The following is a 57,671-nucleotide window of genomic DNA, read 5'->3' as shown; positions in this document are numbered from 1 at the left end:
CCACATGATCCATTGATTCTCCCGCCGGGATACGAAAACAAATACAATCCGGACGACGTGCCGGTGCCGGGCAATCTTTTGCCGGAGCATCCGTTTGACCACGGGAACCTGAAAGGTCGCGATGAACAACTCCTGCCGTGGCCGCGAACGGAAACGGAGATTCGCCGTGAGATCGCAGCTTATTATGCGGTCATCGACGACATGGATCATCAGATCGGTCGGATCCTAGAAACGCTGCGACAATCGGGCCGCGATGAAAAAACCGTGATCATCTTTACCAGCGACCACGGCTTGGCGTTGGGCAGCCACGGATTGATGGGCAAACAAAACATGTACGAACACACGATCGGCGTTCCGTTCATCATCGCCGGACCGGGGATCCCTGCGGGGAAGCGGACCGATGCGCAAATCTACTTGCGAGACATGTATCCGACGACGTGCGAATTGGCCGGTGTCCCGATTCCCCAATCCGTCGACGGGAAAAGTTTTGCCGCGGTTTTGAATGGCACGGCGGACCACATCTATCCGGCAGTCTATGGCTATTACCATGATGCCCAGCGGATGATCCGCACCGATCGTTGGAAATTGATCTGGTATCCTCGGATCGGCAAGACGCAACTGTTTGATTTGGAGCAGGATCCGCAAGAGCGAAATGATCTTTCATCGTCGATCGAGTATGCGGCGATCCGAGACGAATTGGCCGAGCAGATGCAGCGGTGGTTTGCGGAGCATGGCGCAGACTTCGCGCCGGCTGCGAAATGACGAGTGCGATTGGTTCAGGAACGATGACGCACCAAGATTGTCGATGGCCGATGGCCAACAGAGGGCGATATTCACCATGGACCTTGGGCGTTGCCCAAGGCTATGGGTGTAAACGGCCTTTGGCCGAATCCTCGCGACGCGACCCATTTTTTGCCCCCAGGTCTACTCGGTTCGCTACTGATAGAGTCGTCTTTTCACACGGAGAACCTGCGATCGATGAAGCAACGATTCAAGGTGGTGATCACCGATTTAATGACCGAACCGCTTGATGCGGAGCGGCGGGTGCTGGGCGAGGTCGCCGATGTCATTGCGCTCGATGCGAAGAACGAAGCGGAGTTGGTCGGCCAAATCGAAGACGCCGACGCGGTGATGGTCTATCACTACCTGACGTTTTCAAAACGCAGCATCGATCGGTTGTCCCATTGCCGCGTGATCGTGCGTCCCGGAGTCGGCTACGACGCGATTGACATCGCTGCCGCACGCGACCGCGGCATCCCGGTTTGCAACGTGCCGGACTACGGCACGGAAGAAGTCGCCGATTCGGCGGTCGCGATGGCGATTTCCCTGGCCCGTGGAATCCACCTGCTGAATAGTCGGTTGCGACGGGGTGTCGGCGCGTGGAATGTCGACCAAGCGAAACCGATTCCACGACTTCGCGGTCGGCGTTTCGGAATCGTCGGGTGCGGACGTATCGGAACCGCCACGGCGCTGCGGGCCAAGGCGTTCGGGTTGGAGGTTGCGTTCTATGACCCGTACGTGCCTGACGGGATCGACAAGGCCTTGGGAATCCGGCGTGCCGAACGATTGGACGATCTATTGTCGTCGTCACACATCGTCAGCGTGCACTGCCCACTGACGGACGAGACACGTGGAATGATCGCGGCAGCGGAAATCGCCCGGATGCCGCAGGGATCGTTCTTGGTCAACACCGCGCGGGGCGGCATCGTCGACACGGCCGCAGTGGTGGACGCCTTGGAGCGAGAGCACTTGGCCGGTGCCGGGATCGATGTGCTGGAACAAGAACCACCACCGAAAGACAGCGTGGTGCTGGCGGCCTGGCGCGACCCGAAGCACCCCGCACACGACCGACTGGTGCTCAACCCGCACACTGCCTATTACTGCGAGCAGGGCAGCGAAGAATTCCGCACCAAGGGTGCACAAGAAGTCTTGAGGGCGTTGTTGGGACAACCGCTTCGCAACGTCGTGAACTGACACATCGTTTTGCCCTACTTGGATGCCGGCTTGGGCCAATCCAAATGTTTGTGCAGAAAGTCGAACGTGCCCTTGCCGTTGATTGTGTGTGGTCCGTCGAACCATTCGATCTCGGTCCGGTCACCGATCTTGAGTCGGGCGGCATACAGGTTGCGGACTTCGGCGTACTCATGCGCGACCCATTGATCCGTTCCGACGCCGTCAAAGTGCCCGCGTTCGACCATGAAGGGGCGTGGGCAAATCAGCGCCGCCATCTCGGCATAATTGAACGTCTCGCCGAGGTTCCACTCAAAGATCTCGTATTCCCCCGTGCCGACATAGCTGAACGGGTGCCGGGTTGAGGCGTTTTTGAGCACCCATTCGTTGAAATCCGCTGAACAGATCGACAAACAGTAGTCGGTCACAAGTGCGGGAATTCGCATCGCAGACTTTCCACCGTAGCTGAGGCCATAAAACGCAATCCGCTGGGGGTCGACCTGAGGCAGAGTTTGCAGCCAATCGACGATCTGTTGGTGCTGGGGAACGATTACCGAAAACAGCGTCTTGCCCAGCGGGTTGGATTTGCGTTGAAGCGTTCGAAAGCGATCTTTGAACAGGTACGGATTCTGCGGTGCGAACACGATAAAACCGCGGCGAGCGAGGTTGGCGGCAAAGTCGTGGTAGGCACGATGGTCACCGAGGAAGGTGTCGGCCGGGCGACCCTCCAGACCGTGCTGGCAGACGACGACCGGACGCTTTTCGTCGGGCTTCAGGTTGTCCGGCAGAAGCAGCACACCGTAGGCGATCACATCGTCAAAAACATCCAGCACCACTTCGTATCCGGTCCAGCCGGGTTGGCGATAGGTTTCTCGGACACGGGCATTGGGCGGCAGTAGCGGATCGTCGAAGTGGCCGATGACAGAGTGACGAAAAAGGTTGCGATAGTGCTGCGATGACCGGACGTAGTTCTCCACCGAATTCGTGTCCAGGTGCTTCATGAATTCCTTGCGGACGAAGGGCGATTCGCGCAACAACAATTGATTGTGGCGATCAAGTCGTTCCACCAACCGTGTTTGCATGGCCGCCGCATCGACCTGCTTTGTCACCTTAGAATCGCCTGGCTGCACTCCGGCAGACGGCCGATCGGTCAGCCATTCGGCAAAGCGGTCCGTCGTTTCCTGGTCGCACGGTGCGTCACGCAATTCTGTTTCTTCGACGTGCCAGTGATCGTTATCGATCCATGGCTGCGCCAGCCGGCGTGCGCGTTCGACTTCTTCTTGGCCCTCACGCAGGGAGATGGGCGCGATCACCCCGGGAGCACCACCGCCACTGCCGTCAAAAATCCGTTCGGCGATGCGGGCATGATTGACCAACACCTTGCGGGGCGCGATCAGCGTCAGCATTTCCGCATTGCCAAATTCATCGAGCAGACCAAAGACGTTCCGATCGATCGGCTCGGTCCAAATCGATTCGCTTTTGCCGATGTAGCCGGCGACACAGATTGCGTCGATACGCTGGTCGAGCGCGGCGGTTGCCAGGGCAATGCGTCCACCGTCGCCGGCGCCGATCACCCCGATCGGCAACGCGGAATCGAAGCTGTCGATCGCCGCCCGCACCGTCTGGACTTCGTAGCCGATCGGATGGCGACCGAGTTCAAAGGCCGCACGATAGATGTATTCGCGGTTGGTCAGTTTGGCGCGGCCTCGTGGATTGATTTCCCGGTTGATCAACATGGGCACCAAGACGCGACAGTTCTGTTCGGCTAACCGTCGGGCGAATTGCAACTCGCGTTCGATCCCCTCGGAAACGCCACTGATTTGCGACGGAGTTTGGTCGCAATCCGGGATCGCAATCACATTGGCCGTCACCGTGGCGGGCTCCACTGGTTCCAGCAATAGCCCTTCGCCGTAGACGGAAACGATCGAGCGGCCCGGATCGGGGTCTTCCAGAACGGGCCATCGGACGCAGTGCACTCGATAACCTGACGGCGCGTGAACGTCGGCGGATGCGACGACAAATTGGCGTTCGATGGTGACCGGCGACACGCGGTCCTCATGGGCGCCAAGGATGCGGGCCAAGCGTTCGCGGTTGGACTGCACCGATCGCGAATAGGCCTGTGCGGATTCAAAGCTGCGGTTCCAATGCCGCAAGCGTCCCGCGGCAGACTGGTCGATCTTGCGGAGCAGGTACCGATCGATTCCGTCGACCATCTGTGATGCGAGATCGCCGTCGACTTCAAGCGGCGACGCCGCGGGAAAGACTGCACGTGGCACAACGTCCGAGGACTCTTGAGCAAGGCCCATCGGGGCGCTGACGGCCCCCCAAAAAATCACGATCAGGATCGTGACACAGCGCAGTCGAACGAATCGGAAAGATGCAATTGGACGGAGACGAGCCATGTGCAAAGCCGGGCGAGGAGGATCGATCAAGCGGTTTTGGAGACCGGGAAGGGAGCTGATGACGCACAAAGCGATGGCACAAACGCTGATGGATTGGGCAGCTGGTCACCCGCGACAGCATCTACCCGATCGCTTTGACACGTTAGAGTGTACTCTCCGCCGGACGGCACCGGAGTTGCTGACGGTGATGCTGTTACGATCAATCTCCATCAACACCGATCAAGAAAATGCACAAATACGTGATCATGGGCGTGCAAGGATGTGGCAAGGGAACCCAGGCGGCCAAATTGGTCGAGGCGTTTGATCTGGTGCACATCAGTGTCGGAGACATCTTTCGCTGGCACATCAAGAATCACACCAAGCTGGGCGCCCAAGTCAAACGGATCGTCGCTTCGGGCAACCTTGTCGGCGACGACATCGTCGAAGGCATCGTTCACCGACGGTTGGACGAGCACGACTGGAATTACGGATTCATCCTGGACGGATTTCCCCGCAGCGAGTCGCAAGCGTTGTTCTTTTTGGAAACGTATGACATCGACGCGGTGATCCACATCGAGGTGCCCGACGACGTCGTCCGACAACGCGTCTTGTCGCGGCGTTTGTGCAGCGGATGCGGGTTGGATTACAACCTGATTTCACACCGTCCAGCGGTGGAAGACGTCTGTGACGTGTGCGGCAGTCCGTTGCGTGCGCGTCCCGATGACACCGAAGAGGCGCTGGCGGGGCGGTTAAAGGATTACCACTCGAAAACCAAGCCGGTGCTGAGCCTGTTTGAGCGCAAGGAGTTGGTGCTAAACATCGACGGGACCGCATCGCCCGATGCGATCCATCAAGCAATCCGCGAGAAATTGGGACGTTAACCGCTTCAGTCTGAACGCAACGGCTGCGATCTACAACGGCTCGACCGTGACGCGGTGGAAACGGTAGGCACAATCATAGGTCCCCAAAAACAGTGATCGATCGTTGGGCGTTTTCCAGTAGTCCGACAAAGACAATTGATCCGCCGATCCCTTCCAATCGATCACCAATCGCCCGTCGACGGTGACGGTCACGCCGGAGCCGTGAACGGTCGCGACGATCTGTGAGAGACGGTTTTGTTTGAAGAGGTCACCGATAAAGGTCGTGTCATTGCCGACGTTTTTTCCGTCAACATTCTCCAGCGCCGTCGACGCGTCGCGTCCCGATGTGTGGTTGACGAGCACGACGAACCGCCGGTCCCCCTTGCGCAACCCCAGCAACAGACCGTTGGGAACGTCCAGGGGCTCTGCGACGACCGTGATCCGATATTGTGGTGGAGGCGTGTAGGGGAGTTCCAACCGCACACCGTATTGCTTGTTCGATTGGATCGCCCGCTGTTGGCGGGACCATTTTCCGGTTTTAAAGCAGCTGTCCAACTCGAGTCCATCCAGCAGGTCAATCTCTTCGCCCGGCGGGTCGGCAATCACAGCCGGGCCGAGCACCGTGGGTTTGGCCAAGTCCGACTTGAATTCGATCGGTTGGGGTGGCGAATCGTCGGCATCGCGGACTTGAAAGTAGCCCCAAAGCTGCTCGCGACCGCCCTCGGTTTCGATGTCCACGCGATAGCTGACCGGGGTCGGGCGATCGAAAACGCCGAGTTCGATCGGGTGGGCTTCGCCAGCATCCGTCGAAGTGTCGACATCGATCCAGGGACCATCGATTGCAGTTTGAAAACGGGCACGCAGGGACTTTACCGTCGCGGCGTCGGGAACATCCAGCTTGAGCGTCGCCATTTGTCCCGGCTGGGGCTGAGGCGGTTCGGGGCGGGCGCGGAACTGTGTGAATAATTCGATTTGCGGGTCTTGTTTTGGTTCGGTCGGTTTCCACCCGAGACGTTTTTTCTGGTCGTCGTCGATCCAGGATTCGTTGATCCAGCCGTGGTACTGCGCCCTGCTCATGACGGATCGGTTGCCCGGTTCGGGGTGTGGCAGCCCGACCGTGTGACCGAGTCCTTCGTGATAGATCACGCAATCCGAACCGCGATAGGGCACGCGCCATCCGTCGGCACTGACCAATCCCCACCCGATGCCTCGATCGGCCAGGTAGGTCGCCCTTGCGCCGCCGAGTGCCGACCCCGGAAAATGGTTTCCTCCGGTCACGATCCCTTCGAACTCGGCCCGACCGTCTTTCCATGCGAGGCGAAAGAAATCGTCCAACGGTCGATGGTTGATATCGCTTAGGGCCAACACGATCGGGAACCCATCGTCGTTGGCCATTCCCACTTCCAGCCGCTGGTCGATTTCCGAGAGCGTTTTGAAAAAGATCGCATTGGCATCGCCGCGACGCAACTCCGACGTGGTCCACTTGGAGACCATTGGCGTCGGATGGACAGTGACGTCCAAGCGGCTTTGTCCTTGAAATTCTCGCTGGTGAAACCGCTGAATCCGCGCGCAGTAGTAATCCACGCGGTCCCGCCAATCGACCAACGGGTTTCGATCGGCGGGGACGAAGTAGACGACCGTCAGCTTGATGATGGACGTGTCATGTTTTCCGTCCCAGGTCGTGGTTTGGCCATGACAGAACGATGACAGCAGCGGGTTGGTCCACAGTGCCAAGCCGACCAGCAGCATCACGATCGGCGGGAAACGCAAGATCAACGATTTCCAATACAAAACAGGTGCTCACGGGTTCGAAGATACAGTTTTCCGTCGGAGATCGCCGGTGAAGCGAACACCGATTCACCGAGGGAGTTTTCGGCGACGATCACGGGCTCTCGTGATGCTTTCATCACGATCGTTTCGCCGTCATCGGTGGTAAAGTAAACCAAGCCATCGGCGGTCACCAGCGAGGCGCTGAAGTGGCGTCCCAAACGCTCACGCCACAACCGCTCTCCCGACTTCGTGTCGAAACAATGGGCGATGCCGCGGTCGTCGGCGATGAACAGCAATCCGCCGGTGACAACGGGCGACGGGACATAGCTCTGTGCCGCGGTCACGTGCCAGTTGACGTGGGTGTCGGTCACATCACCGACTCCGCCGGGACGAATCGACATCACGTGGTAGGTCGGAAAGCCGGCCGTGAGGTAGAAGTTTTCATCGTCGAAGACCATCGACGCGACGAATTGCTCGGTCGGACCTTCGATCCACCACAGTCGCCGGCCGCTGCGTGGATCGAATCCGGCGACACGTTTGCTGCCGGTCATGACCGCCTGCATTTGGCCATCGATTTCGCGCAACAGCGGCGTGACGTAGCTTCGCGTTTGATGCACGCGCGGAGTTTTCCAGACCAGATCGCCCGTCGCTTTGTCGAGTGCCGCCAGATACGATTCTCCGTCGTGATCACCGTTGACCAGCAGCAAGTTTTCAAACAGGACCGGGCTGGTGCAATAGCCGTGAATGCTGGAGAACGCTCCGACGGTGACCAACCATTTCTGGTTTCCTTGGTGATCGTAGCTGGCAACGATCATTTCGCCGGGTTCGCCGCGTTTGCCGCTGGTGTCGTCGGTTTGAAAGAACGTGACGTAGACATGGTCAGCGTCGGCCGCGGGGGTTCCCGACGCGTGGCTGTTCAATTTATGCATGCCCTCCAGCGGCGCCGCGATCACCTCGCGCGTCCACTGCGGTTTGCCGCTGGCCCGATCCAGGCAAAGCAGCAAACGGGCTTGCGTGGTCGGGTCGCACGAGGTCAGGAAAATCGAATCGCCGACCAGGACGGGCGAGGAGTATCCTGATCCTGGGACGGGGGTTTTCCACCGGATGTTCTTTCCGCTGGCGGCGTCCCACTCGGTCGGAGCGTCGGTTTCGTGGCTGGTCCCATCCCCGCGCGGGCCACGCCACCCCGGCCAGTCTTCGGCGTGGCAGCAGGCACCGATAACAAGCATGGTGAAAAGTAGTCCGACTCTCATGTTTGGGTCCTAGAACGAATTCGTTTGCCGCCGCCGCGATCCGGCGGGTCGGCAAAGTATATTCGAATCGCAGAACGCCGGTCACATGGCCGTGCCGGACCAAGCGCCGCTGCAAGAAAGAGATATCGAGTTCGGCGCTATAGGTAGGTCAGGCTGTGAATGACAAGCGTTGGCGTGCACAGCATGCCCTACTAGGCGAGGCTTTGTCCCTCAACACGTAGCGGAAGCCGCCAAGGCTTTCGACTTCGCAGCAGTCCACAGGGGAAACGCCGAAATTCTTGGCGAATTCCGCTAACACGTACGACGCTTGCCGCGTTGAGGGACAAAGTCTAAGCGTCTGTGGATTGACTAGCCCGCGGCGTGAGCAAGGGGCGCAGCAGATTCACTCGCTTGCGTTTCGGGCTTGCAGGAGCTGCCAATTCAGGCGGCGACGCGTTGCTCGACCGCTGCGTTGTGAGGTTCAACAACGGCGACAGGTTCTTCGGCGGTGTCGTTTTGCTCTTGGGCGATGATTTCTTCCGCCAGGGCTTGGTAGTCGATCGAGCCGTTGCTTTGGGGCGCGTACTGGAAGATCGATTGTCCGAAACTGGGTGCTTCGGCCAACCGCACGTTGCGGCGGATTCGCGTTTCAAAGAACTTGGCCCCGCGGAAGAACTCGCGTCCGCCTTTGGTGGCCTGAAAGAACTCGTCGATATCCGTGCTGACTTCGGCGGCCAGCCGGGTGTTGGAGTCGTACATGCAGAGCATGACACCGGAAAGCCTCAGTTGGTCGTTCAGGCGACGTGAGACGACTTCGATCGTCCGCAACAGTTTGCTCAGCCCGTGGAGGGCGAGAAAGTGTGGCTGCAGCGGCAGAAAGACTTCGTTGACGGCGACCAGGGCATTGACGGTCAGCACGCCCAAGCTGGGCGGACAATCCAGGATCAAGTAGTCGTATTCGTCGGGATCGTCGTCCAATTTGTCGCGAAGAATCATCTCGCGTCCGACTTCGCCGGCCAATTCCAATTCCGCGGCGGCCAGATCCAGGTTGGACGGGATGACGCACAGGTTGTCGTTAACGTGCCGCTTGGCCTCGGCGATCGTCGCATCGCTGCAGAGGATTTCGTACATGCTGGGCTGGTCGTCGACCGCGGTGATGCCGAGGTGCAGCGACGCGTGGGCTTGGGGGTCCAGGTCCATGACGCAAACACGGCGTCCGGACTGGGCCAGGGCCGCAGACAGGTTGACCGAACTGGTGGTTTTTCCAACCCCGCCTTTCTGGTTGATCACAGCGATGGAACGCATGGTTTGTTTTCCTTCGAAATCGATTCGCTCCGCCGGGGAGCGATGTCTGGGGGAGGTGAGAACGCCAAAGCCGAGGCGGTTGACCAGGACCGATCAGGCCGCGACTCTGGGTGTCAGGTTGGGGCCGTCGTGCCCCGTGCTTTCCTGTTGAAGCTTTTCAAAGGCCAGCAATACTTCGTGCAAGTCCGCATCGATCACGACGACATCGTCCGCAAAATCGTCCAGCCAGGCGCTGTTGCAGTGTTGGGCACTGAGCAGCAGCCGGGTGAGCAGTTTTATCGGGACCGAACGGGTCTTTTTGGGGCCGGTGCCCGCGATCTGGTCCAGTTCCCTGAGCCAGCGGGGATCCGATCGGTTCGGTGGGTCGCAATCTGACGGTTCGTCTTCGGACCAGACTCTCCATCCCGCCTGCAATCGCTGATCAAAGTTGCTCATCAATTTCTTTTGGTCGATCAAAATCCAAAGTTCGGTATCCAGTGTGCAGTGACGTCGGTCAATCGACGGGTGTGCGTTACCGGTATCGACTTTGACGGCTGGGTAAGTAAAGGCGAAATGATCGATTTTGCCGGTTATCCCAGTTTCACGGCGATCGTCGGTTTCCCATTCGCCGGCCCCTCAGTTGACAGCCAGGGCCAGTGGCGCTATTCTCGCGCGGCGAAAGCTGGGGGGAGCACGCTGTTGTTTTGTGCGTTCCACCCGCCTCGCCCCACGTGGGGATTTTTCTCGCCGCGATCGTCGACGCCCGAACCCGAGGGGCGATTGGCAACGCGGCACACCAACGATTCCTGGATCGCCACCCGCCTTGGTGCGTGGTTTGCACCGCCGGCCAGTTTTTCGCCGGCCAGTGTGGCGTCCGGACCAACACCGAGACCGACTGATCATGGCTGTCGATCTAGAAGCGATCGCCCGACGCGGGCGATGCGATGCATCGAGTCTGAAACTTGCCTTGCCGTTGATTGAGCAGGGCTACGAAGCTCCTTTCTTGGCACGCTACCGCCGCGACGAACTCGGCGGGCTGGACGAAGCGACGCTGTGGGGACTGAAGGCGGCTTTGGACGCCGAGCAGTCCCTGGCGGATTACCGCGACGAGCTGCACCAGATGTGGCAATCGACGCCGCTGGCCGATCCGGCGATCGGCGACGCGATCCGCAAGAGCGGCTCCAATCGCACGCTGCAGCGGCTGGCCAAACGGTTGCGACAAGAAACCACGACGGGAATCGACAGCGACGCCAATCGCTTGGCCGTACGGATGCTCAATCCCCAAAAGGGCGATCCCCCCGATGCCGCCTCCGTCGCCGAAACAATGGAATCGGTCTCCGACGCCGCAGCCGCGGTCGAGGGCCTGGAAAAAGCGATCCCAGACCGGTTGGCCGGTGACCCCCGAGTGATCAGCGCCGCGGTTCGTTGGCTGAGCCGAAACGCGAAAATCCATATCTCCGATGTGCACGATCCGCACATCGCCGCGGCCGAACAGAATCAGGCCGCCGCCGAGGCCAAGGAGGCCCAGGCAGATTCCCCCAAGCCGGAAGAAACCAAGCCGGAAGAAACCAAGGCGTCCGAACCAGAAGCGACCAAGACGGACGCGAATAACCCCGAGTCGACACCGGAAGCCGGCGCGGAGCAAGAAGGTTCCAACGCGGCAACAGCAACCGCGGAATCTGCAGAATCCACCGTTGAACCACAGGCGTCGGTGGCCGAGACGCCCGCCGAATCAGAAGAAAAAGCGGTCGAGCCCGAACAGGCGGCGGCTGAATCGCCCGACTCCGCGGGCGGCGACGCGACCGAAGCGGCGCCCGAAGCGGCGCCCCCTGAGGCAACGTCGCAGCCCTCCGGCGATGCCGCCGACGCACAGCCCGCCGACGGCGATCAGCCCGAAGCGAAAGCGGACGGGGAATCCGACGCCGCATCCGCCGATGCCGACTTGCCGGGTTTCAAACCGGATCCGCAAGAGCAAGAGAAGAAGCCGGCGGCAAAAAAGTCGAAAGGAAAATCCGCGGCACCGAAAAAACAGAAAAAGATTTCGCCCCGTCAACGTCGACGCCGCTGGCTGGTCAGCGTCCTGAAACCGCTCGAAGGCAAGCGGATGCCGGCGACCAAGCTGAGCGCGTTTCAAATCGTCATGCTCGGTCGGGCCCTCCGCAGCCAAGTCGCCGTGTGTGCGTTCGAATACGATGCGGCCAAACTGGTCGGTGAAATCAAACGTGCCGTGATCGCGCTGAACCCGGGAATCGAATCGATCCTGGGTGACGTCGTGATGCAGCACGAAGCCGACATTCGCGAAGCGGCCGAGGCGGCGTGGTGGGACGAGCTTCACGAACGTGCCTCGACACGCTTGGTCGGTGTGGTCGCGGATCATCTGCGACGCCAGGTCAACCGCGGCCCGGTCGATGCCAAGGTCGTGATGTCGATCGATGCGGTCGGCCCCAAGACTGCGGCGACGGCGATCGTTTCGGCCGACGGACGCGTGCTGCATGGTGAAGATTTGCCGTGTCAGTTGTCGGGCAATGTGCGTGGCCAAACCGTCGCCAAGATGGGTGAGTTGATTCATCAGCACCACGTCGATCTGGTGATCGTCAGCAACGGGCCGGCGCGGCGTGCCTGCCTGATCGCGTTGGGCGATCTGATCGCGCAAAGCCCCGATCATTCGGTTCGCTGGACCATCGCCGATCGTTCGGGGGCCGACACCTATGCCAGCAGCGATGTGGCCAATTCAGAAATGCGTTCGACCCCGCGGCGTTTCCGTGCGGCGGCCTGGATCGCGTTTTCGATCATGCACCCCGCCCAGGCGTACGCCAAAGTCGACCCGTTGCGGTTGCGACTGGCGTCGTTCCAAAGCGAGCTGTCCGAAGACGCCTTGTCGATCTCACTGGGCCACATCATGTCCAGCGGCGCGTCGCGTGGTGGTGTGGACAGCAACGCCGCTCCACTGGGCTGGCTGCAGCAGTTGCCCGGGATGAACCCCGAAGTGGCTCAGTCGTTGATCGCCCGGCGAGAACAACAACTCCTGCGTTCGCGCCAGGAACTGTTAACGCTGGAAGGCTGGGAATCGAACGTGCAGTCGCGTCAGGCGATGCCGTTCTTGAGAGTCTTTGAGAGCGACGAGGTGCTCGACGGAACGCTGATCCATCCCGACGATTACGCGCTGGCTAAAAAACTGGCCACCGCGCTGGAAATCGAATTGCCTCCACCGGCCCCGCCCGGGTACGAGGCGCCCAGCTACGAAAAATTGGCTGACATCGCCGAACCCAAGCTGGTCGATGCCACGACGCCCGCCCAGCCGGCTCCGGTCGAAGATTTTGACCACGCCGGCGAAAAGGCAGGCGAATTCAAGATCGGCGACGATGCGTCCCCCGGCGGTGAAACGGAATCCGGTGCTTCGCAAAGCGGTGCCCCCGAAGCCGCTAAGCCAGAGGCGTCGGAGGATTCGGCCGAAGCGACAGACGAGTCGGCGGCATCGGACGAGGTCAGCGAAATTGCCTCGGCCGACGGACCATCCGAACCAAAGCCAGACGAACCGGCCGCGGCGGAAAGCGATTCCGAGGACACGGCGGCGGCAAGTTCGGAAGCAACAGGCGAGACGCCCGAGAGTGCTGGGGCTGCGAGCGAAAAATCTGAAAGCGAAGATCCAGCAAGCACAACCGCACCGGCTGCAATGCCCGAGCCGGTTCGCCGTCCGCGGCCCGAACGCGCGAAGATCGACAAGTGCATCAAGGAGTGGCAGGTCGGACGTCACCGTGTCAACCAACTGGTCGGATGGCTGTGTGACCCCTTCGGCGAAACCGCGATCAGCAACGATCCGCCGGGCGTGCTGGACACGATGCCCACCCTGAAAACACTCAAACCCGGCGACCAAGTGGTCGGTGTCGTGGTCGGCGTGATGAGCTTTGGTGTGTTCGTTGAACTGGCCCCCGATTGCAGCGGTCTGATTCATGTCAGCCGACTCAGTGACGGATACGTCGAAGATTTGAACGAAGCCATTCAGGTCGGCGATGTGGTCACCGCTTGGGTCACGGGTATCGACGAAAAACGTCGCCGCGTCGGTTTGAGTGCCCTGTCGCCGCAACAAGAGGAACAGCTGGAGAAGGAACGGCAAAACCGTGACGCCTCCGGTGGCCGTGGCGGTTACCGCCGCGACAACCGGTCCGGTGGCGGACCGGGGCGCGGAAAAGGACGGGGCCAGGGACGCCAGGGCGGCGGACGATCGGGCGGCGGCCAGGCTCAACCCGGCGGCCAGCCCCAACCGGCCGGTCGCGGCGATCAAGCTCGCGGCGGAGGTCAAGGTGGCGGAGGTCAAGGTCGCGGCGGTCAGGGTCGCGGCGGTCAGGGTCGGGGCGGTCAGGGTCGGGGAGGTCAAGGACGCGGCGGCCAAGGGCGAGGAGGCCAGGGAGGTCGTGGCGGACGCGGACGTGATTCGCGGAAACCGCGGCAACCAGAATCCTATCGAGTCGTGGCCAAACCCGAAGCGAAACCAATCAGCGACGCGATGCAGAAAGGCGATGAACCGCTGCGGTCGTTCGGCGATCTGTTGCAGTTCTATTCCAAACAGGAAGAAACGCCGACAGCGAAAGAGCCTCAAGGCAAACCGGAGAAGTCGCAGCCCGAGCAGCAAAAGCTCGAGCAGCAAAAGCCCGAGCCGGCCAAATCCGAGCCCGCCGAAAACGCTCCGCCATCCCCACCGCCCCAGCCGGCCGCCGTCGAAACGACGGTTGCCAGCGAAGCGGCTGGCGGCAATGCGGCAAACAGTCCTTCGGCCAGCAGCGATTCGGCGGCTGAAAAGCCCACGGAGGCGTCGGAATGAGCGATGATTTTCAGTCGCGTTTGGAATCGGCGATTCAGCGGGGCCAGCGGCGACGCGATCACTCGGCCAGCGAAGCGAAACGCAAGGAACTGACCGAAGAAGAACTCAAGCGACTCCACACCTCCTATCGCCTCTCGCTGTCCGAGCGCATCGAAGCGAAAATGCGCAGCATCATCGACGCCTTCCCCGGTTTCCGCCAAGAATCACTGTTCGGTGAAATCGGCTGGGGATCGGCCTGTTATCGCGATGACCTGCGGATCAAGAGCGGTCGTCGATCCAACGCGTACAGCCGCTTTGAAATGGTGATTCGCCCCTACAGCGACTTGCGGGTGCTGGATTTAAAAGGCAAGGCGACCGTGGAAAACGGCGAGATCTTTAACCGGTCGCTGTTTCGTGATATCGCCGAAGTCGATGTCCAGGAGTTCGAAGAGGTGATCGACGCCTGGACGATTGAATACGCCGAGCAATACGCGGCGAAGTCGGTTTAACAGGTTTCAGGTTTTAGGTTTTAGGTTGAAAGTTCACCAGCTGAATCATGTCGCGTTGCACGTCGCCGATGTACCGGCCAGTGTGGCGTTCTATCAAGACGTCCTGTGCTTGCCGCCGATGGACCGTCCCGCGTTTGATTTTCCCGGCGCCTGGTTTCGGCTGGGGGTCGATCAAGAACTGCACTTGATCGGCGACCGCGACTTGCCGGTTCACTCGGGACACCGTGGCACCCACTTGGCGTTGGTCGTCGATGATCTGGACGCCTGGGAGCAACATCTCGACGCCAACGACGCGACGCGACTGCCGCGACGCGTCCGCCCCGACGGCGCCCACCAAACCTTCGTCCAAGACCCCGACGGGCACTGGATCGAACTCTGCGTCCCGGCGGGGTAGGTTTCAAGTTTCAAGTTGGTTGAGAACATCCACCGTTTTCTCCCAACTCCCAACTCCCAACTCCCAACTCCCAACTCCCAACTCCCAACTCCCAACTCCCAACTCCCAACTCCCAACTCACTCTCCCAACCGCTGGGCGAGTTTGACGTGGCCGTTTTGGCGTGCGAAATAGGCGGCGGATTCGCCGTCGATGTCGACCATCTCTTTTTTGGCGCCTCGGGCCAGCAGGACTTCGACGACTTCGGCTTGCCCTTCGGCGGCGGCCATCATCAGTGCGGTCCAGTGTTCGCCATTGTCGACGGCGTTGATTTCTGCCCCCGCATCCAACAGGATTTCGACGGTGGTGGGTGCCGGGCCGCTGGCAGCGTGGATCAGGGGTGTCTTTCCGGTCCGGTCGCGTGAATCGACCGTCGCGCCGTTGGCGATCAGCAACTTGACCACGTCGTCGTGACCGTTGTAGGCGGCCATGGCCAGCGGGGTCAGCCCATTGGCGTCGGCTTCGTTGATGTCCATGCCGCTCTCGAGACAAAGTTGGACGACGCGGAGCTTGCCGTCGTGTGCCGCCATCCGAAACGCCTCGGGGCTGTACAGCGCATCGACCGCGGCGTCCGGCTGTGCCTCGGTTTCTGGGGCGGTGTCGCCCTGCGATTCAGGTTCGGCGGTGTCTGATTCGGTCGCGGTTTCGGCGGTCACCGTTTCAGCGGTTGCGGGGCCTTGGTTGGCTGAATCCGCGTTTTCCGATCCGCACCCGGATGTCAACAACAGCGGAAAAACACAGAGCGGCAGGGCCAGAACACGGGGAATCAGGATCGAACGGTTGGGCATGATTGGCTGTCGAAAACGGGCGTGGAAGGAGTCGTGACCGGCTGTGTCAACGGCCTCGCGATCCTGTTTGCAGCAGAAGGCGGGGGCGAAAACGTCTCGGCCTGCCGGCAGTATCTCACATTTCTTCACGGAGGAGCGATCCGATGGCAAAGTTTTACGTTCAGTGTGGGCAAACGGATTTGGTGCTTTCGAGCGACGCGGCGGAATCGGCGGCGCTGGCGATGATCGATCGGATTCTGGGTCCCCACCTGTGGATTTATGATGACCCAGACCTGAGCGAATTGGAATGCCGCCAACACCTGATGCTGGAGGCGTTGATGCATCTGCCGACGGAAATCAGCGTCAGCGAGCAAGGCTTTGACCGCGTCGATGCCCGCAAGTTTCCGGTCCCGGAAACGATTCACACCTGGCACGCATTGATGATCGGCATGCGACGGCTGTTTCGCCAGGCCGGGTTGGACCGCAGCGTCGCGGTGCTGGCCGGGGCCCACGCGATCGATCATGCGGTCTCCACACCGCGACGACCGCGATAGTGCCTGCTCGCACGGCCGGTACCGGCGTGCTACCTTGGCGGATGTCGTGTCGATCGCTTGAATCCCCCCGAGATCGACGTTGCATCCTTCACACCAAGCGAGACTGCGGAGTCATCACGTGCAGCAGGTCAAGATATTCAAGTCCGTCGATACCGAACTGGATGATTTGGAAAAACAGATCAACCGGTTCATCCGCAAGAACAACATTCGCGTGTTGTCAATCTCGGGAAACCATTCGGCGGCCCTGGCGACCGGGTCGAGTCCGATGAACACGTTTTCCGGCGGAGACGTGACGGTAATCATGCTGTTCGAGATCGAGTCGCCGAGTCGTTGAGTGCTCGGTCACTGAACGCCGGGTCTGCGAGTCATGCTGGGCCTGCGAGCGACCAGGTGTTCGCAGCCCCACCGTCATTTTCTTGAACTCCCCTGGGCATCTTCTTGAAACGCGAGTCGGACATGCCGTGATTGAAGTCGAAGCTTTCGTCAAACGCTATGGTGACTTCGTCGCGGTTGCGGGCACGTCGTTTTGCATCCCCGTCGGCTCCGTCGCCGCCTTGGTCGGCCCCAACGGCGCCGGCAAAACGACCACGATCCGGACGTTGTGCGGCATCCTGCGTCCGACCGCCGGACGATTGCGAGTGGCCGGTGCCGACCTGGCCGTCGATCCGCTGTTGGTCAAGCAGCGAACCGCGTACGTCCCCGACGATCCGCCCCTGTTCGATACACTGACGGTCTGGGAACACCTGCAATTCATCGCATCGGCGTACCGATTGACCGACTGGCAGGGAGATGGTGACGGATTGCTGAGCCGTTTTAGTTTGAGTGACAAGAAAAACACGTTGGCATCGGAGTTATCGCGGGGGATGCGTCAGAAGGTGGCGATCGCGTGTGCGTATTTGCGTTCACCCGATGTGTTGTTGCTGGATGAACCGATGACGGGTCTGGATCCACCCAGCATCCGTATCTTGAAAGATTCGATACGCGAACAATCACAGCGTGGCGCGACGGTGTTGGTCAGTTCACACCTGCTTTCGCTGGTCGACGACTTGTGCGATTTCCTGGTCTTGATTCGCCAGGGCCGCGTGTTGTTCAGCGGCCCGCTGGAAGAGGCCCGGGCCCAGTTTGGCGGTGCAAGTCGTTCGCTGGAAGAAGTTTTTTTCCGGCTGACCGGCCAGGAGGAACCGAACGCACCGGAGGCAGACGAGTTGACGCCCGGTGAACAGGCAAGTGGCGATGATTGACCCCGCTTTGACGCATTTGATGCGGATGTTGATGCGAGCGGGTTTTCGTCAAGCTTGGCGGCTGATCAAGCGGCCGTCGGGGGCATTCTTTACGCTATTCATGCTGGCCATGGTTGGGTTTGGACTGATGCCCACCGTGGTGATGACGTTGACGGCTGAACAACAACCGCCATCGGCCTTTGCCCGCGTGGTGGCCGATTCCATCCCGCTGCTGATGTACATTGCCGCAGCAGCGATGGTGGCGACGAATTCCGGCGAAGCGTTGCTGGAATTGAAACCGGCCGAATTGCAATTCGTGCTTGCCGGACCGTTCACCAATTCGCACATCCTGTCGTACCGTCTGTTGACGTTGGCTTTCGGTTGGCTGCCGATCAGCGTTTTTTTTGCCGTGTTCATGCTGCCGCACTTGGGCAGTTTTCTGGGCGGGCTGCTGGGCATCAGCTCGGGGGGGATCTTGATCACGATGCTAGCGTTTCAATACACGCTACTTAAACCGCGGCTTTCGCCCGGAGTCTTGCGGGCGATTCGTTTGGCGGCATTGACCAGCGTCGCGGTGATTCTGATCGAGGCGGCCGGTCGGGTGAGCGGGGTTGATGAATCGTATTCGATCACGGTGGTATCCCAGGCCATCAATGGTGGTGTGGCGGCGCGGGTCCTGTCGTTGCCGTTCCGCCCGTTTGCCACCGTGATGACTAACGACCTGGGCATTGAACTGCTGATCGGGCAATTGATCAGCCTGGGACTGATCGCCGCGATCACGGTCAGTTGCTATCGAACCAACCGCGGATTCTCGGAGCTTGCGGTCGAGGGTGTCGCGCGACGGCAGAAGAAACTTGAGCGGATTCGCGGTGGCAATGTCTATGGGTTTTCGACGCGAAACGCCGAGCGGTCTCAATTGCTGCCGGCGTTCGGGTGGTTGGGCGGTGTCGGGCCGGTGGCGTGGTCACAGGTCACGTCGGCGGTTCGGCGTACGGGACGACTGGTCCCGGGAATCGTCGTTTTGGGCATCGTGGCGGCAATTGCCGCCGCAGCGGTCTTGCAGCTCTTTCCCGACACGATCCCCGACACAGGGCGAACCTACGCGGTGCCGATTGCGCTGGCTGCGTCGGCCTATCTCGGCTTTCTGCTCTCGATCACCTCTCAGACGGGATTCGCCGCCAGCCCACGTTTGTTGACTTGGTATCAAACGCTGCCGATCCGTCCGATGGCGATCGCGACGGGGATGGTCAGTGGAACGGCGACGTTATTGATTGCGATCCAGCTCGCATTGTGTTTGCCTGCGCTGGTAATCAGTTCCCAAGGCGTCGCGGCGTCCCTCTCGATGCTGTTTGCCGGCGCCGCATTCAGCGTGGCGTTTGCGACGATGACAAATTTTATCGCGGCGGTGACGGGATTGCGGCCGATGCCTGGCGGGACGCCCGACGTGTTCCAGGGGGCGCGGGCGTTGGTGTTCATGATGATCCTGGGGCTGTCGATGACACCGATTCTGTTGCTGGCCGTCGGATCAGCGGGCGTAGCGGGCGCCGTGTTCGGTTTTTTCTGGACGTATTGCTCGATCGCCGCGGGGCTTGCGATGCTGGCGGGTTTGCCGGCCCTGTGGTGGTACGCCGGAACGCGCTTCGTCGACAGCGATTCTGTTGGCGATGAATCCTGATTCCCACCGATATTCCGCAGCATTCGACCGATTCGCTGGCAGGGGTTTCGTTGAATCTTGGGGGCGGTGGCCGAGGTTGCCGACTTGTCATAAAACAAGAATTGACCGTACAGTTCTCCGAGCTCCCGACGGGCGTTGGTCCTGACACGCCATGCCCTGGATCCTGCTGTCGCTTCGATTCCCCCCCTGAGCCAACGACATGTCACCACCGGGTGAAAGCAACGCCCCGCACTTGGATCGCGCCGAGAGTGATTCCCGCCGATCATCGCCTGATCGCGGAAATGATGCGTGGCGAGCCGAATCTGCCGCGCGAGCACCGACCGTCAGTGTGGTCGAGAAGACGGTGGCGGCGTTGGTGATCGCGCTGGATGTCCAGCCGAGCAAACAGCCGATCGCGTTCTCCGTTTTGCCGCATGACCCCGAAGATCCGTTTCGCCCCTTGATTCAGGCGGCCGCAAACGCCGGAATCGTGCTCCGCGAGACCCCGTTTCGCAGCGCCGGCGAAGCGTTTGCGGCGGTCCAACACGGATACGCGCTGGTGTTCGCCCTGAAGGGCGGCAAAATGTTGGTGCTGGAGGGGCCCGAGGGCCGCCGGGTGACCGCATCGATCATCGGTGCCAACACCGAACATCACAGCCTCAGCCAGTCGGAACTGATCGGACAACTGGGAGAGTCGGAATCGGTGAGGATGTTGGTGGCGAAAAAGGAATTGGAATGCGAGACGCTCTCGGGATCCCACGCCGCCTTGGAAAGCGGCAATCACGGCGATCATCCGACTCCGGTTCGCCGTTTCGTCGCGCTGTTGGACATGGATCGGCGCGACCTGGGGTTGGTGATTTTGTTTGCCGGGGTCGCCGGCGTGCTGGGATTGGCCACCCCGCTGGTTGTCGAGGGGCTGGTCAATGTCGTCAGCTGGGGAACTTATTTTCAGCCCCTGGTGGTGCTGGCGGGCATGTTGCTGACGTGCTTGGGGATCGCGGGCGTTTTAAAGGTGCTGCAAACCTGGGTGGTGGAAATCATCCAGCGCCGCCAGTTTGTACGAATCGTCAGCGACCTGTCGCACCGATTCCCGCGCGCCAATCAGGCGTCGCTGCGAGGGCAGTATCCACGCGAGTTGGCCAATCGCGTGTTCGACATCATGACGATTCAAAAAGCGACCGCGGTGCTGTTGTTGGACGGTGTGACGGTGGTCTTGACGACGGCGCTGGGGCTTTTTCTGCTCGCGTTCTACCACCCATTCTTGCTGGGGTTCGACCTGGTCCTGGTCTTCGCGATGGTCTTTTTCACCTGGCTATTGGGCCGCAACGGGATTCAGACGGCGATCAAGGAATCGAAGACCAAGTATGAAGTCGCGCATTGGTTGCAGGACGTCCTCGCCATGCCGTCGGCATTCAAGACCGGTGGCGGCGAACGGTTGGCGATCCTGCGTACCAACCAACTGACGACCGAGTACATCCAAGCCCGTAAGAAACAGTTCGGCGTCGTGATCCGCCAGGTGATCTTTGCCGTCGGTCTACAAGTCATCGCTTCGACCGCGCTGCTGAGTTTGGGTGGCTGGCTGGTGATCAACGGCCAACTGACCCTTGGACAACTGGTCGCCAGCGAGTTGGTCGTCACGGTGGTGGTCGGTGCGTTCGCCAAAGCGGGCAAATCGCTGGAGAAGTTTTACGACATGATGGCCGGGATCGACAAAGTCGGGTACCTGCTGGACATTCCGCCGGACCCGCGGACGGAAATCGGCACGATCCCCGACGGCCCTGCCGAAGTTAGCTGGAGCGATCTGGCGTTTCATTCGATCACGCATGATTCCCGCGTCCCCGAAGCCGCCGTGCCGGCCGGTTCGCGGTTGGCGGTGAGCGGTGATGATCAGGCCGGCAAGGATCGTTTCGCGAGATCGTTGGCCGGATTGATGGATCCCAACACGGGGGTGATCCAGGTCGCAGGGTTCGACGCCATGGAAGCGGCCATCGCCAACCCAGGCGAATTGGTCGGTTACGCCGGTGAGCCCGAATTGTTCTACGGGTCGATTGCCGAAAACGTTGGACTGGGACGTTCCAACGTCTCGCCCAATCGCGTGCGGCAGGTCCTCACCGCAGTGGACTTGCTCGAAGTCGTCCTTTCGCTACCGAACGGATTGAACACGCGATTACAGACCGGTGGCTATCCGCTGACCGGTGAACAGCAAACGCGTCTGATGATCGCCCGTGCCATCGCGCCACGCCCACGATTGGTCGTCATCAATGGATTGTTGGACGAACTGAGCCGCCAGCACCGCGAACTGATCTGGAACAACATCACCGGTCCCGAAGCGAATCGGACGCTGATCGTGTTCACCAACCGCGACGAAGTCGCCGACCTGTGTGACAGCCAGATTTCCTTGCACTTGAGCTAACGCACGCCCTATCGCATCACTGCCATGATTAAATCCGAACCCTCCGTCGACGACTTTCCGGCGCTGCAGATGGTCCGTACCGGGCGGATCGTTCGTATCGTCGGCCGGATCACGTTTTTCGCTCTGGTCCTGTCAATCATTTCGATGGTGTTTGTGCCCTGGCGTCAAACCGCCCGGGGCACCGGCACCGTCTTGGCGCTCGACCCCCAGCAGCGGCCCCAGCCGATGCTCAGCCAATCCAAAGGCGTTGTCAGTTTCGTCAAACCGGGGTTGCGCGAGGGAAGCTATGTCGAAGAAGGCGAACTGCTGCTACAGATGACGCCGTTTGCGGTCGATGGCGTCGCACAGATCGACACACAAATCATCGCACTCGAATCCAAGCTGCAAGCGGAAAACGCGAGTTTGGAGGTTGCGAAAACGAACGCCCAGCTACAACTTCAATCCGGCGAGTCGCTGGAGAAAGCGTTGCAGCAAGATTACAAGGCGGCCCGACAAAAGTGGGAACAGGCGAAAAACGAAGTCACCGCGCTGAGGGCCGAATTGCGCGACAAGATCAATCAATTGCAGGTCGCCGAAGACGTCTTTCCACAAGGTTTGATCTCGCGCGAGGAGCTGTTTTCCAAACGCCAGTCGGTCGATGCCCAAGAAGCCAAAGTGCTGAAGGCCGAGAATGCCGAACAGGAAGTCTATGCGGCGTTGTTGGCGAAAGAAGAAGAAATCGAGGCGAAAAAGCAGGAGATCCGCATCAAGAACCAGGAAGCCAACGACAAGATCAACGCCGCGACGGGCAAGGTGAACACGGTCCAGAAAGAGATCTCGGACCTGAGGAATAAACGCAGCGAGTTGGACCGGCTGGAGATCCGGGCGCCTCGTTCTGGATACATTCAGCAGTGGAACGGCGTGACCGGCAGCGACACGATCAAGGAGGGCGACCAGCTGTTCGTGATCGTCCCCGACGCGGACGATTTGGCGGTTGAACTAAAAGTCAGCGGCAACGACATGCCGCTGATCCAGGAAGGGGACCGGGTGCGATTGCAGTTTGAAGGCTGGCCCGCGGTCCAATTTGTCGGCTGGCCCTCGGTCGCGGTCGGCACGTTCGGCGGCAAAGTCAACCGAGTTTTCCCAACCGACGATGGGATGGGGTACTTTCGCGTGATCGTCACCCCGGACAACCATTTTCCGCGGGAGGATGGTTGGCCGGATGACCGATACCTTCGTCAAGGCGTGCGCGCCAACGGATGGGTTTTGCTGAAACGAGTTCCTCTCGGTTATGAGATATGGCGTCAATTGAACGGATTCCCCCCGGTCGTGGCAGACGACGAGCCCAAGAGCGGGAAAGCCGCCAAGGTCAAACTGCCCAAGGCCTAAGGGCGGTCGCACCGACCAACCGCCAAGGGACGCGCGGCCGGTTGCTGGCCCGCGCCGCACTGACATCGCTGCTTTGGATCGCCGCCGGCAGCAACGCCCGTTGCCAGGAGCCATCGGACGAACCTTCCGGCCACGCGGACCAACGCTCCTTTGCCGCGTTTTTGGCCATGGTCGAAGACGATTTCGAGTCTCCGACGACCGATGCCACCGCCTCCAAACCGCCAGCGGCTCCAAACACAGCTGACGCCCCGAAGACAGTGGACGCCTCAACCTCGACTGCCGAGGGTGCGGTCGCCCCTGAGGAATCGTTGAAGCTGGCCGATGTGATCGCCAGCCTGTACCGTTCGTACCCAGACATCCAACGTGCCCGACAACTGCGGCCGCTTGCCGGCGGAGAGTTGCTGTCGGCCTATGGAGCTTACGACACCAAATTCGACGCGCATTCCCTGTCCGAACCGACGGGTTTCTACGAGAACTATCGCAGCGGATTGGGGCTGGCGCGACAAACCTGGTGGGGCGGCTATCTGAAGGCAGGCTACCGTATCGGCCGCGGGTTCTACCAACCCTGGTACAAAGAACGTCAGACCGATGATGCCGGTGAGTTCAAGCTCAGCGTGGCTCAGCCGCTCTTGCAAGGTCGCGCCATCGACCCGCAACGTGTCGCCGTGTTTCAGGCATCGTTGCAACAGCAAGCCGCGGGGCCACAGTTCCAAGCCGCGATCCTGGAGACATCCAGTGATGCGATCGCGCTGTACTGGGAGTGGGTCGCGGCCGGAGCGGTGCTGAAGGCACAACAGGAACTGTTGGAGCTGGCTGTCAAACGCGGCAAACAATTCGAAGCCGGTGTCAAAGCCGGGAAGTTCGCCACCGTCAACCTGGTGCTCAACGAGCAATTGATTGCCGAGCGAAGCGCACTGCGGTTAAAGGCCGAACAAAAGTTTCAATCCACCGCGCTGAAGTTAGGGCTGTATCTGCGAAACGAATCCGGACAGCCGCTGGTGCCATCGAAGAGTTGGTTGCCGGCGCAATTTCCACGGATCGAGCCACAACGCGAATTCGACTTTAACGCTGAACTGGCCGCCGCCCTGGGACGCCGTCCCGAACCACAGATCTTGCAATATGAACTGCGCCAGGTTCAATGGGACCGCCGTCTGGCGTGCAACCAGATGCTGCCGCGATTTGATTTTGTGACCGAAGCCTCGCAAGACATGGGCGAGCCGGCAACCAAGTCAGACGACAAGGGCGAATTCGAACTGATGATCGGGTTTCAAAGCGAGGTCCCGATCCAGCGAAGAAAGGCTCGCGGAAAGATCCAATCGACGTCGGCAAAGATGGTTCAAATCAACGAAAAGCTGCGATTGGTCCGGGACAAGATCGCGACCGACCTGCAGATCGCGCAGAACCAGTTGGTACTGGCCCAGCAGATCGTCCAGCAGAGCGAACTATCGCTACGAGCGGCGCTGGACACACTGGCTCGCTATCAGAAAGGATTCGAAAAAGGCTACATCGACCTGATCTACTTGAATCTGTTGGAAACCAAAGCCAACGAGACCGAGATCAAACTGGTCGAAGCCCAGCGTGAGTGGTTCACCGCGCTGGGGGCATTGCAGATCTCGCTGGGTCTGGACCCGCTCGATCAAGCCGTCGTGGTTTCGACGCTGCCGGCTAGCGAAATGCCCGGTCCAGGCAATTTACCCGAGGTGGACGAGATCGACGACCAGCAGATCGACCAGGATTTCCAACCGGTTGAGTGAGCCGGGACGAGGAATAAAAACCCTGTCTGGCAGGGAGGGCCAATTGCAACGCGGGGAAGTTCGCGTGACCACCGCAGGGCGGTGCCACAACACAGCCCGGGGTCGCGAAGCGCACCCCGGGGGCCAGAAGAAACGAGAATCGGAACCCCACCGGGGTTCAACAATCGTGTTGTTCAACCCCGTTGGGGTTGCCAGGCTTGGTGCGTCTGATCCTTGGGGTGCGCTATCGCGACCCCAAGCTTTGTTGTGACACGCCGCTGGCGTGCTACCGCGACGCGGTCGTGTTGAAGTTGTTTCGCGAACGCCACACGACGTAAAATGCACCAGCAATCGATTTCACGTCCCGAACCTTGGAACGAGCTAAATACGAGCCCGAAGCGCAAGCGAGTGACTCTCGCTGCGAACCTACAGGTACTCCCGTTTGGTGACCAATCCCGGCATCGGGACGTTGTACTTGCCTTGCGCGTTCAATTGCAGCGGCGAGTCGGAATCGAGCGTCAGTTGGTCGACGTTGGGGGCGAATTCGTGATCGTGTTTCATGAATTCATCCAGCGTGATTTCTTGACCGGTGTGTGCGGCCATGCGTCCCATGCTGGTCACGGCACTGGCCATCACACCACGTTCGACTTCGTTGTAGGGCGTGTCGTTGCGAATCGCGGCGACCAGATCGTCCCATTCCAATTGATACGGGTTCGGTTCGGGCTGGGGGTATTCCCAGGTCAGGTTGTCTTTGTCGAACGCTTGGCCGGAATAGATTCGCGCTTTGGCGGGCGTGTGCGATGCGGTGGAGATGATCGCCGAGCCTTTGGTGCCGTGAGCAAAGCTGGCGAATTCGCGTTTGCATCCCGGCATCGTGCGACCGTCGACCAACAACTTGGTGCCGTCGGCGAAGGTGTATTCGATCGAATAGACGTCAAAGTTTTGATCGACGTCTTCGCCGCGATAGTGCCGTCCGCCGCTGGCGATCGCGCTGACCGGCCAAGCGTTTTTCATCCAGCACGATTCGTCGATGTTATGAATCAGGAAGTCGCTGACCGCACCGCCGCTGAGCCACAAGAAGCCGTGGAAGTGTTTGATCTGGTACATCAATTCGCTCAGGTCGCCCGTGTTGGGCGGCGCGGCGGCTGAACCGGTCGGCCCGGCCATTCGATAGGCACGCAACATCAACAGGTCGCCGATTTCACCGTTCTGGATCCGATCGAACAACTCTTGGCGGGCGACGCAGTGGCGGCACATCAATCCGACCGCGACCTTCAAGTTTTTGGCGACCGCCTCCTTGTTGATCTCCAGCATCCGCACCGAGGTCGGCGCGTCGATGGTGACGGGTTTCTCCATGAACACGTTCAGCCCGCGCTCGATGGCATACTTGTAATGCACCCAGCGGAACGCAGCCGGGGTGGCCATGATGACGACGTCGCCCGGCTCCAGCGTGTCCATGACTTTTTTGTAGGCGTCAAAGCCGATGTAGCGCCGTTCTTCGGGGACATCGACCTTGTCGCCGATCTTTCGTTTCTCCGACAACGACGTGTAGGAGCTTTTCATCTTGTTTTCCGACACGTCGCCCATCGCGACCAGGGTCATCGGCCCGTTATCGACCGACAGGGCATTGATCGCCGCGCCGGTACCTCGTCCGCCACAACCGAGCAGCCCGACGCGAATCATATTTTCTTCGGCCGCATGGACGGTTTGCGGACGAGCCGCGGCAAGGGTGGTGGCGGCCGCGGCGGCTTTGGTGGTCGTGGCCAAGAACTGTCGTCGGGTGGGGTTCGTCATCGGAGAAATCTCGGTTGTGAAAGGGGAAGGTGGGTTGGGGGTGGTGCGTTTAATCTCGTTCCCAGGTTCTGCCCGGGAATGCGTGTTGTCGGAGGCTCCGGCTCGGGGTTGGTCTGCATGAGGCGGAGCCTGATCGGCCGTGCGTTTTGCAGCTGCTTTGGTTTGGTGTAGCTACGCTCGCCAGAGCGTGGTCGACACATTGGTTCCACCTTCTGGCGAAGGTAGCTACGGTTCCACCTTCTGGCGAAGGTAGCTACGTTCGTTCCGCGCCGGTCGGCGACCTATTCCTCCGGATCCTTTTGTTCCGGTTCGGTCTTGTCCCATTTGGCGGCCTTGGCCTCGGGCGCGGGCTCTTCCAAGGGGCGGACGATGCGGAATCCGACCGACAAGGCATCGGTGTGGTACCAAATGCTCTTGGGTTCCTGCGGATCCTGTTCTTTCCATTCGTCGCTGGACGCCTTTCGAGCGGCGCTGCGCAGCATTTCCGGATCATCGTCCCAGCCGCCGCCACGAACGACGCGCGGGTACAGCGTCTTGGGGATCACCAGGGGATCGACCGATTCGGTGATCGAATCGTACGGCGTGTACTGGTCGAGCACCCATTCGGAAACATTGCCGTGCATGTCGTGCAGGCCCCAAGGGTTGGGCTTTTTCTGGCCGACGCGTTGGTAAGTGTCGTCGCTGTTGTCAAAGAACCAGGCGTGGTCTTCCAACTGATCGACATCGTCGCCGAACGAGTACGGGGACCTCGTCCCGGCACGGCAGGCATATTCCCATTCCGCTTCGGTCGGCAAACGGTAGTAGCGTCCGGTTTTCGCAGACAGCCATTTGCAATAGGTGCGGGCGGCGTGTTGGGTCATGCAGATCGCCGGGTAGTCTTCGCGGCCCATCCCGAAGCTCATGTCCGTGTAGGGCTCGGTCGGCTTGGAGACGCCGTCGACGGCCAGGTCGCGCGGCGTGGGCTGGATCGCCAGCATCTTTCGCATCCGCTGGTCGACTTCTTCGTTCCAGACGTCGTACTGCTCCCATGTGATTTCGAACTTGCCCATCCAGAAGGGCGAGATTTTGACGGTCCGCTGCGGACCTTCGTTATCGCCCCGGTCGTCTTCATCGTCGGGGCTGCCCATCACGAATTCGCCGCCCGGGATGGGGACCATTTCGATGCTGAATTCCGTGTGCTCGATCGGCTCGGCATAGGCTTTCATCTCGGCTTGGGTCGACGCGACGGCGTCGGCGACCGGCAACGGTTCCACTTTGACGGGGGCCTCGGCGAATACGGGACCGATGGCCAACAGACAGACAAACGCGGCCGAAGCCGGCCGAATGGAGACGGAGATCGTGCGGTGAATCACTGTGGTGGGGCTACCAGAAACTAGGAACAAACGGACATCGGTTTGCAGTGTAACGCAATTATTGAATCGCGACGCCAGCATATCGGATCGGAGGCGTTCGGTGGGCAGGGGGCTGGGAACTGGCACGGGGCAATAACGGACACTGGTGCTGGCGGTATCCCGGCCGCGACGCTTGGATGTAGCTACGCTCGCCAGAGCGTGGGCGAGCGTCCTGGGAACCACCTTGTGGCGAAGGTAGCTACGTTGAAATCGGTGGCATTTTAGCAGCCGGCCGGTTGCGGTGCCGTCGTTTCGGAGACTTTCCCGATTCGCTACAATTTCAGCCGCTCTCGAGCCGCCGTCACCGGGCCCTCGCGGGCCTCCCTTTGGGGGCCGGATCGGCAGCCTGAATTTCCTTCGTTTTCCGCACTCGTTTTCTGCAATCACATGTTTAAAGGACTTGGCAATCTCGGCAACATCGCGTCCATGATGGCCGCATTCAAGGATTTGCCGCAAAAGATGCAGGAATTGAACGCCCGCATGCAATCCGAACACGTCCGCGGCGATTCCAGCTGCGGCCGGGTGTTCGTGATCGTCAACTGCGTCGGGCAGGTTCAATCGGTGAACATCACCGACGACGGCATCAGCAAGGGCGAAACCGAACAGGCGGTGGTGGAAGCGGCCAACGCTGCCGGCGCGGTGGCCAAGCAGACCTATGCCGAAGCAATTCGCGAGATGGTCAACGACATGAACCTGGATATCCCCGGTGTCGACGGGTTCCTGACCTCGATGATGGGCCGCTGAACACCAGCGAGCGTGTGACGTGGAAAAGCATGCAGGTGCCGTTTCTGAACTGGTCGACCAACTCGGCCGACTGCCGGGGGTGGGCAGGAAAAGCGCCGAGCGGCTGGCGTTTCATTTGTTGCGGGTCCCGGAGGCCGAGGCGATCGCGCTGGCTGAGGCGATTCGTCGCGTCCGCAGCGACATTCGCTACTGCCAGGCGTGCTTCAACCTCTGCGAAGAAGAACTCTGTTCGATCTGCCGAGACGACCAACGCGACACCACCCGATTGTGCGTGGTGGAACAGCCCCGCGACCTGATGAGCTTGGAGCAATCCCAAGCCTTCAACGGCTTGTACCACGTGCTGCTGGGGCGGATCGCGCCGCTGGACGGCATCGGGCCGGACCAATTGACCATCGAATCACTGGTCGACCGGGTCCGCGACGGAAATTTCACCGAAGTGATCATGGCAACCAACCCCAACGTCGAAGGGGACGGCACGTCGTTGTACATCAGCAATTTGCTCGCAGAGTATCCGGTCCAAATCACCCGGCTGGCCCGGGGGATCACCGCCGGCAGCGTGTTGGAATATGCCAATCGGGAAATGATTGCCGATGCGATGATGGGTCGCCAAAAACTTTAATCGCCAAAATCAGTGACTTTGGCACACGATATGCTCGCGCGGCCCGCAAAAACGCGTATGATAAGACGCGAGCCGAAGATCGCCGGTAGAGCCCGCGCAGGAATGTGGCCCGCGGCGGCGAACGTGCATCTAAACGTAAAATAGCGGATCTCATGAGCGGAATGCGAATGTCGATGGGCCTGCAGGCCCGAATGGTCCAGACCCAAAAGCTGGCCCCACGGATGATCCAGTCGATGGAGATTCTGCAATTGCCGATGCTGGCGTTGCAGGAACGCATTGAACAGGAGATGAACGAAAACCCCTTGCTGGAACAGCAGGAAACCGAGCCGGCGTCGCCCGAAGACGGGGACCTGGCGCCCTCGGCGGACACCCGCAGCGAGGACGAAAAGGAATTGGTCGTCGACGACAACGGCGACAACTCGGACGACTTCGAGCGACTGCAGAACATGGTCGCCGAGCTGCCGAGCACCTTTGACGATTCCTTTCGACGCTCCGCCGGCCGGATGCAAGAGGAAGCCGACCGACGGCACGACCTGATGGCCAACGCCCAGTCGCGGCCCGAATCGCTGAACGATTTTCTGCTTCACCAGCTGGCCGAACTGGACATCGATGACGACGTCGAACGGATCGCCGAGCGGATCATCAGCACGCTGGACGCCCGCGACGGAGGCTACTTGCGGACTCCGCTCGCCGACCTGCTACCGAGCGACCACACGGCCGAAAACTACGAGGTCGCCGAGCGGGCGCTGAAGGTCGTGCAGTCACTCGAACCGACCGGGATCGCCGCCCGATCGTTGAGCGAGTGTTTGCTGATGCAGCTGCGTCCGGAATTCGAACACTTTGAGGAGATGGAAAAACTGATCAGTTCGCACCTGGAGGATTTGGCCGCCAACCGCTTGCCACAGATCCAAAAGGCCACCGGGTATTCCATCGAATTGATCCAGACCGTGCGTGCCGAACTGCAAATCTTGAATCCCAAACCCGGCGCGGCGTTCATGGAAACATACGTCCCCAATGTGACGCCCGACATCATTCTGGAACAGGACGAAAACGGCGACTACAAGATCACGTTGGACGATGACCGCGTGCCGTCGTTGTACATCAGCGAGTATTACCGCCGCCGGCTTCAAGACCGATCGTGCACCGAAGAAGAACGCGAGTACATCAAACGAAAGATCAACAGCGCCCAATGGTTGATCGAATCGATCGAACAGCGACGCAGCACGCTGACCAAGGTCGCCGAAGCGATCGTGGCACACCAAAAGAAGTTCTTTGACGAAGGCCCCGAAGCCATCGAACCGCTGAAGATGCAGCAGATCGCCGAGAAGGTTGGCGTGCATGTGACGACGGTCAGCCGGGCGGTCAACGACAAATGGATGCAGACGCCTCGCGGGATCATCCCCTTGCACCGGCTGTTCGTCGGCGGCACCCAAACCGATGACGGCGAAGACGTGGCCTGGGACACGATCCGGTTGAAGCTGCAAGAGTTGATCGACGGCGAAGACAAACGGGATCCGCTGAGCGATGAAAGCCTGGTCAAGAAACTGGCCGAAGAAGGCATGACCGTGGCCCGACGAACGGTGACCAAGTACCGCAAACGCATGGGAATCCCCAGCAGCCGCCAACGCAAAGACTGGTCGCTGGCGAAGAAGTGAGCCCCATGGCAGGATCGAGCGCAGCGAGAGGCAGAGGCACCAATAAGACAAAACCCGCCGTGGCAGCGGTCAAGCGGTTTTGGGAATGAACCCTCCCTGGAAGGGAGGGTCGAGCGTAGCGAGGGGAGGGTCGATTCGTGGCGTTTGGGTCGATCCGAGCCGCAGCGGACCCTCCCCGGGTCGTCGCTCACTCCTCCGCGACCCTCCCCGAGGGAGTGTGGGAACCGCACGCTTCAACAGGGAGGACTGCTGGATAACTTGATGACCGACTCCCCCGACAACACACCGACCGGTTTTGACCAGGCCGCCGCCAAGGTCAAGACGTTCCCCCAGTCGCCCGGCGTCTACCTGATGAAGGACGACGCCGGACGGGTGATCTATGTCGGCAAGGCAAAGAATCTGCGCAGTCGCGCCGGCAGCTACTTCTTGAAAGCCGCCGCCGAGGACGCGCGGACGGCGCCCTGGATCGGCGAAATCGCAGACATCGATTACATGGACTGTGACAGCGAAGTCGACGCGCTGTTGATGGAGTCGCGGCTGATCAAGGACATCCAGCCGAAACACAACAAGGAACTCAAAGACGACAAGACGTTCCCGTACCTGATGATCACGACCCGCGAGGAGTTTCCGCGGGTGGAAGTGACGCGTGAACCCAAAGCGAAAGGCGTCAAACTGTACGGGCCGTTTGCCAGCGCCGGCGCACTCCGCGGCGCGATCCAGGTGCTGCAACGGATCTTCAAATTCCGCACCTGCTCGCTGGACATCTCCGAATCCGACGAACGTTGGAAATGGTTTCGCCCCTGTTTGCTGGCGAGCATCAACCAGTGCACCGCGCCGTGCAACTTTCGCATCGGCAAAGACGACTATCGCCGCGACATCAAGCGGCTGCAAACGTTTCTCGAAGGCGGCAAACGCAAGCTGATCAAGGAGATGCGTGATGAAATGATGGCCGCCAGCAAGGCGATGGATTTCGAACGCGCGGCCATCGTCCGCGATGAAATTCAAATGCTGGAACGACTCGAAGAACGCGGCGAACTGGACACCCACGCTCAACCGGAGGTCTTTTACATCGACCCCAAAAAGGGACTCGCGGGTCTGCGCAAGGTCCTGGGGCTCAAGGAAACACCGCGGGTGATCGAAGGCGTCGACATTGCCCACCTGGGCGGCGGCCAAACGGTCGCCAGCCTGGTGCAGTTCATCGACGGATTGCCCTTCAAACCCGGCTACCGCCGATTCAAAATTCAAGACGTCGCGGGGATCGACGATTTCCGCAGCATCTATGAGGTGGTTTCACGGCGTTTCCGTCGACTGAGCGATGACAGCGATGCGTTTCCCGACATCTTGCTGATCGACGGCGGCAAAGGGCAATTGAATGCCGCGATGGCGGCGTTCCGGGATCAGGACATCACCCCGCCGACGGTCATTTCACTGGCCAAACGCGACGAAGAGATCTTTCGGCCCGGCGAAAGCGAACCGCTGAGGTTGAGCAAGAATTCGTTCGCGCTGCGATTGCTGCAATACGTCCGCGACGAATCCCACCGATTCGCCCAGCACTATCACCACATCCTTCGCAACAAATCGACGTTCGATCGCTGATCGCTGTCGCGGCGAAGTGCACGAGGTGCTTTCCGCGACCGCCCGGGTGGGCCGTCGGAGCTGGGAAAAAGACCTCATCGCGCTCTCCCCATTTTCCTAGCTGCCAAATCTTCCTACCCTAGGCTCGGTCTGAAGATCATGACGCCGTGGCGATTCGGGCGAAAAGAAGTCGGGCAGAGGCGCTGGTGTCTAGCCTTTAGGCGATTGCCGGTCGCTGCTTGGCAGCGACCGTGGGCGGCTAAAGCCTGAACACCAGCGATTGCTGCGTCCCTTTTGACGAATGCCCGCGGCATTCAACCCCCGTCCCCTTTTCGCTCGCGGCGACTTTTCCGATCGAGCCTCAATCCCCTTGGTATCTCCCCGACCGATCGTTCCCCGGCTGTCGTGTGCCCCAGTCCCTTCGCACCCTGATCGACGCGTTTGAGAGAAATGCGAAGCGCATTTCCGATGGTCGGGCGTTTCTACTGCTCGGGCAGCAATGCCTGACACCTGCGGAGCCCCCCGCGCCGCTGGAGTCCGTCACCTGGGGTCAGTTGGCTCGCTGGGTCCACCAGGTTGCGGTCGAGTTTCGCACACACTTCCCCAGCGTCGCCCCGATCATGCACGTGGTGCGAAACACTCCCGAGGACGTCATCGTGGCGCTGGCGTGCATGGCTGCGGGGTTCGTGGAAATCCCCGTCGACGTCGACGGCGGACCGGATTATCTGGCCAGCTGTCGCCGCAAGTTAGATTGCCATTGGCTGGACGACGCGCAAAAGCACCAGCTTGTCCGCCGCGGTTACATCGCGTCCATGAGCGGCGGTAGCGACCCGCCGCTCGCCGTGCCGTCGACGGTGCAGCCCGACGATGATGCGTTGGTGCTGTGGACCAGCGGCACGTCGGGAGAGCCCAAGGGGGTGGCGCTTTCGCACGAAAGTCAGTTGCTCAATGCGGCCGCCAAATTGCGTGCCGTCCCACAATCCGAATCGGACCTGCGGCTGACGGTGTTGTCAATCGCCCACGGTTATGCGCGAACGTGCGACTTGGGAACCTGGTTGTTATCCGGTTGCACGATGGGCATCGCGCGGGGATTTGACGGCTGGCAACAAGCTTGCGATCGGTATTCGCCGACACTGTGCAATCTGGTTCCCAGTTTGGCCGGCCGCGTGATGGACTGCGGCCCGATCCCGCCCTCGTTGCGGCTGATCGGTTGCGGCGGCGCGGCGATGACGCCGGACCAGTTTAGGCGGTGGCGCGAGCGTGGCGTGACCGTGATCCAAGGATACGGTTTGACCGAAGCCGGGCCGGTGATCGCCAGTCAGACGCCCGAGGATTCAATCCCGGGTCACGCCGGACGACCGGTCGATGGCTGGCAAATTCGATTGGACGATGGGCGTCTGTTCGTTCGCGGAAAGCACTTGATGCGTGGCTATTGGCTGGATCCAGAATCGACCGGGCGTCGGATCGACGCGGCCGGTTGGCTTGACACGGGGGACCGCGTCCGGATCTGTCCGAACTCGGGGCAATTGAAAATCTTGGGGCGCTGCGACGACCGAATCGTGTTGTCCAACGGGCACAAGATCGACCCGTCGGGGCTGGAGCAGCAGTTGGCGGCGATCCGCGACGTGCGGACCGCGGTCGTGGTGGCCGATCCGGAACGCCGCGGGGTGGAGTATTGGATCGAGACGCCCCACGAGGTGCTTCCGTTGGAAGAGATCGACGCGATCGTCCGCTCGCTGCCACGTTGGGAACGGCCGAAACATGTTCGGCGTCTGATCGTGCCTGAAGCGTCCCGCGACCGGTTGTTCAATCGCAAGGGGGCGATTCGACGATCCGAAATGCTGCGGCATCTCGATCGGTCGACGGGTTCCTGCTGAGTGGCCGGCGGCGGTATCATGGTGCCCGCTGGTGACACATTCTCCTCGGGATACTGAACTTCATGGCCGTCGACAACAAGACACAATTCGAAAGCGCCTTACTGCGACGTTTGCACTCGTTGCTCTTGCAGATCGACGACTTGGAGGGCCAATTGGATCGCGGGCCGCGGCAGATCAAGGCGGGCGAGAGCATTCTTGATGGCTGCCGCGACGCGCTCGAAGCGGCCAAACAAAACGTCAAAGACGCCACCATCGCCTGTGACGAAAAACAGCTCCAATTGAAGACCCGCGAAGATCGCATCGAGGGCTTGAAAGCCAAATTGAACACGGCGGCCAGCAACAAGGAATTTGACCTGCTGAAAGAGCAGATCGCCGCCGACCAACAAGCCAACAGCGTTCAGAGCGACGAGATCCTTGAAGGGCTGGAACGAATCGACGAACTCAACGAAGCTGTCGCCGCTGCCGAAAAAGACTTGGCCGAGAAAACCGCCGAGCACAAAAAGCGGGTCGAAGCGGTGGAAAACCGAATGGTCGTCGTGCAAGCCGATTTGGACCACGTCCGCAATGAGCTGACCAAAGCGGAAGCAGAAATCCCGGCAGCGGCCCGCTCGGAATACAAACGCTTGATCGACGGCCGTGGTGAAGAAGCGTTGGCACCGATCGAAGACGATTCCTGTGGCGGATGTCACCAGACGCTGACCACGCAGATGGTCGATCGCGTCCGTTTGGGATACTTGACCCACTGCCCGGCCTGTTCAGCCTGGCTGTATTCTACGTAACCGGTCGAAACGATTTGCGATGTTGATTCTGGGAATCGTCGGATCGCCGGCCGGCGGCAAATCCTCGGCCGCCGAATTCCTTGCGTCGCTGGGAGCGGAGTGGATCAATGCCGATCTGATCGCTCGCGAGTTTCTGGGCCGACCCGACGTGGTCGCAACGCTTGCGTCCCGATTCGGTGACGGGATTTTGGCCGCAGACGGCTCGATCGACCGATCCGCGTTGGCCGACCTGGTGTTTGGTAACGATTCGGTAAAACGGGAAAACCTTGCCTTCCTGGAATCGGTGCTGCACCCGCTGACGCGTCAAGAAATTCGGCGGCGGATCGCCGAGGCGGCTGACCATGGAAAGGAGGTCGCGTTGCTGGACGTGCCGCTGTTGTTTGAATCCGGCTGGGATCGAAGCTGCGACCAGATTTGGTGTATCGACGCGACGCGTGAAAATCGGTTGTTGCGCAGCAAAAAACGCGGCTGGGACGCCGCAGAATTGGATCGGCGAGAATCCAATCAGATGCCGATAGAGACGAAATGCCGACTCAGCAATCTTGTTATGCGCAATGACGCCACCTTAGACGCTTTGCATCAAAATCTGCGTTTACAGTGGCGGCATCTCGCTAGAATGCTATCACGTGGCGACGCCCGAGCGGCCGCGAATTCGCCGCCGACAACGCGTCACTGCACGTCCGACCAGGACACGAATTCGTGAATCGGTGCCCCGAAACTGGCCGGCGAGCTTTCGCCGATGTTAACATTTCCGTTACCCTCCACCGTTGGGCCGGTTCCACCGGACGGTTCGACACCTCCTCCTGCCTCCCTCCTCGTTGCAGTTCGCTGCCAGACCCCCCACTCTTCTTCTTCCCATGCGTCCTCCCCGGGCGCCAGAATCATGCAATCCAATCGGCCTTCGGGCGACGAACACCGCGGTGACGGCCGCGGCTCCAAACGTCACGGCGGATCCCGCGAGTATTCCGGTCAGCGCCGCCAACGCCAACAACGACACCCCGACAAGGTCGTCGATCGACGGATCCGGGAACTTGACGCGGAACGCGATCCGCTGTCGCTGCCCGAAGAAATCGTCAGCGAAGCGACCAAAGTCGGCAAACGCGTGGGAATCCCGTCGGGCGAAGACGGCCCCCAGCTGAATCTGGCGCAACTGCAAGAACTCGGCGACCCCACGCTGCTAGAGATGGCTCGTGAGGAAGGCATCCCGGACTTCGACCAGATGTCCAAGCAGGAGCTGATCTTTGCCATTTTGAAGCACCGCATGAAAGTCGGCGGGCTGATGTATGGCGAAGGCACTTTGGAGATCCTGCCCGACGGGTTCGGGTTCTTGCGCAGCAGCAAGCACCACTATGTCTCCTGCCCGGACGACATTTACGTTTCGCCCAGCCAGATCCGACGCTTCGGGCTGCAAACCGGCAGCCACGTGGCCGGCCAGATTCGCCCGCCCAAAGAAAACGAACGCTACTTTGCACTGCTGCGAATCGAGGCGATCAATCGTCGCGATCCGTCACAACGTAGCGCCGCGATCCCGTTTGAAGAACTCACCCCGCTGCACCCCGACCGTCGGATCATGATGGAACACGAAGGCGGCGAGATGTCGACGCGCGTGGTCGACATGCTGACGCCGATCGGTTTCGGGCAACGCGGATTGATCGTCAGCCCGCCGCGAGCCGGTAAAACCGTCCTGATGCAAAACATGGCGCGGGCGGTTCTGACGAATTATCCCGAAGCCTACGTCTTTATCCTGTTGATCGACGAACGCCCGGAAGAAGTCACGGACATGGAACGCGAAGTCCGCGGGCCACAGTGCGAAGTCATCAGCAGCACCTTCGATGAACCCGCCCAGCGACACATCCAAGTCGCACAGATGGTGATTGAGAAAGCCAAGCGGATGGTCGAAGCCGGAGTCGACGTGGTGGTGTTCCTCGATTCGATCACACGCCTGGCCCGCGCCCACAACAGCGACGGTGAATCAACCGGAAAACTACTCAGCGGTGGCCTGGATGCCGGTGCGATGCAAAAACCCAAGTCGATTTTCGGCTCGGCACGTAAGACCGAAGAAGGCGGGTCGTTGACGATCATCGCGACCGCTCTGGTCGACACCGGCAGCAAGATGGACGACGTGATCTTTGAGGAATTCAAAGGCACCGGAAATCTGGAAATCGTCTTGGACCGATCCTTGGTCGACCGACGGATCTGGCCGGCGATCGACATCAGCCGCAGCGGTACACGCCGCGAAGAGATGTTGTTGGACCAAGAAGAATTCAAGCGGATTTCCGCACTGCGTCGCGGTCTGGCCGAAGTCTCGCCGGTCGATGCCATGGACGATTTGATCAAACGATTGCGAAAAACACAAAACAACGCCGAGTTTTTGCTGAGTGTGAAGGATGTTGACTGAGATAACCGGGATCGATGGCAAACTTCCCTCCGGGACAATTGTCATCATCGCCAGCCGCTATAACGAAGGCATCTGTGATTCGCTGGTCCGCGGAAGCGTCGACACGTTGACCCGCGCCGGGTTTGCCCCATCCGATTTGGAAGTCATCCGCGTGCCCGGCGCCTGGGAATTGGTCATGGTCGCTGCGAACGCCCTGGACCGAAAGGAAGTGTTGGGCGTCGTCACGCTGGGGTGTGTGATCAAAGGCGAAACGACGCACGATGAACACATCAACCGCAGCGTCAGTGATGCGATCATGCAGTTGGGCGTTCAAACACGCAAACCGATCGGTTTCGGATTGCTGACCTGCAACACGCTGGAACAGGCGCTCCAACGCAGCGGTGGCACGGTCGGCAACAAGGGTGACGAAGCGGCCGACGCGGTCCTGGAATTGTTGCGACTGGGAGAGAAACTGAAGGCTTGAACGTGGGGCGATGCTGTGGTGGCGTCAGGCAGTGGGAAGGCAGAATAATACGGGGCAGAATAATACGGGGCAGAATGATACGGGACATTGCCCGATCACTTTTCCACACCATCATTTCCAACGCCCGCAAACAGCCCTTCCATCATTCTGCCTTCCATCATTCTGCCCCTCATCATTCTGCCATCCTTCTCTCCCAAGCCCCTAAACATCCACTTCGGCGTCGGCAGCGCGTTCCATGATGAATCGGAACCGGGCTGACGCGTCGCGTCCCATCAGGTCGCTGATCACGCGGTCGGTTTCCAATTGGTCATCGACTTCGACGCGTAGCAGTTGGCGTTGGGCCGGATCCAGGGTGGTTTGCCAAAGCACTTTGGGCATCATTTCGCCCAGGCCTTTGAAGCGGGTGATTTCCGGCTTGGCCCGTCCGGCATGTTTCTCCAAAATCTCTTCGCGGTGGGCGTCGTCTTTGGCCCAAAAGGTTTCTTTGCCGAGATCGATCCGGTACAGCGGCGGCACGGCGATGAACAGCCGACCGTCGGAGATCAACTGGGGCATGTGCCGGTAAAAGAACGTCAACAACAGCGTGGTGATATGGTGACCATCGGAATCGGCATCGGCCAACAGGATGATGCGTCCGTACCGCAATCCGCCGATGTCCATTTTGGGTCCGATGCCGCATCCGAGTGAGGCGACGACATCCTGGATTTCCTTGTTGTCCAGAATCTTTTTCAGCGTCGCGCTTTCGGTGTTCAGGACTTTTCCGCGGAGCGGCAGGATGGCCTGGTAATTTCGGTCCCGGCCTTGTTTCGCACTGCCGCCGGCGGAGTCGCCTTCGACGATAAACAGTTCGGATTCCATTTTCCCGCCCGACAAACAATCACTCAGTTTGCCCGGCAGCATCGTGCGTTTGGCGCCGCCCTTGCGTGAGACGGCTTCGGATGCGGCACGGGAGGCCGCACGGGCGCGGGCGGCGGCGATGATCCGCGCGATGATGGAATCGGCGATTGAGCGATTACTGTTCATCCATTGTTCGATCTCGCCACGCACCGCGGCTTCGACCATGCCCTGGACTTCCGGGTTATTAAGCCGGTCCTTGGTTTGGCCTTGGAACTGGGGTTCGCTGACAAAAACCGAGACGATCCCCACCATTCCTTCGCGGATGTCTTCGTGGGTGATCTTGACGCCGCGGGGCGTCAGGTTGTGTGTGTCGATGTAGTTCCGCACGGCTTTGTTCAATCCGCCGCGGAAACCGTTTTCGTGGGTCCCGCCGCTGCCGGTCGGGATTCCGTTGACGTAGCTGCGGACGTGTTCGTCGGTCGATTCGGTCCACTGCAAGACGACTTCGATGCGCATGTCGTCGTCGACCGAGTGGCTGAACGGCGTCTCGTGGATCGGCCGAGCCTTGCGTTCCTTGAGGACTTTTTTCAGGTAGTCGACGATGCCGTGTTCGTGGATGAACGATTCTTTCGTCTTGGCGACTTCATCGACGTAGGTCACTTTGACGCCGCGGTGCAAGAAGCTGGCGGTTTCCAAGCGGGCGCGGATGACGGCCGAATCGAAGCTGGTTTTGGGAAAGATTTGCGGGTCGGGCGTGAACGTGATCGTGGTCCCGCTGCCGCGAACGGCCCCTTTCAGTTTTTTCAGTTCTGACGTCGGCTTACCGCGTTCAAATTCCATCTTGTACTGCGCGCCGTCGCGACGGACGACCGCTGTCAATTCTTTGCTGAGCGCGTTGACGACCGAGGCGCCGACGCCGTGCAGACCGCCGGCGGTCTTGTAGTTTTGCCCTTCGAATTTGCCCCCGGCGTGCAGAATCGTCAGCACCATTTCCAGCGCCGGTTTCTTCGTCTTGGGGTGCTTGTCGACCGGGATCCCGCGACCGTTGTCGGACACCGAAATCGTCTGGCCGTCTTTGTGAAGCGTGACCACGATCTCACTGGCGTGACCGTTCATCGCCTCGTCGACGGAGTTGTCAACGATCTCCCAGATCAGATGGTGCAACCCCGCACTGCCGACGCCGCCGATGTACATGCCCGGGCGTTTGCGAACCGGATCCAGGCCTTCCAGGGCGACGATGGCATCGGCGTTGTAATTCGTTTTGGTCGCGATTGCTGACATAAACACTCATGTTCCACGAACATGGGAACGAGAAAATTGAAACTTGAAACTTGTGAAATTCAATCGTCTTCGAAGGGTTCCGGCGCGGCGACCGGCGGCGAAATGATCTTGGCGATCTTGCCGTTCTTCTGCAGTTCGACGCCCTTGCCGCCCCGGCTGGTGACGCGGTACTTGGCGGTCGAAACGGTCTTCTTCGCGCCGCGGTTGGTCTCGATCGTCATCAGATCGCGATCCCCCGTGCTGGCTTTGAATCCCAGCAAGCGATCGTCGTCGGCCAGCCGGATCAACATCACCCCTTTGCCGGCACCGGACAGGTAATTGATCTCTTCGGATTCACAAATGATCGCCCGGCAGTTTGCCGAAACGGCCAGGATGATCTCGCTGCCGGTGATCGCGACGACATCGACGATCGCGGCGTCGCCGGCAACGCGGGCGTAGCGGCGACCGCTGCGGGTGGACGGTTCGGCAAAGGGGGCCAGTCCGAACCGCAAGGCGTAGCCGTTGCTCGATGCGGCAAAGCCGTGGACCTCGGGACAGTAATCGGGGTGCTTGGGGTCTTCGTGGATCTGGCCGATCCGCCGCGGGTCGAACGAGATGGCCGCGATGATGCGTTCGCCGTCCTTCATTTTGAACAGCTTTTGAATCGGTTCGCCGAACCCGGTCGAGGCGGGGATGTCGATGAAGCGGGTCGTGTAACAGACGCCGAGTGAGGAGAACAGGCCCAACGTGGCGCGGGTGCTGCCGCCGACGCAGGCGAGCACCGAATCGCCTTGACGCAGCCGGCTTTTGGAGGGATCGACGATCTGTTTTTGCCGTTTGATCCAGCCGTCTTTGGTGACCAGGACGTGACAATTCTCGGCGACGATGAAGTCTTCGGCCGAGTATTCGATTTCATCATCGACGGTGTTGATGGCGGTGCGTCGGCGGCTTGCCGCGTCGCGTCCATATTCACCGACCAGCCCCTCGATTTCTTCGCGAACGATTTTCCAGCGTCCCGAGGCGTTGGTGTCTTTGGTATCTTCGCTCAGCAGTTTGCGGATCTGGCGGGCGCGTTTCTTTTTGTCCTTCAGCTCGTCCAGGATCAAATTGATTTCCAGACGCGCCAGACGATACAGTTTCAATTCCAGAATCGCGTCGGTCTGCTCGGCGTCCAAGCCGCCTTTGCTGGCCGGAAACCGCTTCATGATCTTTTCCGCCGCGTCGGCTTTCCCGTCCGATTGGCGAATGATTTTGATGATTTGATCCAGGGCATCAAAGATCAACGCGAACCCTTCGAGGATATGGATGCGTCGCTCCAGCGATGCCAGCTCGTTTTCCAGGCGACGCGTGACGACTTCCAAGCGAAAATGCAGGAAGTGCCACAGCATCTCTTTGAGCGAAAGCCGCTCGGGGGTTCCCAGTTCGGGGTTTTCGGTGGGGACCAGGCACGTCAGGTTGACGTTGAAGTTCTTTTGGAAATCCGTGTGCTTGTAGAGGAACGCCAGGACTTTGTTTTCGTCGGCGTCTTTCTTGAGCAACAGGTCGATGCGGATTTCGTCGGTCGACAGGTCCCGGACTTCGGTGACCAGCGGCAGTTTTCCGTCGAAGACCAGTTCGCTGATCCGTTCGACCAGCAGGGCTTTGTTGACGGTGTAGGGGATCGAGTCAATTTGCATGACCTTTCCCGCACGGCTTTTGGCGCCGTGCTTGATGGTGCCGCGCAGTTTGATCGTGCCCTGGCCGGTCTGGTAGATCTCGCGGAGTTCTTCCTTGGTGTTGATGATCTGGCCGCCGGTGGGAAAATCGGGGGCCTGGACGGCGTCGTTGGCGACGAGTTGGTAGTCTTTGATTTCCGGATCGCGCAACAATTTCAGCAGTGCGTTACAGATCTCGCGCAGGTTGTGCGGCGGGATGTTGGTCGCCATCCCGACGGCGATTCCGGTGGCACCGTTGAGCAACAGGTTGGGCAAGCGGCTGGGTAGAACGACGGGTTCTTCGCGGCTGCCATCATAGTTGGCCTTGTAGGCGACGGTGCGGGTGGCCAGATCGGCCAGGACTTCGCCGGCGACCGGGGTCATCCGACATTCGGTGTACCGCATCGCCGCGGCGTTGTCCCCGTCGACGCTGCCGAAGTTGCCGCTGCCGTCGACCAGCGGCATCCGCATGGCAAACGGCTGTGCCATCCGGACCAGGGCTTCGTAGATCGAGCTGTCGCCGTGGGGGTGGTAATTACCCATCACGTCGCCGACGACCTTGGCACACTTGCGGTGCTTGGCCGTGCTGGACAGCCCCTGCTGGTGCATCGTGTACAGGATGCGTCGCTGGACGGGTTTCAGCCCGTCGCGGACGTCCGGCAGCGCGCGGCTGGTGATGACCGAAAGGGAGTAGTTGAGGTAGCGTTCCTGGGCGGCTTGGCGCAGCGGGACGGCCGTCAAGAGCGAGTCTTCGACGGCGTCAAACAACGACTTGCCGTTCTTTTCCGATTGCTTGCGGGGACGACGTTTTGCCACGCGATAGGGGTCCTTGTACTCAAATGATTGGCCGTGATCTCCACCTTCTCCATCGGCCGCACGGTCACGCCGATTTGCTCAAGTTAGGGTAGATAGGGCGAAAATTCTAGGGCGAGGGGAGGGGGCGGCAGGCGATCGCCCAATGCCACCTACTTGATGAGCCGACGGCTGCGGTCGCTGCGGCGGGAGGACTTTAACGGTTGGCCGGGTCGAACGGCAATTGCGACCGACGCCGGTGCTAGCGGTGCTGAGCATTGATCCGAAATCGCCAGCGCGAGGCGGCAAGCTATCGTGGCGGGGGATCAGGCGCCGAAGAACAGAACCGTGTGAAGGGTGAATGCCCGCATCCGGCCGGCCGCCATCGGGCGTCCCCGTCCCGGGTGGCCTGTGTTCGCCGACACGGATTGTCGGCGACGAACCGCACCAGGCGGTCGGGCGAGAACGGAATCAATGGCTGAACTATGGGTTCGGAGGAACCACCGGATGAAACTTCGATTGACAAAACACTTCCCTGCCGCCGCCGCGGTGCTCTGTCTGGTCGCTTCGGCCTCAAACGCCCAGGCACAAACCGAATCGTTTATCGTTTCCAGCCAGGTCGTCAGCGACACCGCCCTGCCGGCTGAAGGCGGGTACATCGGCGATTTGGCCTCGGCATCGATCGGCGATACCAACTGCAGCAGTTGTCAAACCGATGGCAGCGGCGTGTGTGTCAGCGGCGACTGCGGGATCGGCTCCGGGGGTGGCGGACTGCTCGGAAAACTCGCCACTGGATGCGGCGGGCAGGACGGCGCCGTCTGCCAAAACCGCCAGTACGACCACCAGGACCTGTTCTACAACTTTTACTCCGGCGGCGATTGCAACACGGCCAACGCCCAAATGTACATTTCGCCGCTGCCCGTGCCCCACTTCGTCGGCCACACGTTCAACACGTACCAGCCGCTGTACCCGCACGAATTCATGTACAAGCACCACGACCGATACCACAACGTCTACGACAACGGTCGTGGCATCAATCGCACGAAAATTCATTACGGGTACCCGCCGGTCCGACGTGCGATGAGCAATCTGTACTGGAACAAATTGCGTTTGCCGCGCTGATCCGATTCGGCCGGCCGTCACTGAACCACATCACTCTCCACCCACCGAGATAAACCCATGCGTAAGCTGCTCGTCCTCGTTGCGTGCCTGGCGACCGTCCAGATTGCCGCGCAATCCAACGCCACCGCCGGCGGGCCGGGGATCTTTCAAAAGAGTCCTCCGGTCAGCCATCCTTGGCATGGCGGTTACTATCACCAGAGCTGGGGCCAGCCGCTGGCCGTGGTGGTTCCGCCGACGGCCAACCAGCGTCAAACGTACTCCTGGGGCGTCAGCCAGAACCTGATGTACCCGATCGGGTCGCAGTTCGGTCGCAACGCACCGGGCCACGGCGCCTCCGCCCGCGGCGCGTTCCGACCGACGCCGCCTTGGCCCAGCCACACCGACCAGTTCGGGTACTACTACATCCGGGCGCCCTGGTAGGGTCCGGCATGGCGCCCGCGGTCTCGCCCGCCGGACTGCGATCGACGAGCGTAGCTACGCTCGATGCGAGCGTGGAACTTCCCCGGGAACCACCTTCTGGCGAAGGTAGCTACGGTTGATTGATTTCCGCGTGGCGCCGACCTGCAATCCCGACAGGCTGGAAGCCGATCCCGCCGACCGCGGATTTGCATCCAGCCGCGTTTGCGTTCAAACTGGAAAGCGGGCGCGGTTGTCTGCCCCGATACGCTTTTCTTTCGCAACGTGTTTTTCTTTCGCAGCGCGGGAAACCGATGTCCGACTCCGATTCAAAGACCGCTTCCTCCGCGGGGCAGCCGTCGGCATCCGCAGAGAGATTCGTCGAATCGGGCAACCCCAATCTGAGCCCGCTTGACGGTGGGCGTTGGCGACCGGTCAGCCCCGGTGAGTTGCTGCGAAAGAACGTCCCCGATTCGCAGGACGACCTGGACGACGAGCAACGTGAACACCATCGCACCGTCCAGCTGGAACGACGCCAGGAACTGGAACACAAGCTGAAAGCCAATCCGACCGACCTGGACGGCTTTCTGGAACTCGCCGCCATCTATCGCAGCGAGCATCGGCCGCTGGAAGCGAAACGGTTGCTGCAACAGGCGACGCAAATCTTTCCCGACGAGGAACGGATCACGTTCCAGCTGGAAGAGGCGATTCTTGCGCGGTCGCTGCAACAATACCGCGAGGTCAGCGACCTGGCGTCCCGGTTAAAAACCCCCGAAGCCGATCGCGAACTCGAACGCAGTCGCGGCGACTGGGCGATGCGACGGATCGAGGTGTGCGAGGCCCGGTTGGCACGCGACCCGTCCCAGGTCCAACTGCGGTTGGCGATGGCCGATGCGAAATTCGACGCGGAGATGTTTGATGACGCGTACGCCGAGGCCGGGCACCTGTTGGAAGTGGATGAATTCTCACCACAGGCACATTTTCTTCGCGCCCGATGTCTGCTCGCGCTCGGCAAAGACCTGCCGGCGATGAAGGAGTTGCGTGCCGTGGCGCTGCGAAGGTCCGTCGTCGCGCCGGACACGTTGCGCCTGGCCAGTTTGAAACTGCTCTGCGATCTGGCCGACAAACACTCCCTGGATGCCACCGGACATCAATACCACGCTCACCTCAAACGCCTCCAACAGACCGGTTCACAATCCAAGTCCTGAGACCCCAACCATGAATCAAGCCGTCGTCGCCCCCGAACAACTCCGACAATTCGCGTCCCATCTCCATCGCTTCGTCGAAGAACTCAAAGAACGATCGACGGCGCTCGGCACCCAGATGAATCAGCTGGAACAAACCTGGCGTGACGAACAACAACGCAAGTTCGCCGGCGAATTCAGCGAACAGTTGCGACAGCTCTCACGGCTGGTCAAAACGACCGAGCAACACATTCCCTACCTGCTTCGCAAGGCCGAACAAATCGACGCCTACCTGGGCAGGTGACCGGCGGACGAGTTTTCACCGTGGGGGATTGGTGGATTTAATTTCACCGAGCGCCCTCAGACTCAGCCGTCTGTCCTGCGGGCACTTCATCATTCTGCCCCGTATCATTCTGCCCCGTATCATTCTGGCATCCCCCTCCTGATTCTCTTCAACGTGTCAGGACGCTGTGGCACGGCAGAGCCTTCGTACCGCTGGGGGGGACTTCGCGTGACGGCTCCCCCTCATCTCGACGGCAACCGGGCTCTGCCCCCTCCTCAAAACGTTGTGAGCGGACTGAGGAGCCGTCATCGTCGCGTTTTTTCACTCGATTTGACCACAACGGGCGAGCGACCTGTGCGGTGGTGGGGCATGTTTCACGCGTTGCCTTTCTTGAGTGCCCGCTCCGCGCAACCGTGTTTCGCAGCGAGCCGGTTCAGATGCGTGCCGAATCAGCAAGCGGTGAATCGGTAGGGCCATTCGATGGGTCTGGCGAAACATTCGCGGAGTGGAGGTCGGTGCTTTATCCATGCAGTCAGCGCGTTTCAGATTATTCACCTGCGTCGCCGCAACGGTACTGAACCTGTTGTTGGTGGGGCTTGGTTACTACCTGTTCGGTCCGGTGGCCGCGTTCGGTTTTGGAGCGACGTTTGGGATCGCGATATTCGAGGTGGTCCTGTGGATCTTCCGCCGCGGCCAAACCAGACGGCGGGAGCGTCGCATCATGACCGCCGTGATCGTGATCGCGACGGTGACGGGTTTCGTCATCGGTTGGGACTCCTATCGAAACGGACTGCACGAAACGCGCGCCCGGGTCCGCGAGGCGAACCGATTGCGATCTCAGCTGGAAAACCAACCACAGTTTGACCTAGTCATCATCTCCTATCACGCGCCGCCGCTTCAGACCGATGAACGACTGTCGGTCCACGGCTACGTCTCCAGCCCCCAGGACTTGGACTCGTTGCAGCAGATGGTCTACAAGGACCGCGAGTGGAAAGTGGAATGGGATGTCGGATTGATGTCCGAGCGTCCGCCGAAGCGTTCGGCAACCGATGGCCCCTCGATCAAGTAGGCACCGCACCGTAGTGGACGACGCGAGGAGTCCTTGCGGTTCGCAATCCGAACGGACTCGCCGCCTCGTCCACGCCTCGGAAAACCAAGCGGACAGGGGAGACGAGCGGCTTCCGCTACTCTAAAAACTCCAGCGTGTAGCAGTCTTCCACACGCACCTCTTCCGCGTCGACCAAATCCAACGATCGAAGCTGGTCAAACAACTCACTCCATCGCTTGGCCGTCATCGTGCCGACGCTTTCGACGCTTGCATCACCGGGCATCGCCAGGTCCCGCATGACCTCCGCTCCGAACGTCAGCGCCTCCTCGGTCATGCCTTCTTGGTTCACCTTCAAGATCGCGGCGTTTCCCTGGCTGCCATCGGTCAAGTAATCGCGCCAACCTTGCCGCGTGACCGCGACGAATCGTCGAACCAAATCCGGCTGCTCGCGAATCAGTTTTCCGGTCGTCACCAGCACGCTTGAATACGGATTGAATCCCAAATCGCTGACCATCAAGGTGTTGACCGGAACGCCCTGCTGCTGTGCGAGCAACGGTTCGGCACAGCTGTAAGCTTGGATCACGATATTGGGGTCTCCCACCAGGGACGCGATGCTGCCGTGATAGGGCACTTCCTTGACACCGTCCAAGATGCCTTTGGAACGCATGAATTCAACAAACGCCCGGCCGGCTTGGCGTTGCAGCGTTTTTCCTTGCAGGTCCTCAAACGACTCCACGCCGCTGTCCTTGCGGGCCAAGATACAGCGAGGGTGATTCTGCATCGCCGCCATCACGGCGACCACGTCGATTCCCTGTTGGCGATAGAGGATGACATCGTCCGCGTTGGCGATCGCAAACTGGGCTCGCTCGAGTGCCAATTCGGGACCGATCGGGGTGGCCCGCCCCCCGGGCTGGATCGTGACTGCGAAATTCGCCGATTCGTACGATCCATCGGCCAGGGCTTGGAACAACCCGCCGTGTTCCGATTCGGGGTACCAGTTCAATTGGACCTGGACCGGTGTCCCCTCGTCGGCTGACGGCGGCGGCGTGGAACCACAACCGGCAAGGATGGCGAGGATCACAAGATAGGAAAGATGCAAAGGCTTCATTAGTTTTTGGCAGACAGGTTGCAGACAGGTTGCAGACAGGGGGACCGCGTGAATTCCCGTCGGAGAGCGGTCCGGCCAGGAGCGCGTTCTCAGAATGATTGCAATGTATCAATCCCCGCCGGGTCCGTGCAGCTTGCCACCAGCCCGTCCGGTCATCGCGCGTGAAACCTCTCTTTACGTTCGCCCGGGGGTGCCGTTACCTTGTCATGAAACACGCGCCGAAAATCCGTCTGAGCCGTTTCGTATTCGGTTTTGTTGGTCTCATTTGGAGCTCAGTTCATTGGGTCTGGCGTGAAACGGATTTGAAGTCCAATCGTTTGTTCAGGGAAGAAAGTCATGGGCGAAACCATTCGATGCTTGATGGTCGCCGTTATCGCACTGATTTCGATCGCGGGAATCGAGCGGGCCGAGCTTGCCGCCCAAGGTCCCGGTGGCGGTTTCGAGATTCCGAAATCACTCTCGGGAGCGTTCGGCGAGTCGACGCAGGGGCGGGGTGAATCCACGGCCACCAGCAGCGGATCAACGTCTTCATCGATCGGATTGCCCAATTTCACCGGCGGCGTCGATCCCCAGCGTGTCGGCCCCCGCGCCGGAGGCCCCACCACCGAACCGACCTCCGCTCGCGACCGGGCTTGGCTGAGTGAACTCGCGCGCAGCGGCCAATCCCGTCCGACCACCGAACGCGTCGAATCGAACAGCTTTGGTGTCCCGACATCGACGGCGACTCGCAACGAGCTGCGAACCAATCAAAATCAAAACACGATCGCCACCGTCGGCGCGACCCAGGATCCACAGAGCCGCGAGGCGCAGATGATGGCGGCCGCCCGAGACAGCGGCAGCGGGGCAAACACCGGGGCATCCAACAGCACCGGGGCATCCAACAGCATTGGATCAACGACGACTGGCGGCTCATCGCGAGGTTTCGGCAGCCTGCCATCGGGCGTTCGATTGCCCAACCAAAACACCACGTCGGCCAACACTTCCACGTTCGGCAGCGAGTTCGCTCGCAACGCCACTTCATCCTCGGCCGCCGCATCCGCCTCCGACCCATCCGCGCGTCCCGTGTTTGGGCCGCCGACGGCCCAGGAAGCCAATTTCGATCTGTCGCTCTACAACGCCAACAACAGCGCATCGAGCAATCCCCCCAACACAGTCCCGCGACAAACGTTCGGCCAAAGCAACAGCGGCACGACGGCCCAGCAAAACCTGACACTCCCCGGGCGATTCGGCGGCACGCCGGCGCCGGATACCTCCGCGGCCGGCGGATCATCACTGGGAATGCCGGCGATGAATTTCCCGGCAACCGACACGACCGCCAATGCGGCAATCACCACCGCGGCCCCCTCGCTGCCGACCAGTTGGACCTACGACCAAATTGCACAGCTGGGGCGTTTGTTCGGGATTGAGCCGACCGATTCACGGATGCGCGACAAAGCATTTGTCAATGATCTGTACGTCAGCTACCGCGAGTACCAGGCAAAGCAACAAGCGGCCCAGGCAGCCGCACAGACGGCCTCACAGACCACCATCGCCGCTGGCAGCCAGACACAATTCACCAACCCACCGATTCCGTCACTGGGTACTCCGTCGCACCCCTTTGCCAACGCGGACCAGCCGACGAGCGATCCACGTTTTGCCAACTTGAACGGGGCCAACACGGCAGCAACGGCAACGGATCGGTGGGGTTCGTCGGCGGCCAGCCCCTCGCGCCGCCCTGATGTCGATCCGCGATTGAGCCAAAAAGACATCGATGGCTTGCCGCCGGGGGCTTGGTCCTATGACAAGTACGGAAACCCGATCGACAAGGAACGCTACGTCTTGGATCGCTTCGGCCAGCGTGTTGACGAAGAGACGCAGTGGGAGTTGACGATCGGGCGAAAGCGGCGTCAGGAAGAAGAACGCCTGGCGCGACTGGACGCCGATCGAGCTCGGCTGGGACTGGCGTCCGAATCATCCTCCACACGACCGGGCAGCCCGAGCGATCTGGCAGCATCGACCGGACAAGCCGCGGGCCCGGCAGCCCCCGGATCGGGCTCGGCATCGGCCAGGCGTCCGCCGAGTACCGGCGAAGTTGCCAGCGAAGCTCCCACGATGGGCAATCGCGTCCCGCCAACGGACCGAGCAGGGATTGCCGGCCCCGCCAGCGCGATCGGCCGCTCCAACCCCTATGTCAACGTCTTCCTGCTCTGCTCGTTGGTCGCCAACGCGTTTCTATTCATTTCGTTGCACCGGCTGTGGTACCACCACCGTGATCTGATCGCGTCCAGCCGAATGGCCGCCAGCGGAATGTCCAGCAACGATTGAAATCGACACGGCAACCGCGCCGGTCCGCTACCAACGGGGGCTCGATCAAGCTACGCTTTTGGCGTTCAGCCATCCGACACGCCAAAGACGCTTCGATGACGATTGACCTCAAGAGTTTCATCCGCGATATCCCTGATTTCCCCAAACCCGGAATCGTCTATCGCGACATCGCCCCCCTGCTGCTCAATCCCCAGGCGTTCAAGGCGGCGACTGAGGCGATGGCGGCTCCCTTTGACGGCGAAACGGTCGATGTCGTCGCCGCCGCCGAAGCCCGCGGGTTTATCTTTGCCGCGCCGCTGGCCTTGCACCTCAATGCCGGGTTCGTCCCGATCCGCAAACCCGGCAAGCTGCCCTTCGACACCCATTCGCACTCGTACGACCTGGAGTACGGCAGCGACGAACTGCACGTCCACATCGACGGCGTGCTACCGGGCCAACGCGTGATCATCGTCGACGACCTGCTGGCCACCGGCGGGACGATGCAAGCGTGCTGCAAACTGCTCGAACGCTGCGAGGCCGAAATCCTGGGTTGTTCGTTCTTGATTCACCTGTCCGACCTGAAAGGGGAAAGCCGGCTGCAGCCCTATCGCGTCGAATCTGCGATCATTTATTGAACGAATGCGTAGGCGATGCGCCCCCGACCCGCGACGTGTTCGGTCGTTTGGTGTTTGCGGCAGTCACACTCCCTGCCAAGGTCGTGTGGTTTTTAGCCTCTGATAAATCAGGCGTTGACGCCTTCACCCTCCCCCGGGGAGGGTCGCGGAGGAGTCTACGCTCGGAGCGGGGAGGGCAGCACAGTTTCGCAGCGAAACCGCGGGCGGGAATCGAAACTTTTCGGCAAGTCCCGTATAATGCAGGTTGCGGTTTGCCCCACTTCCTGGTGACTTTAGTAACAAGAAAGTAGTTCCATTGACGACGCCCACGCTTCCCACCGTCAACCCCACCCCTGCCCCCCAAGCGGCCCACGAACTGGCGCCCTACAAGACGCTGTCCAATGAGGAGCTGATTGCCAGGATCACGGCCGTGCGTGAAGAGCTGGGCGATTCGCTGCTGATCCTGGGGCATCATTACCAACAGGATGAAGTCGTCGAGCACACGGACCTTCGCGGCGACAGCTATCAGTTGTCCGAGATGGCCGCGCAGAGTGAAACGTGTCGGACGATCGTGTTCTGTGGTGTGCACTTCATGGCCGAAACGGCCGACATCCTGGCCAATCGCCCCGAGAAACTGGCCAGCCGCGGCGGGCAGCGCGTCCGTGTCATTTTGCCGGACATGGCCGCGGGCTGTTCGATGGCCGACATGGCGGCCATCGCCCAGGTCGAAGCGGCCTGGGAGGACATGTCCGACGTGATCGACACCGAACGTGTGATTCCGGTCACGTACATCAACAGCGCCGCCAGCTTGAAAGCGTTCTGCGGAAAACACGGCGGCATCGTCTGCACCAGCAGCAACGCCCGTGCGGTGCTCCAGTGGGCGTTTGAGCGCGGCGACCGCGTCTTCTTTTTCCCCGATCAACACCTGGGGCGAAACACAGCCCTGACCATGGGAATCGGCGAAGACCAGATGCCGGTTTGGGATCCGTATGAATTGGAACTCGGCGGCAACGACGAACAGGCGATCCGTGACAGCCGCGTGATCCTGTGGAAAGGGCATTGCAGCGTCCACCAGATGTTCCGCCCCGAACACGTCGCACAATTTCGCCAACAACACCCCGGGATCAAGATTCTGGTGCACCCAGAATGCCCGCGTGAAGTCAACGATTTGGCCGACGTCTCAGGCAGCACGGGATTGATCATCAAAACGGTCAAGAACAGCCCGCCGGGAACCAAATGGGCGATCGGGACCGAGTTGCACTTGGTCAATCGACTGAAAGCCGAACACCCCGAACAGGAAATCCATTTCCTTAGCCCCGTCGTCTGCATGTGCGCGACGATGTACCGGATTGACCTGCCGCACCTGTGTTGGTCGCTGGAAAACCTGCGGGAGGGGACGCCGGTCAACACGATCGAGGTACCCGAGGAGGTTCGCAAGTGGAGCCTGGTCGCTTTGGAGCGGATGTTGGCGGTCAAATAGCCGTCCCCTACGACCGGCACAGGCCGCTCAAGAAAGACGAAAGGCAGAATTTCACCATGCCGAATTGGGGCAAACTGGGTGATTGGCGGTTTTCATGCCGAATTCGTTGACACTTGATTTTCGTGGTAACTATACTTCCGGAGGTGCGGAATGGCGGTCGATGCGAGTGCATCCTGTGTTTCCGCAAGGATATTCCACCATGGGCACCATGGCTTATCGTCGCCCATAAACCCGGCATTTTGTCGCCAAACCCCATCCCGATTCGACAACGTGTTCGGACCGCTCCTGTCAAAGGAAAGCTCCTAAAATGACCTTACTTGGGAAGTCGTTTACCGTCATCATTTTCCTGCTCAGCCTGTCCTTCATGGTCTTGGCCTTGGCGGTCAATGCTTCACATCGCAATTGGCGCGATGTTGTGTTGGGGCCGAGCGGATACAAGGAACGCATCGAGGCAATTTCTCGCGAGAATGAGCAGCTGGAGGACGCCAAACAGCGTGCTCAAGCGGCACTCAGCCGCGAGCAAGTCGCCCGCCGAACCGCTTTGGCCGCCCTGCAAACCCAGCTGGACCAGTTGCAAGAAGAACTGCAGCTGCGAATCAGTTCGGTCCAAAAGCTCGAAGGCGAACTCTCCAACCTGGCTCAGGTGGACAAGATCCGAGCCACCGAGTTGCAAACGCTGACCGACACGACCGCGAAACTGCGTGATCAGGTTCGCAAGGAACAGGAAGATCGCGACGCACTGTTCGCCCAGACGTTGGTGCTGCAAGACAAACTGAACGAAGCCCGCGGCGTCCGGCTGGAATTTGAAACCCGTAACCTGGCGTTGCAGAAAGAGCTGACTCGATTCCGTGAAGTCGCCGAGCACTTGGGAATCGACCCGAATGAACCCTTGGATGGTGCACCGCCGGAACGAAATGGAAACGTCTTGGTCATCAATCGAACCAAGGGTTTGGCCGAAGTTTCGATCGGGATGGACGATGGGATCCGCCCCGGACACGAATTGGAAGTGACCCGGAAATCTCGCTACATCGGACGCTTGAAGGTCTTGAAAGCGACCCCCAACCGTGCCGTCGGCGAGATCATGAAAGACTACAGCGAAGGATTTATCTTGGAGGGTGACCGTGTCGACACTTCCATCGACTGAGGGTGGCAAACAGCCACCGAGCGTCTACACCGTCATGCTCGTGCTGAGCATGGTGTTCTTGTTGATCGCCGTGATTGCAATGTGGATCGAACTGCGACGATGGGCGCCGGATTATTTCCGAACCAGCGGCGCCAACCCGATGGTCCAAGTCGTCCACGACGTCGACCACTTCGCCTAAGATTCCGTCTGGCAATACGATTCGGGTCGCCGGTAGTGGACGCCCCGAAAGCCACCGGCGGCTTCCGCTACTTGCCGGCCCGCTTTCGCAGCACCCAGTTCATCAGCGATGGACAAATCCGGTCGGCGTACACGAGCAGTTTTCCGCCGACGCTGAGCACGACTTCGGCGCGTCGCTTTCGGATCGCCGCCAATGTCGCAGCGGCAACCCGTTCGGCCGGCCAACTGCCGATGCTTTTGGAGGTCGCGCCGGAGTCCGATTCGACCAACGTGTCGAAGAACTCGCTGCGTGTCGTGCTGGGACTGACCAACGTCACCTGAACCGACTCTGCGACCAGTTCGGCGCGTAGGGCGTCACTCCACCCGTGCATTGCGAACTTGCTGGCACAGTACTCGGACTTATCCGGTACCGCTCGGTGTCCCAAGACACTGCCGATGTTGCAAATCACCGCATCACCACTGGATTTCAGGTACGGCAACAATCGGCGAGTCAGCTCGACGGGGGCAAAGAAGTTGACCTCCATGATTTTCCGCAACCGCGATTCGTTCGCCTGTTCGAATGGCCCGATCCCGCCGATCCCGGCGTTATTGACCAACAGGTCCAGCGTGCCGCCGTGCGATTGAACCATTGATTCGATCTGCTCGCGCGTGTCCGGGGCGGTCACGTCGCCGACGATCGGCAACAGCATCTCGTCGGCGACCTCGCGACCGATCTGGTCGGCCAGATCCTGCAGCCGGTCTCCACGGCGAGCGACGGCAATCACGCGGCACTGGCGCGCGACCAATTGCTCGGACAAGCTGCGTCCGATCCCGCTGCTGGCGCCGGTGACGACCGCCAGTTTTCCGCTCGGATTCCAGTGCGCCACGGCAACCGTCCTGTGGTGACAGCGCCGCGTTAGGCGACGTCGGTGGCCGGTGTGTCGACAGCCGGTGTGTCGACAGCCGGTGTGTCGACGGGAGCATCAACGGCGGCCTCGCGGGGCGCGAACGAGCCGGTGCCAGCCGGCCGGATCGAGACGGCGGACTTGCGTGCCGGCCCCATCGCCGCGACGGGCATCTTGACGCGGACCTTGACCACCTCGGCACCGTAGTGCTGCGAAACGATCTCGCCCTTGGCTGCCAAATACGCCAACAACTTACCGTCACCCGGTTCGACTTCGATGTCCAGATCCAGAAACTCACGGCCGAGTGCTTCGCCGACCGCTTCGGTCAACATTTCGACTCCCTTGGCGCTCTTCGCACTGACCGGAATCGCGTTGGGATAGCGATCGAGCACGCGATTCAACATCGCCGGTGACTTGATCGCATCGATCTTGTTGAGCACCAGCAGCGTGTCCTTCTCTTCGATCTCCAATTCGCTGAGCACCTTGTACACGGCACTGATCTGGTCGAACACGTTCGGGTTGCTGGCATCGGCGACGTGAAGCAGCAAATCCGCTTGGCGCGTCTCTTCCAGCGTCGATTTAAAGCTGGCGACCAACGAGTGCGGCAAGTCGCGAATGAATCCGACCGTATCGCTTAGCAGCACCGTGCCCCAATGTGGCAGGTACCAACGCCGCGTGCGGGTATCCAACGTGGCGAACAATTTGTCTTCGGCCTGCACACCGGCGGCGGTCAGGGCGTTCATCAACGTGCTCTTCCCGGCGTTGGTGTAGCCGACCAACGAAACCGTCGGCGCCTCTTTCCGCGAAGCGACTTGGCGCTCGCGACGTGATTCAACCTTGCCCAATTCTTGCTTCAGGTCATGGATCCGTTTTTGAGCCAGCCGGCGGTCGACTTCCAACTGCTTTTCACCCGGGCCCCGCATGCCAACCCCCATCGCCTGACGCGACAGGTGAGTCCACATCCGCTTCAACCGCGGAAGCGAGTACTCCAGCTGTGCCAGCTCGACGGCCAAACGCGATTCATAGGTTCGCGCCCCGGCGGCGAAGATATCCAAAATCAACTCGGTCCGGTCGAGCACCTTGGCGCCGATCGCTTTTTCAAGATTTCGGATTTGTCCCGGAGTCAGTTCGTTGTCAAAGATCACCACGTCGGCCTTGGTCTTTTCGACCAGCAAACGCAACTCTTCGACTTTTCCTTTGCCGAGATACGTGCCGTGTTCAGCCGAAGCACGACGCTGGATCAATTCGCCGACCACCTGGGTGCCGGCCGTGGTTGCCAATCCGTGCAATTCCTCGAGCGGATCTGCCGGAGCGTTCGTGTCGGGCAGGATCAATCGTGCCAAAACACTTCGTTCCGGAGTGTCATCACTGACGTTATGTTGTTCACGCACTTAGGGAATCGTCCTCCTTAAAAAGGTCGGGTCACTGCGGACACCTCTATTATAGCTGAGCAAGTCTGGCACGGTCTGCCAGGCGCTCTCTTCCGGAGCAGCTCTCATGCCAACCGCCAGAAAACTGGCACCATTTCGGCCGGATTGTACGGCTTTTGAGGGTAAATCCCAAAGGATTTTTGACAAGATTTCAACATTGCCAGCTCCCGGGGACTCGCCACCGGATGCCCCTCCAGACCCGTTTGGCGGTAGCAGGGTTCGCGTGCCACCGACAGCGCCGCGTGACGACTCCCACGGACGCCCCCCAGTACGACGTCTTTTCCAGGTCGTCGCGGTGAGTCCCACGGACGACGGCCCGGAAGGGATCGTCGTACAAGCGAAAAACAGACTCAGCACCTCGACCAATCGCGATTCAGCGTGGCTTTTTACGACCGCGCGCGTTGGAGGCAACCAGCGTGACAAAGTAGCCCTCTTGGACGACGCTGCCGGCTTCGTTGACCAACTGCCGCAACCAACGCACCTTCACGGCGCGACGGCCGTGGGGTTCGATTTCGACAATTTCATTGCGTGCTTGAACGCGGTCGCCCAGAAAGACCGGGGCGACAAAACGCCAGTCCTCGACCGAAACAAACGCCAGCGTGGACGCCTTGGGGTGATTGGTCCCCAACCCCGCCAGAATACTCAGCCCCAACAGACCATGGGCGATCGGTTTTCCGTAGGGAGACTCCGATCCCTGGTCACCATGCAGCCCTGTGTGGTCGCCGGTCAAATTCGCAAATTCTTGGACGTCGTCCGCAGTGACCTGACGCATCTCGGTCGTCCAGACGTCACCGACGGTCAGGTCCTCGGCGTACAAGGTGCGATCGGGCGAAACGAGCCCCTGCGACGCGGGCTCTCCTGCCGACGCCACGCCACGTTTGGATGTATAAACCTCGCGATCCATTTTGGGGCCCCGCCGACGTGCCGTTTGAACATTGCTTTCCGCGTCAACTTCAACGGCACTTGATTCGATCATCGGATCCACGGCAAACTCTCAGGACAGATGGGGGGCGACGCGCGTCGACGTGCGACGGCTAACATCATGCCGCATTCGGCCCCGACTTCCTAGGATTGCGATGCAACATTCTGTCGTTTTTCCTCGCGTTTTTGGATATTTTTGGATTGCGGCGTCCAGGGAGATCAAACCGACTGGGGGGCGAAGGCAGACTTAGTAAACTGATTTCACTCGGTCGCGTGCCGTTGCGTTTTCCGCCTAAGATAGAATAAAGGCGTATGGAACGCCGTACCTGTTGAATTGTCGCCCCTCTCCCCAGCTGCGAATCCCGCCATGAGCACACGGTTGCCCGTTCGTCTCTTTCTCGCCCTTCCAATCCTCGTCACCCTCGCGTCGGCCGTCTGGAGCGACGCCGATGCTGGCAAACCGGTCGAGTTCACGGTGCGGATGCTCGCCCTGGATGCCAACGAAGGGATCGCCGCCGGTGACGTCGACGGCGATGGGGTGACCGACCTGGTGGCCGGCCGCCAATGGTACAAGGGCGGCGACTGGGCGGCACGCCCACTGCGCAACATCGACGACTGGAACGGATACGTCCAAAGCAACGGCGACTACCTGTTTGACGTCAACGGCGACGGACGTTTGGATGTCATCGCCGGATCATTTCTGCCGACCGAAGTCTTCTGGTACGAAAATCCCGGCGACGAGGCGTTGCGGCTGGGAAAGCAATGGCCGGCACACCTGCTAAAGGACACCAAGAA

The 57,671-nt window shown here is 60.4% G+C and carries 48 protein-coding genes (2 of these 48 cut by a window edge); 34 read left to right on the top strand and 14 right to left on the bottom strand.

Going from position 1 to position 57,671, the window contains the following annotated elements:
• Both H1B37_RS01995 and H1B37_RS01990 read left to right on the top strand, forming a co-directional pair.
• A protein-coding gene (locus H1B37_RS01995) for a sulfatase family protein (RefSeq protein WP_182864933.1) crosses the window boundary here: on the top strand, positions 1-762 show its 3' portion. Its footprint begins 696 nt before the window's first position; 762 of the gene's 1,458 nt are visible here — the last part of the coding sequence; its start codon lies off the left edge, out of view; it ends in the stop codon at positions 760-762.
• 216 nt (positions 763-978) lie between these two features.
• A complete protein-coding gene (locus H1B37_RS01990; RefSeq protein ID WP_182864932.1) occupies positions 979-1,974 on the top strand; it encodes a C-terminal binding protein in 996 nt (331 codons plus the stop codon).
• Positions 1,975-1,988: 14 nt separating this feature from the next.
• On the opposite strand, the gene H1B37_RS01985 is transcribed toward H1B37_RS01990, so the two are convergent.
• Entirely contained in the window at positions 1,989-4,226 is a 2,238-nt protein-coding gene (locus tag H1B37_RS01985) for an alpha/beta hydrolase family protein (protein WP_182864931.1), read from the bottom strand.
• 353 nt (positions 4,227-4,579) lie between these two features.
• Between H1B37_RS01985 and H1B37_RS01980 the strand changes: the two genes are divergently transcribed.
• Entirely contained in the window at positions 4,580-5,212 is a 633-nt protein-coding gene (locus tag H1B37_RS01980; RefSeq protein ID WP_182864930.1) for an adenylate kinase family protein, read from the top strand.
• Between the two features lie 30 nt (positions 5,213-5,242).
• On the opposite strand, the gene H1B37_RS01975 is transcribed toward H1B37_RS01980, so the two are convergent.
• The 4 genes from H1B37_RS01975 to H1B37_RS01960 form a co-directional block, all read right to left on the bottom strand.
• Positions 5,243-6,967: a hypothetical protein gene (locus tag H1B37_RS01975; RefSeq protein ID WP_182864929.1), complete on the bottom strand. Its 1,725-nt coding sequence runs from the start codon at positions 6,965-6,967 to the stop codon at positions 5,243-5,245.
• Positions 6,964-8,214 (bottom strand): outer membrane protein assembly factor BamB family protein, encoded by a 1,251-nt coding sequence (locus H1B37_RS01970; RefSeq protein WP_182864928.1) that lies wholly within the window; start codon positions 8,212-8,214, stop codon positions 6,964-6,966. The genes H1B37_RS01975 and H1B37_RS01970 overlap by 4 nt, the downstream gene beginning before the upstream one ends.
• A 420-nt stretch (positions 8,215-8,634) precedes the next feature.
• Positions 8,635-9,498 (bottom strand): ParA family protein, encoded by an 864-nt coding sequence (locus H1B37_RS01965; RefSeq protein ID WP_182864927.1) that lies wholly within the window; start codon positions 9,496-9,498, stop codon positions 8,635-8,637.
• Positions 9,499-9,591: 93 nt separating this feature from the next.
• Positions 9,592-9,933, bottom strand: coding sequence for a hypothetical protein (locus H1B37_RS01960; RefSeq protein WP_286177320.1), 342 nt, complete (start codon positions 9,931-9,933; stop codon positions 9,592-9,594).
• 445 nt (positions 9,934-10,378) lie between these two features.
• Here H1B37_RS01960 and H1B37_RS01955 point away from each other — a divergent pair, with 445 nt between their 5' ends.
• The 3 genes from H1B37_RS01955 to H1B37_RS01945 are packed head-to-tail and all read left to right on the top strand — an operon-like array spanning position 10,379 to position 15,178.
• Positions 10,379-14,296: a S1 RNA-binding domain-containing protein gene (locus H1B37_RS01955; RefSeq protein ID WP_182864926.1), complete on the top strand. Its 3,918-nt coding sequence runs from the start codon at positions 10,379-10,381 to the stop codon at positions 14,294-14,296.
• Positions 14,293-14,784 (top strand): hypothetical protein, encoded by a 492-nt coding sequence (locus H1B37_RS01950; protein ID WP_182864925.1) that lies wholly within the window; start codon positions 14,293-14,295, stop codon positions 14,782-14,784. Before H1B37_RS01955 ends, H1B37_RS01950 begins: the two co-directional genes overlap by 4 nt.
• Before the next feature lie 25 nt (positions 14,785-14,809).
• Positions 14,810-15,178, top strand: coding sequence for a VOC family protein (locus tag H1B37_RS01945; RefSeq protein WP_182864924.1), 369 nt, complete (start codon positions 14,810-14,812; stop codon positions 15,176-15,178).
• A gap of 117 nt (positions 15,179-15,295) precedes the next feature.
• On the opposite strand, the gene H1B37_RS01940 is transcribed toward H1B37_RS01945, so the two are convergent.
• Positions 15,296-16,003 carry an ankyrin repeat domain-containing protein gene (locus H1B37_RS01940; RefSeq protein WP_182864923.1) on the bottom strand — a complete coding sequence of 236 codons (708 nt, stop codon included), beginning with the start codon at positions 16,001-16,003 and terminating at the stop codon, positions 15,296-15,298.
• Positions 16,004-16,146: 143 nt separating this feature from the next.
• Here H1B37_RS01940 and H1B37_RS01935 point away from each other — a divergent pair, with 143 nt between their 5' ends.
• From H1B37_RS01935 to H1B37_RS01905, 7 genes are all read left to right on the top strand, one after another.
• Positions 16,147-16,536 carry a hypothetical protein gene (locus tag H1B37_RS01935; protein ID WP_286177319.1) on the top strand — a complete coding sequence of 130 codons (390 nt, stop codon included), beginning with the start codon at positions 16,147-16,149 and terminating at the stop codon, positions 16,534-16,536.
• A gap of 79 nt (positions 16,537-16,615) precedes the next feature.
• A complete protein-coding gene (locus H1B37_RS01930; protein ID WP_286177318.1) occupies positions 16,616-16,870 on the top strand; it encodes a hypothetical protein in 255 nt (84 codons plus the stop codon).
• 127 nt (positions 16,871-16,997) lie between these two features.
• Positions 16,998-17,777: an ABC transporter ATP-binding protein gene (locus H1B37_RS01925; protein ID WP_182864922.1), complete on the top strand. Its 780-nt coding sequence runs from the start codon at positions 16,998-17,000 to the stop codon at positions 17,775-17,777.
• A complete protein-coding gene (locus H1B37_RS01920; protein ID WP_182864921.1) occupies positions 17,770-19,431 on the top strand; it encodes a putative ABC exporter domain-containing protein in 1,662 nt (553 codons plus the stop codon). Before H1B37_RS01925 ends, H1B37_RS01920 begins: the two co-directional genes overlap by 8 nt.
• Before the next feature lie 199 nt (positions 19,432-19,630).
• The gene (locus tag H1B37_RS01915) at positions 19,631-21,823 is read left to right on the top strand and encodes a peptidase domain-containing ABC transporter (protein WP_182864920.1); all 2,193 of its coding nucleotides are present in this window, start codon (positions 19,631-19,633) and stop codon (positions 21,821-21,823) included.
• 24 nt (positions 21,824-21,847) lie between these two features.
• Positions 21,848-23,191 (top strand): HlyD family secretion protein, encoded by a 1,344-nt coding sequence (locus H1B37_RS01910; RefSeq protein WP_182864919.1) that lies wholly within the window; start codon positions 21,848-21,850, stop codon positions 23,189-23,191.
• Positions 23,101-24,945, top strand: coding sequence for a TolC family protein (locus H1B37_RS01905; protein ID WP_286177317.1), 1,845 nt, complete (start codon positions 23,101-23,103; stop codon positions 24,943-24,945). Before H1B37_RS01910 ends, H1B37_RS01905 begins: the two co-directional genes overlap by 91 nt.
• 405 nt (positions 24,946-25,350) lie before the next feature.
• Here the strand turns inward: H1B37_RS01905 and H1B37_RS01900 are convergent, their stop codons facing one another.
• Together H1B37_RS01900 and H1B37_RS01895 are read right to left on the bottom strand one after the other, a co-directional pair.
• Positions 25,351-26,718 (bottom strand): Gfo/Idh/MocA family protein, encoded by a 1,368-nt coding sequence (locus H1B37_RS01900; protein WP_182864918.1) that lies wholly within the window; start codon positions 26,716-26,718, stop codon positions 25,351-25,353.
• Positions 26,719-26,999: 281 nt separating this feature from the next.
• On the bottom strand, positions 27,000-28,100 hold the full coding sequence (locus H1B37_RS01895) for a formylglycine-generating enzyme family protein (protein ID WP_286177316.1): 1,101 nt from the start codon (positions 28,098-28,100) through the stop codon (positions 27,000-27,002).
• A gap of 396 nt (positions 28,101-28,496) precedes the next feature.
• On the opposite strand from H1B37_RS01895, the gene H1B37_RS01890 reads away from it, so the two are divergent.
• The 9 genes from H1B37_RS01890 (at position 28,497) to ribH (ending at position 38,219) form a co-directional block, all read left to right on the top strand.
• On the top strand, positions 28,497-28,853 hold the full coding sequence (locus tag H1B37_RS01890; protein WP_182864917.1) for a YbaB/EbfC family nucleoid-associated protein: 357 nt from the start codon (positions 28,497-28,499) through the stop codon (positions 28,851-28,853).
• 19 nt (positions 28,854-28,872) lie between these two features.
• Positions 28,873-29,472 carry a recombination mediator RecR gene (gene recR / locus H1B37_RS01885; RefSeq protein WP_182864916.1) on the top strand — a complete coding sequence of 200 codons (600 nt, stop codon included), beginning with the start codon at positions 28,873-28,875 and terminating at the stop codon, positions 29,470-29,472.
• Positions 29,473-29,639: 167 nt separating this feature from the next.
• Complete coding sequence (rpoN, locus tag H1B37_RS01880) at positions 29,640-31,127, top strand: RNA polymerase factor sigma-54 (protein ID WP_494546287.1); 1,488 nt, start codon at positions 29,640-29,642, stop codon at positions 31,125-31,127.
• Positions 31,128-31,388: 261 nt separating this feature from the next.
• Positions 31,389-32,723 (top strand): excinuclease ABC subunit UvrC, encoded by a 1,335-nt coding sequence (locus H1B37_RS01875; protein WP_182864915.1) that lies wholly within the window; start codon positions 31,389-31,391, stop codon positions 32,721-32,723.
• 386 nt (positions 32,724-33,109) lie between these two features.
• The gene (locus H1B37_RS01870) at positions 33,110-34,579 is read left to right on the top strand and encodes a class I adenylate-forming enzyme family protein (RefSeq protein ID WP_353620757.1); all 1,470 of its coding nucleotides are present in this window, start codon (positions 33,110-33,112) and stop codon (positions 34,577-34,579) included.
• A gap of 62 nt (positions 34,580-34,641) precedes the next feature.
• Positions 34,642-35,358 carry a zinc ribbon domain-containing protein gene (locus H1B37_RS01865; RefSeq protein ID WP_182864913.1) on the top strand — a complete coding sequence of 239 codons (717 nt, stop codon included), beginning with the start codon at positions 34,642-34,644 and terminating at the stop codon, positions 35,356-35,358.
• A 19-nt stretch (positions 35,359-35,377) separates the two neighbouring features.
• Positions 35,378-36,061 (top strand): dephospho-CoA kinase, encoded by a 684-nt coding sequence (gene coaE / locus H1B37_RS01860; RefSeq protein WP_182864912.1) that lies wholly within the window; start codon positions 35,378-35,380, stop codon positions 36,059-36,061.
• A gap of 180 nt (positions 36,062-36,241) precedes the next feature.
• Complete coding sequence (gene rho, locus H1B37_RS01855) at positions 36,242-37,756, top strand: transcription termination factor Rho (RefSeq protein ID WP_182864911.1); 1,515 nt, start codon at positions 36,242-36,244, stop codon at positions 37,754-37,756.
• Complete coding sequence (ribH, locus tag H1B37_RS01850; protein ID WP_436298054.1) at positions 37,749-38,219, top strand: 6,7-dimethyl-8-ribityllumazine synthase; 471 nt, start codon at positions 37,749-37,751, stop codon at positions 38,217-38,219. Before rho ends, ribH begins: the two co-directional genes overlap by 8 nt.
• Positions 38,220-38,420: 201 nt before the next feature.
• Here the strand turns inward: ribH and H1B37_RS01845 are convergent, their stop codons facing one another.
• Positions 38,421-40,337, bottom strand: a complete 1,917-nt coding sequence (locus tag H1B37_RS01845; RefSeq protein WP_182865054.1) for a DNA gyrase/topoisomerase IV subunit B — start codon at positions 40,335-40,337, stop codon at positions 38,421-38,423.
• A gap of 59 nt (positions 40,338-40,396) precedes the next feature.
• Positions 40,397-42,826 carry a DNA gyrase/topoisomerase IV subunit A gene (locus H1B37_RS01840; RefSeq protein WP_182864909.1) on the bottom strand — a complete coding sequence of 810 codons (2,430 nt, stop codon included), beginning with the start codon at positions 42,824-42,826 and terminating at the stop codon, positions 40,397-40,399.
• 337 nt (positions 42,827-43,163) lie between these two features.
• Between H1B37_RS01840 and H1B37_RS01835 the strand changes: the two genes are divergently transcribed.
• The 6 genes from H1B37_RS01835 to H1B37_RS01810 all read left to right on the top strand — a co-directional run bounded on the left by H1B37_RS01835 (position 43,164) and on the right by H1B37_RS01810 (position 46,856).
• On the top strand, positions 43,164-43,313 hold the full coding sequence (locus H1B37_RS01835) for a hypothetical protein (protein WP_182864908.1): 150 nt from the start codon (positions 43,164-43,166) through the stop codon (positions 43,311-43,313).
• On the top strand, positions 43,310-43,924 hold the full coding sequence (locus tag H1B37_RS01830; protein WP_182864907.1) for a hypothetical protein: 615 nt from the start codon (positions 43,310-43,312) through the stop codon (positions 43,922-43,924). The genes H1B37_RS01835 and H1B37_RS01830 overlap by 4 nt, the downstream gene beginning before the upstream one ends.
• A 57-nt stretch (positions 43,925-43,981) precedes the next feature.
• Positions 43,982-44,344, top strand: coding sequence for a hypothetical protein (locus H1B37_RS01825; protein ID WP_182864906.1), 363 nt, complete (start codon positions 43,982-43,984; stop codon positions 44,342-44,344).
• A 290-nt stretch (positions 44,345-44,634) separates the two neighbouring features.
• Positions 44,635-45,528, top strand: coding sequence for a tetratricopeptide repeat protein (locus tag H1B37_RS01820; protein ID WP_182864905.1), 894 nt, complete (start codon positions 44,635-44,637; stop codon positions 45,526-45,528).
• Positions 45,529-45,538: 10 nt separating this feature from the next.
• Complete coding sequence (locus tag H1B37_RS01815; protein ID WP_182864904.1) at positions 45,539-45,808, top strand: WXG100 family type VII secretion target; 270 nt, start codon at positions 45,539-45,541, stop codon at positions 45,806-45,808.
• 505 nt (positions 45,809-46,313) lie between these two features.
• Positions 46,314-46,856, top strand: coding sequence for a hypothetical protein (locus H1B37_RS01810; protein ID WP_182864903.1), 543 nt, complete (start codon positions 46,314-46,316; stop codon positions 46,854-46,856).
• A 115-nt stretch (positions 46,857-46,971) separates the two neighbouring features.
• Here the strand turns inward: H1B37_RS01810 and H1B37_RS01805 are convergent, their stop codons facing one another.
• Positions 46,972-47,943: an ABC transporter substrate-binding protein gene (locus H1B37_RS01805; RefSeq protein ID WP_182864902.1), complete on the bottom strand. Its 972-nt coding sequence runs from the start codon at positions 47,941-47,943 to the stop codon at positions 46,972-46,974.
• A 336-nt stretch (positions 47,944-48,279) separates the two neighbouring features.
• On the opposite strand from H1B37_RS01805, the gene H1B37_RS01800 reads away from it, so the two are divergent.
• From H1B37_RS01800 to H1B37_RS01780, 5 genes are all read left to right on the top strand, one after another.
• Positions 48,280-50,247 (top strand): hypothetical protein, encoded by a 1,968-nt coding sequence (locus tag H1B37_RS01800; protein ID WP_182864901.1) that lies wholly within the window; start codon positions 48,280-48,282, stop codon positions 50,245-50,247.
• A 95-nt stretch (positions 50,248-50,342) separates the two neighbouring features.
• The gene (locus H1B37_RS01795) at positions 50,343-50,861 is read left to right on the top strand and encodes an adenine phosphoribosyltransferase (protein WP_182864900.1); all 519 of its coding nucleotides are present in this window, start codon (positions 50,343-50,345) and stop codon (positions 50,859-50,861) included.
• 295 nt (positions 50,862-51,156) lie between these two features.
• On the top strand, positions 51,157-52,320 hold the full coding sequence (gene nadA / locus H1B37_RS01790) for a quinolinate synthase NadA (RefSeq protein ID WP_182864899.1): 1,164 nt from the start codon (positions 51,157-51,159) through the stop codon (positions 52,318-52,320).
• Between the two features lie 307 nt (positions 52,321-52,627).
• Complete coding sequence (locus H1B37_RS01785) at positions 52,628-53,464, top strand: hypothetical protein (RefSeq protein WP_286177315.1); 837 nt, start codon at positions 52,628-52,630, stop codon at positions 53,462-53,464.
• Complete coding sequence (locus tag H1B37_RS01780) at positions 53,442-53,642, top strand: hypothetical protein (protein WP_182864898.1); 201 nt, start codon at positions 53,442-53,444, stop codon at positions 53,640-53,642. Before H1B37_RS01785 ends, H1B37_RS01780 begins: the two co-directional genes overlap by 23 nt.
• 67 nt (positions 53,643-53,709) lie before the next feature.
• Here the strand turns inward: H1B37_RS01780 and H1B37_RS01775 are convergent, their stop codons facing one another.
• The 3 genes from H1B37_RS01775 to H1B37_RS01765 all read right to left on the bottom strand — a co-directional run bounded on the left by H1B37_RS01775 (position 53,710) and on the right by H1B37_RS01765 (position 56,931).
• Positions 53,710-54,507 carry an SDR family NAD(P)-dependent oxidoreductase gene (locus tag H1B37_RS01775; protein WP_182864897.1) on the bottom strand — a complete coding sequence of 266 codons (798 nt, stop codon included), beginning with the start codon at positions 54,505-54,507 and terminating at the stop codon, positions 53,710-53,712.
• A 29-nt stretch (positions 54,508-54,536) separates the two neighbouring features.
• On the bottom strand, positions 54,537-55,916 hold the full coding sequence (gene hflX, locus H1B37_RS01770; protein WP_182864896.1) for a GTPase HflX: 1,380 nt from the start codon (positions 55,914-55,916) through the stop codon (positions 54,537-54,539).
• A gap of 412 nt (positions 55,917-56,328) precedes the next feature.
• A complete protein-coding gene (locus tag H1B37_RS01765; RefSeq protein WP_182864895.1) occupies positions 56,329-56,931 on the bottom strand; it encodes a MaoC family dehydratase in 603 nt (200 codons plus the stop codon).
• Positions 56,932-57,243: 312 nt separating this feature from the next.
• Here H1B37_RS01765 and H1B37_RS01760 point away from each other — a divergent pair, with 312 nt between their 5' ends.
• On the top strand, positions 57,244-57,671 hold the start of the coding sequence (locus H1B37_RS01760; protein WP_182864894.1) for an FG-GAP-like repeat-containing protein. The gene runs 838 nt beyond the window's last position; the window shows 428 of its 1,266 coding nt (coding positions 1-428); the start codon lies at positions 57,244-57,246; the stop codon falls past the right edge of the window.

The sequence above is a fragment of the Stieleria mannarensis genome (genome assembly GCF_014154935.1).
GTDB lineage: Bacteria > Planctomycetota > Planctomycetia > Pirellulales > Pirellulaceae > Stieleria > Stieleria mannarensis.
The sequence above is the reverse complement of the archived record's forward strand: the minus strand, read 5'-3'. Positions and strand labels throughout refer to the sequence as shown.

Coding starts and splice junctions, on each gene's coding strand:
- H1B37_RS01990 (WP_182864932.1), top strand. CDS start 979: ATGAAGCAACGATTCAAGGTGGTGATCACCGATTTAATGACCGAACCG.
- H1B37_RS01980 (WP_182864930.1), top strand. CDS start 4,580: ATGCACAAATACGTGATCATGGGCGTGCAAGGATGTGGCAAGGGAACC.
- H1B37_RS01970 (WP_182864928.1), bottom strand. CDS start 8,214: ATGAGAGTCGGACTACTTTTCACCATGCTTGTTATCGGTGCCTGCTGC.
- H1B37_RS01965 (WP_182864927.1), bottom strand. CDS start 9,498: ATGCGTTCCATCGCTGTGATCAACCAGAAAGGCGGGGTTGGAAAAACC.
- H1B37_RS01960 (WP_286177320.1), bottom strand. CDS start 9,933: ATGAGCAACTTTGATCAGCGATTGCAGGCGGGATGGAGAGTCTGGTCC.
- H1B37_RS01955 (WP_182864926.1), top strand. CDS start 10,379: ATGGCTGTCGATCTAGAAGCGATCGCCCGACGCGGGCGATGCGATGCA.
- H1B37_RS01950 (WP_182864925.1), top strand. CDS start 14,293: ATGAGCGATGATTTTCAGTCGCGTTTGGAATCGGCGATTCAGCGGGGC.
- H1B37_RS01940 (WP_182864923.1), bottom strand. CDS start 16,003: ATGCCCAACCGTTCGATCCTGATTCCCCGTGTTCTGGCCCTGCCGCTC.
- H1B37_RS01935 (WP_286177319.1), top strand. CDS start 16,147: ATGGCAAAGTTTTACGTTCAGTGTGGGCAAACGGATTTGGTGCTTTCG.
- H1B37_RS01920 (WP_182864921.1), top strand. CDS start 17,770: ATGATTGACCCCGCTTTGACGCATTTGATGCGGATGTTGATGCGAGCG.
- H1B37_RS01915 (WP_182864920.1), top strand. CDS start 19,631: ATGTCACCACCGGGTGAAAGCAACGCCCCGCACTTGGATCGCGCCGAG.
- H1B37_RS01910 (WP_182864919.1), top strand. CDS start 21,848: ATGATTAAATCCGAACCCTCCGTCGACGACTTTCCGGCGCTGCAGATG.
- H1B37_RS01905 (WP_286177317.1), top strand. CDS start 23,101: ATGGCGTCAATTGAACGGATTCCCCCCGGTCGTGGCAGACGACGAGCC.
- H1B37_RS01900 (WP_182864918.1), bottom strand. CDS start 26,718: ATGACGAACCCCACCCGACGACAGTTCTTGGCCACGACCACCAAAGCC.
- H1B37_RS01890 (WP_182864917.1), top strand. CDS start 28,497: ATGTTTAAAGGACTTGGCAATCTCGGCAACATCGCGTCCATGATGGCC.
- rpoN (WP_494546287.1), top strand. CDS start 29,640: ATGTCGATGGGCCTGCAGGCCCGAATGGTCCAGACCCAAAAGCTGGCC.
- H1B37_RS01875 (WP_182864915.1), top strand. CDS start 31,389: ATGACCGACTCCCCCGACAACACACCGACCGGTTTTGACCAGGCCGCC.
- H1B37_RS01865 (WP_182864913.1), top strand. CDS start 34,642: ATGGCCGTCGACAACAAGACACAATTCGAAAGCGCCTTACTGCGACGT.
- coaE (WP_182864912.1), top strand. CDS start 35,378: ATGTTGATTCTGGGAATCGTCGGATCGCCGGCCGGCGGCAAATCCTCG.
- rho (WP_182864911.1), top strand. CDS start 36,242: ATGCAATCCAATCGGCCTTCGGGCGACGAACACCGCGGTGACGGCCGC.
- H1B37_RS01845 (WP_182865054.1), bottom strand. CDS start 40,337: ATGTCAGCAATCGCGACCAAAACGAATTACAACGCCGATGCCATCGTC.
- H1B37_RS01835 (WP_182864908.1), top strand. CDS start 43,164: ATGCCCGCATCCGGCCGGCCGCCATCGGGCGTCCCCGTCCCGGGTGGC.
- H1B37_RS01830 (WP_182864907.1), top strand. CDS start 43,310: ATGAAACTTCGATTGACAAAACACTTCCCTGCCGCCGCCGCGGTGCTC.
- H1B37_RS01825 (WP_182864906.1), top strand. CDS start 43,982: ATGCGTAAGCTGCTCGTCCTCGTTGCGTGCCTGGCGACCGTCCAGATT.
- H1B37_RS01820 (WP_182864905.1), top strand. CDS start 44,635: ATGTCCGACTCCGATTCAAAGACCGCTTCCTCCGCGGGGCAGCCGTCG.
- H1B37_RS01815 (WP_182864904.1), top strand. CDS start 45,539: ATGAATCAAGCCGTCGTCGCCCCCGAACAACTCCGACAATTCGCGTCC.
- H1B37_RS01810 (WP_182864903.1), top strand. CDS start 46,314: ATGCAGTCAGCGCGTTTCAGATTATTCACCTGCGTCGCCGCAACGGTA.
- H1B37_RS01805 (WP_182864902.1), bottom strand. CDS start 47,943: ATGAAGCCTTTGCATCTTTCCTATCTTGTGATCCTCGCCATCCTTGCC.
- H1B37_RS01800 (WP_182864901.1), top strand. CDS start 48,280: ATGGGCGAAACCATTCGATGCTTGATGGTCGCCGTTATCGCACTGATT.
- H1B37_RS01795 (WP_182864900.1), top strand. CDS start 50,343: ATGACGATTGACCTCAAGAGTTTCATCCGCGATATCCCTGATTTCCCC.
- H1B37_RS01785 (WP_286177315.1), top strand. CDS start 52,628: ATGACCTTACTTGGGAAGTCGTTTACCGTCATCATTTTCCTGCTCAGC.
- H1B37_RS01765 (WP_182864895.1), bottom strand. CDS start 56,931: ATGATCGAATCAAGTGCCGTTGAAGTTGACGCGGAAAGCAATGTTCAA.